This is a genomic window from Pseudomonas sp. Pseusp11, from assembly GCF_047304405.1.
Classification (GTDB): Bacteria; Pseudomonadota; Gammaproteobacteria; order Pseudomonadales; family Pseudomonadaceae; genus Aquipseudomonas.
In genome coordinates this window covers 114,362-170,619 of sequence record NZ_JBGLZF010000009.1, presented here as the reverse complement: position 1 = coordinate 170,619, position 56,258 = coordinate 114,362, and the positions used below count along the sequence as shown (strand labels likewise).

Here is a 56,258-nt window from a genome sequence, read left to right as displayed (position 1 = left end):
AAAGCTCCAGCTCTTTCTTGACCCGCAAAATCAGCTTCTTGCCCTCGACCGGGAAGCAAGTCTCGACGCGCTTGTCGAGGTTGCGCTCCATCCAGTCGGCACTGGACAGGAACATCTGCTCTTCACCGCCATTGAGGAAGTAGAAGACCCGGGTGTGCTCCAGGAAACGACCGATGATCGAACGTACGTGGATGTTGTGCGATACCCCGGCGATGCCCGGTCGCAGGCAGCACATGCCGCGCACCACCAGATCGATGCGTACCCCGGACTGGCTGGCCTTGTACAACGCGCGGATGACCTTTGGATCGGTCAGCGAGTTGAACTTGGCAATGATGTGCGCCGGTTTGCCGTCGAGGGCGAATTGCGTCTCCCGGGCAATCATGTCGAGCATGCCCTTCTTCAACGTGAACGGCGCGTGCAGCAGTTTTTTCATGCGCAGGGTTTTACCCATGCCGATCAACTGGCTGAACAGTTTGCCGACGTCTTCGCACAAGGCATCGTCGGAGGTCAGCAGGCTGTAGTCGGTGTACAGACGAGCGTTGGCCGCGTGGTAGTTGCCGGTACCCAAGTGAGCGTAGCGAACAATCTCACCGGCTTCGCGACGCAGAATCAGCATCATCTTGGCGTGGGTCTTGAAGCCGACCACGCCGTAAATCACCACGGCGCCGGCCGCCTGCAGACGGCTGGCCAGCTGCAGGTTGGATTCTTCATCGAACCGCGCGCGCAATTCGATCACCGCCGTCACTTCCTTGCCGTTCCGCGCCGCATCCACCAGCGCATCGACGATCTCCGAGTTGGCGCCGCTGCGATACAACGTCTGGCGAACCGCCAACACGTGTGGATCCTTGGCCGCCTGACGCAGCAAGTCGACCACCGGGGTGAAGGATTCGAACGGGTGCAGCAGCAGGATGTCCTGCTTGCTGATCACGCTGAAAATGTTCTCGCTGTTCTGCAGCAGTTTCGGGATCTGCGGGGTGAACGGCGTGTATTGCAACTCCGGATGACTGTCCAGGCCGGTGATGCTGAACAGCCGCGTCAGGTTGACCGGACCGTTGACCTGATACAGCTCGGTCTCCTGCAGGTTGAACTGCTTGAGCAGGTAATCGGACAGGTGTTTCGGGCAGGTGTCGGCCACTTCCAGCCGCACCGCATCACCGTAGCGACGGGAGAACAACTCGCCGCGCAGGGCGCGGGCCAGGTCTTCCACGTCTTCGGTATCGACCGCGAGGTCGGCATTTCGGGTCAGACGGAACTGGTAGCAACCCTTGACCTTCATGCCCTGGAACAGGTCATCGGCGTGCGCGTGGATCATCGATGACAAGAACACGTAGTTGTCGCCAGGGCCGCCGACTTCTTCCGGCACCTTGATAACCCGCGGCAGCAGACGCGGCGCCGGGATGATCGCCAGGCCGGAATCGCGACCGAAGGCGTCGATGCCTTCGAGCTCGACGATGAAGTTCAGGCTCTTGTTCACCAGCAACGGGAACGGGTGCGTCGGGTCGAGACCGATCGGGGTGATGATCGGCGCGATCTCGTCGCGGAAATAACGGCGGACCCAAGTCTTGAGCTTGGTAGTCCAGTAACGACGACGGATGAAGCGGACCTGATGTTTTTCCAGTTCCGGCAACAGAATGTCGTTGAGAATCGCGTATTGGCGGTCGACGTGACCGTGCACCAATTCGCTGATGCGGGCCAGGGCCTGATGCGGCTGCAGGCCATCGGCGCCGGCCTGTTCACGGGCGAAGGTGATCTGCTTCTTCAGGCCGGCCACACGAATCTCGAAGAACTCGTCCAGGTTGCTGGAGAAGATCAGCAGAAACTTCAGCCGCTCCAGCAATGGGTAGGACTCATCCAGCGCCTGTTCCAGCACGCGGATGTTGAACTGCAGTTGCGAGAGCTCGCGATGGATGTACAGGCTGCTGTCATCCAGACCGGGAATGGCAATCGCTGGCGCCGCCACAACGGGCTCGGCCACCACCGCGGGTGGAGCGGGCTCCAGCTCCGGCGGAGTTTCAGCGATTTGCTCCACCACAGGTTGAGCGTCTTTTACGGCAACTTCAGTGAGTCCTTCGGTATTCATCGAATGTTCCTGGGAGGGCTATTTTTGCTCTCGTAACAATTGAGCAGCACGGACGGCAAAGTAAGTCAGGATGCCATCTGCGCCTGCACGTTTAAAAGCGGTCAGGGATTCGAGGATAACCCCTTCGCTCAACCAGCCATTCTGGATCGCCGCCATGTGCATGGCGTATTCGCCGCTGACCTGATACACAAAGGTCGGCACTTTGAACGCTTCCTTGACCCGATAAAGAATATCCAGATACGGCATGCCTGGCTTGACCATGACCATGTCTGCGCCTTCTGACAAGTCGGCCGCCACTTCGTGCAGGGCTTCGTTGCTGTTGGCCGGGTCCATCTGATAGGAGGCCTTGTTGGCCTTGCCCAGGTTCAACGCCGAACCCACCGCATCGCGGAACGGGCCGTAGTAGGCACTGGCGTACTTGGCCGAGTAGGCCATGATCCGCACATTGACGTGCCCAGCCAGCTCCAGCGCTTCGCGGATCGCCTGAATGCGCCCGTCCATCATGTCTGACGGGGCCACCACTTGAGCACCGGCTTCGGCGTGGGACAAAGCCTGTTTAACCAGTGCGTCGACGGTAATGTCGTTCTGCACGTAGCCTTCTTCGTCGAGGATGCCGTCCTGACCGTGGGTGGTGAACGGGTCCAGGGCAACGTCGGTGATCACACCCAGCTCCGGGAACTGCGCACGCAGAGCGCGGGTAGCGCGCTGGGCGATGCCGTTGGGGTTCCAGGCTTCGGCGGCATCCAGTGACTTGAGTTCCGGTGGCGTCACCGGGAACAGTGCCAGCGCAGGAATTCCCAGCTCGACCCATTTGGCAGCCTCTTCCAGCAACAGATCGATGGTCAGGCGTTCGACGCCCGGCATCGACGCCACTGCTTCGCGACGGTTTTCACCGTCCAGCACGAACACCGGCAGGATCAGGTCATCGACGGTCAGTACGTTTTCACGGACCAGACGACGCGAAAAATCATCACGACGGTTGCGACGCAGGCGGGTTGCAGGAAACAAACGGTTGGCGGGGGTAAAGCTCACGGCAGACTCCTGAGCCCGCGCTGGCGGGCGAGCGTGACAGTTATAAGCGGCCATTATGACCAACGTATGACAGTTGTGTGCACCCCTGTGACAGGTAGCCGCATTCCATTGTCCTTGTAGGAAATGTTCACGTCGAGACACATTTGGACACTTTCATGAATGTGCACGAAGGGTTAGGCTGCGCGTTCATTTCGCCAGCACCCAGACAATGCTCCAACAATTCCTACATGACTTCGGCTACTTTGCCCTGTTCCTCGGCACGTTTTTCGAAGGCGAAACCATTCTGGTACTCGCAGGCTTCCTCGCGTTCCGCGGATACATGGACATCAACCTGGTGGTGGTCGTGGCGTTCTTCGGCAGTTATGCCGGCGATCAGCTGTGGTACTTCCTGGGGCGCAAGCACGGGCGCAAATTGCTGGCACGTAAACCGCGCTGGCAACTGATGGGCGATCGGGCGCTGGAACATATCCGCAAGCATCCGGACATCTGGGTGCTGAGCTTCCGCTTTGTCTATGGCTTGCGCACTGTGATGCCGGTGGCAATCGGTCTGTCGGGCTATCCGCCGGGACGCTATCTGCTGCTCAACGGGATTGGCGCGGCCATCTGGGCTGCGGCGCTGGCAGCGGCTGCGTATCACTTCGGCGCGGTGCTCGAAGGTATGCTGGGCAGCGTCAAGAAATACGAGCTGTGGGTGCTGGGCGCCCTGCTGGTCCTGGGCTTCGTCCTGTGGCTGCGGCGGCGCTTCAAGAATGCCCGCTTGGCGAAAAAGATCTACGCCGATGAACAGGCATTGAAAGCCGAACAGGCCAAGTCCAGCGAACCTACGACGCCCATCGAGTGACGCGGTTTCTACAGCAGTAGAGGCCGATGCCGCTGAGCAGGCTGTAACTGAGCAGCACCACCCAGCCCACCGCGCTGGCTGGCCATAGCCCGACCATCGGTGCCAGCCACACCAGCGGCAGGTTTGACGCCAGCCGCAACAGCTCCAGCTTCAACGCCTGCGGGCGATTCTCCAGGGCTGCACCCAACACGAACAACCCCAACGCCACGGCGCCCCAACCCAACACCAGGGCTGCGGTCGGCAGGCTCTGCTCCAAATTCATCAAGTAACTGCCCAAGGCGATGTAGACGCAGAACTGCAGCGCCACATACCACTGCTGACGTCCGTCCAGCGGCACCTCGAATTTGCGGAACTGAGCCAGGTCCGGCTTGTTCATCGGGTATTTGGCCGCCACGTCCGCCGGCCGCCAACCGGTGCGCATGAACCAGATCCGCAGCTTGTCCCACCAGCGCTCGGCGCGTCGGGCGTCATCCCACAACTGCGCGTAAAACTGCACGTTTGCCCACAGCGGATTCCAGCTCGCCAGCGGCGTGGTCACGCCGAAAATCACCGGTTCGTTGTCGTCCTCTTCCTGGAACGAGCCGAACAGACGGTCCCAAATAATGAACACCCCGCCGTAGTTGCGATCCATGTAAAGAGCGTTCTGTGCATGGTGAGCCCGATGATTGGACGGCGTGACGAAGAACCACTCGAACCAGCCAAGCTTGGGAATATGCCGGGTATGCACCCAGAACTGGTACAGCAGGTTCAACGCCGCAACGCTGACGAACACCAGCAGCGGCACGCCGAGCACGGCCAGGGGCAGGTAGAAAATCCAGCTCAACAGAAACCCGGTGCTGGTCTGGCGCAGGGCCGTGGAGAGGTTGTAGTCCTCGCTCTGGTGATGCACCGAATGCGCGGCCCAGAGGATGTTGCGCTCATGGCCCATCCGGTGCAGCCAGTAGTAGCAGAAGTCGTAGAAGACGAATGCAAATACCCAGACCCAGACACTGTCGGCCGACAGCTCGATCAAGGCCAGATGTCCCAGGGCGAAGGCATAAGTGACCAGGCCGACACCTTTGGTCAACAGGCCCGTGGTAGTCGACAATACGCCGGTGCTGAGGCTGTTGATCGCGTCTGCCACGCGGTAATTGCTCACCCCGCGCCAACGGTCGGCCAACAACTCGACCGCAATCAGCACAAAGAAAAACGGCACCGCATACAGAATGAAGTTCATGACGCGACCTGATCGGAATCGTTCAGCAGAGATTAGGTGTAGCCGCGAATTAACCCTATGGCAACGAGTGACAAATTAGTGGACATTTAACGCCATGAATCTGGAGAAAAGCCCATGAGCAAAAAAATTGCAGTGATCCTTTCCGGCTGTGGCGTGTACGACGGCGCCGAGATCCACGAAAGCGTGATCACCCTGCTGCGGCTGGACCAGCGCGGTGCCCAGGTGCAGTGCTTCGCACCCAACATCGCGCAGTTGCATGTGATCAACCACCTGACTGGCGAAGAAATGCCCGAATCGCGCAACGTGCTGGTGGAATCGGCGCGTATCGCCCGGGGCAACATCAAGGATATCCGTGAAGCGGACGTCGAAGATTTCGATGCGCTGATCGTTCCCGGTGGTTTCGGGGCGGCCAAGAACCTGTCGAACTTTGCCGTCGAAGGCGCCGGCTGCAGCGTTCAACCTGACGTCCTGGCGTTGACCGAAGCGTTCGCCGAGGCTGGCAAACCGGTGGGGCTGATCTGCATCTCGCCGGCCCTGGCGGCAAAAATCTACGGCCCGGGCGTGACCTGCACCATCGGCAACGATGCCGATACCGCCGCCGCGATGAACAAGATGGGCGCCACCCACGCCGAGTGCGCAGTGACCGACATCGTCGAAGACAAGGCGCGCAAGCTGGTGAGCACGCCGGCGTACATGCTCGCGCAATCGATCAGCGAAGCCGCTTCCGGCATCAACAAATTGGTCGACCGCGTACTGGAACTGACCCACGAAAACGACGCGTAAAAGAGAGGCAAGATCAAAAGATCGCAGGCTTCGCCAACACCTACAGGGACCGGGACCGACGCAGTTTTCGGGTCAATGCAAAACGCTGTAGGAGCTGCCGCAGGCTGCGATCTTTTCAGGCTTTACGCGACAACCGGGTCAGTATCCGATCCAGCGCATTGGCGAACGCCTGTTTCTCGCGATCGCCGAACGGCGCCGGTCCGCCGCTCATCTGCCCCTGCTCGCGCAAGTCGGTGAACAGGTTACGCACCGCCAGTCGATCGCCCATGTTCTGCGCATCGAACTCCTTGCCTCGCGGATCCAGCGCAGCAACACCGTTCTTCACCAGCCGATCCGCCAGCGGCACATCGCTGCAAATCACCAACTCCCCTGGCACCGCGTGTTCCACCAGGTAATCGTCGGCGGCATCCGGGCCGCTGGGCACCACGATCAGTTTCACCAGCGCAAGGCCCGGCTTGATCTGCGGCTGACCGGCCACCAGTACCACTTCGAACTGGCGCTTGAGGGCGAACTTCACCACTAAATCCTTGGCTGCCCGAGGGCAGGCGTCAGCATCGATCCATACGCGCATTGGATTTCCTCTATTGAAAAGCATCGCGGGCAAGCCCGCTCCCACAAGGTTAGCGCTGAACCTGTGGGAGCGGGCTTGCCCGCGAATATGAGCGCAGCGAATGCTTTTAAGAAGCCGGCAACTGCCGCTTCTCGGCCATCCGGCTGCGACTGTACAGCACGATGATCGCAATGATCGCCACAGCCTGGGCACTCAGCGAATACGCATCAGCGTGGATCCCCAACCAGTCGAAGTCAAAGAACGGTACCGGACGCGTGCCGAAGACCCCGGCTTCCTGCAACGCCTTCACGCCATGGCCGGCAAACACCACCGACAACGCGCACAGCAATCCGGCATTGATGCCGAAGAACAGTGCCAGCGGCAGCTTTGCCGAGCCGCGCAGAATCACCCAGGCCAGACCGACCAGCATAACCAGCGCCGTCGCGCCGCCAGCCATTACGGCGTTATGCCCTGCAGGCCCCGCCTGCAACCACAAGGTTTCGTAAAACAGGATCACTTCGAACAGTTCGCGGTACACCGAGAAGAACGCCAGGATCGCAAACCCGAAGCGCCCACCGCCGCTCACCAGGCTGCTCTTGATGTAATCCTGCCAGGCCGCTGCGTGGCGACGGTCGTGCATCCATACACCGAGCCAGAGCACCATGACACTGGCAAACAGCGCAGTGGCCCCTTCCAGCAGCTCACGCTGGGCCCCGCTGACGTCAATCACATACGCCGCCACCGCCCAGGTCGCCAGCCCGGCCAACAGCGCCAGGCCCCAACCGATGTTGACGCTGCGCACCGCCGATTGCTGGCCGGTATTGCGCAGGAACGCGAGGACCGCCGCAAGCACCAGAATGGCTTCCAGACCTTCTCGCAACAGAATCAACAGACCGGAGATGTAGCTCAGCGACCAGCTCAAGCCATCGCTACCGAGCAGGCCAGCGGATTCTTTCAGCTTGGCCTTGGCCACTTCCAGACGTTGCTCCACCTGGGCCACCGGCAAGCCGTCCTGCAACGACTGACGGTAAGCCATCAGAGACTTTTCAGTGTCTTTGCGCACGTTGGCGTCGACGTTGTCGAGGGAGCTTTCGACCAGTTCGAAGCCTTCCAGGTACGCCGCAACCGACAGGTCGTAGGCCTGATCGTGCTGCCCGGCGCGATAGGCGGCAATACTCTTGTCCAGCGTGGCCGCCGTGTATTCAAGCAATTGCCCCGGGCCACGCTTGACCTGCGGCGGTTGCGCTCGTTGCGCGCGGAAGGTCGCGGCCGCTTGCGGACCTTCGACGGCCTGCACTTCGGCTGGCGTCTGACGCGCCAGGTCGGCGATGTTGTAGGTTTTTTCGGATTTTGCCGCGGCCGGATCGGCGCTGAAGCCGGCGATGTAGGTCGCCAGGTCCCAACGCTGACGATCATCCAGCTGATCGGCGAAGGCCGGCATGTCAGTACCTTCGACGCCCATACCCAGCGTGTTGTAAAGCGCGTAGAGGCTCAGGCGGTCCAGACGCGCGGCATCGCGCAGATTGGTCGGCGGTGGCGTCATGCCGACACCTGCCGGGCCGTCACCGATGCCCGTATCGCCATGGCACACCGAGCATTGCTGGGCATACAGCGGCGCGCCGCGGGTCGGGTCCGGGGTAATGACCGGAGCCTGGCTGACTTCATAGGTCACCGCCAGTTTTGCCCCCAGTTGCCGCGCCTGACGGGTGACGTCCGCGCCGTCCTTGCGAGCGGCGATCGCGGTGCGCAGACCGTTGACGCCCTGCTCCAGTTCGGAACGTTCGGGTTTGGCCGGCAAATCGGCGATCAACCCTTGCAGCTCCCCCAGGAACGTCTGCTGTTCGAGATACTCAGCCTCATCAATAACCTTGCCTCCCTCGACCGCCGTCGGGTAATCGGCGGCAATGTAATCGAGCAAATGCAAGGCCTTGGGCGCACCCTCCGCGGTTTCGGCCAGCGCATTGAAGCTGCAGAACGCGATCATCGGCAGCACGAGCCACGCCAGAAAACGAGAGGAGCCAGTCATGAATAAATCTCAAATGGAAATACGAAGTAACACATTGTTCACTTCCAATGAGTTTCGCTCAAGCTTTGTTGGTATTTCCTGCCTAGCTGCGTATAAATTCAGCGGCCAATTGCCACCCTCCGTCGGTTTCGTTCAGGGAAGAATCAACGTCCATGCATTCACGCCTGTTTTTCTCGTTGCTGTTAAGCCTTGCCCTGCAACTGACTGGTTGCGCCGCTTACCGCAACTACGACCTGGAACTGGAGCAAACGACCGCCCAGTTGAAAGCGGGAAATCCGCAGGGCGCTCTCCAACTGCTGGAGCTGCACAATCCATCAGAAGAACGGGACCTGCTCTACTACTTCGAAAAAGGTGCAGTCCTGAGTGCCGGTGGGGCGCTGCAGCAAAGCCAGGTTACCTGGCGCAGTGCAGAGCAAATGGTGATCCAGCGCCAGGACACCGTCGAGTCTGCCGGCACACAGCTCTTGTCCGCGATGGGCGATCATTGGGGCAGCATCATCAACGACAAACTGCGTCGCTACGATGGCTACGACTACGAAAAAGTCATGCTGACCACGCAAATGGCCCTGAACCAGTTGGCCGTGAATGACTTCGACGGTGCGCGCGCCGACATCAAGAAAACCCACGAACGTGAAGCTCTGATTGCCCGTCAGCGGGAAAAGGAATACGAGCGACTTGAAGAAGAAGCCAAGGCCCAGGGCGTTCGCGTGCACTACAAGGATCTCCAGGGCTACCCCGTGATGACCCTCGATGCGCCCGCCGTGATCGCGCTGAAAAACGGCTATCAGAGTGCATTCAGTCACTACCTGGCCGGGTTTACGTATGAAGCGCTGGGTGAGCGTGATCTTGCCGCCCCGGGTTATCGCCAGGCCATCGAGTTGCGACCCGACCTGCCCTTCTTCGAGCAGGCATTGCGCGAACTCGACAAACCGGCCACCAAGGCCAATGAAAGTGATGTGCTGATCATCGTGCAAAGTGGCCTGGCGCCAGCGCGCAGTTCGGTTCGTGTCCCCTACCCGGTGCGGCTGGAAGACAATCAGGTGATCGTCGCCAACGTGTCGTTTCCGGTGATGGTTCCCGACACGTCGACCCCGGCGTTCACGCAGATGACGATCGACGGTCGCAAACAGCAACTGATCCTTGTAAACAGCATCACCGACATGTCTTTACGCACGTTGCGCGACGATATGCCGGGCATCATTCAGCGCACCGCATATCGCGCCTACCTGGCCGCTTCTGTTCAGGCTACGGACAACCGACGCGACCCGAGCAAAGCCTCGTACGTGACGCAGCACGATGGCTTTGAGCACGCGGACACCCGAACCTGGCGTACCTTGCCCAACATCACCCTGGTGGCGCGCCTACGCCTGAAAAAAGGCGAGCACCTGATCAGCCTGCCCAACGCGCCGGGCGCCGCGCCCCTGAAAGTCCGCATCGAGCAAAACCATCAGGTCATAACCCTGCGAGCGCTGGGAGAGCGGATTTACAGCAACGGAGTGGCTTTCGAACCTGCCGTTGCGCCTGAAAGCAGTGTGGTATCAGGCCAGAAATAAGTAATGGCACGTTGTGAAAACATACAATTAAAAAGCCATTACATAGCCAGCATCCCTGTTTATAATGCCGCGCCGTCGTTATCACGATACGGCATTTAAGCTCCTCTTTTTATGAGGAATTGGCAGGACGCCAGTCTCCCTGCCGATAGGTCCCAACAGCCCGACCAGCACGCGCGGCTGCTTATACTCAGGGAAGAAGTACCCCCTATGGCCTCTCGCGCCCTTACCTCGATCGCGCTCAGCGCTGTCACCTTGCTCTCCGGCTGTTCGGCTTTTCGCAACTACGATTCCGAACTGGCACAAACCAACCAGCAACTGGCTGCCGGCAACGTCGACGCCGCCTTGACCTTGTTGGAAAAGAACAACACCGGCGCCGACAAAGACCTGCTCTATTACTTCGAGAAGGGTGAACTGCTGCGCGCCAAGGGCGATTTGTCCGGCAGCCAGAACGCCTGGAGCAGCGCCGATCAGGTGGTGGGCAAGTGGGAAGACTCAGTCAAGCTCGACACCGAAAAGTACCTGGCTCAGTTCGGCAGCTTCCTGGTCAATGACAAAGTCCGTCGCTACGAAGGCTACGACTACGAAAAAGTCATGCTGACCACGCAGATGGCCCTCAACCTGCTGGCGGTGAATGACTTCGACGGCGCGCGCACCGCGATCAAGAAAACTCACGAACGTGAAGCGGTGATCGCCGACCTGCGCGACAAGGAATACCTCAAGAGCGAAGAGCAGGCCGAGAAAGAAGGCGTCAAAACCCAATACAAGGATCTTCAGGGGTATCCGGTGGCCAGCCTCGACGCGCCGGAAGTGGTCAGCCTGAAAAACAGCTACCAGAGTGCGTTCAGCCATTACCTGGCCGGTTTCGTCTATGAAGCCCTGGGCGAGAAAGACCTGGCTGCGCCGGGTTATCGCAAGGCCGCCGAGCTGCGCCCGAACACGCCGTTGCTGGAACAGGCGCTGGTGAATCTGGACAAGCCCGCCAAGGACGAGGACAGTGACATCCTGATCGTCGTGCAAAGCGGCCTGGCGCCGTCCCGCGACTCGATTCGTATTCCGTTGCCATTGCCGATCAGCAACCAGTTGGTGATCACACCGCTGTCGTTCCCGATCATCAAACCGGACACCTCGACTGCTCCCTTCGCCCAGATTGGCGTAGACGGTCAGCAACTGAACCTGACGCAACTCAACAGCACCACCGCCATGTCCCGCCGCGCGCTGCGTGATGACATGCCGGGCATCATCCTGCGCACCACCGTCCGTGCCGTGACCAAAGGCGTGGCGCAGAAGAAGATCAACGAAACCAACCCATTGGCGGGTCTGGCGGTCGGTATCTCTTCAGCTGTGCTCGAAGGTGCCGATACCCGTACATGGCGCACCCTGCCGGACACCACTCAGGTGGTGCGTCTGCGCTTGAAGAAAGGCGAGCATCACGTCTCGCTGCCGAGTGCCGCAGGTGGTTCGGTGGTCAAGATCACCGTCGATCAGCGCTATCAGGTCATCAGCCTGCGCGCCGTGGGCAATCAGGTATTCGCCAGCGGCCAGGCCGCCCATGTGATCCCGAGCGCCAACCCGACCACCGTGGCCAGCCTCAAACAACCTTAAGAACGGAGTCTTTGCATGCGCTTCAAACTCATCACTGTTGTCGCCCTGGCCTTGCTGGCCGGCTGCGCCACCCCGCCACCACCAGAGCCAGGCAGCGCTGCCAGCAAGGTCGTGGCCATGGGCAAGCTCAAGAACATCGTGGTCGGCGCCATGCGCGTGGCGCGGGAAAACGGCTTCATGACGGTCAACGCACAGCTGAGCAACACCAGCTACAACAACAAGACCTTCTACTACCGCTTTGCCTGGCTCGGCCCTGAAGGCTTCCCGGTTGCCGAAGAGGAAACCTGGAAAAGCCAGATGATGTACGGCGAGCAGACCAGTTTCATCCAGGCCATTGCGCCAACCGCCAAAGCCGTGGATTTCCGTCTCGAAATCAAAACGCCTTAAGCCCGACACCCTATTCGTTCAGTTCTAGAGAGCATTCCCATGTTTGCACGCTTTTCGTTCATCGCCGTCATCGCCCTCCTGGCCAGCGGTTGCGCCAACACTTCACCGACGCTGGGCAGCAAAAACATCAGCTACGGCGACACCAAAGCGGTTGAAACCGTGACCAACGAGTTCGGCTCCACCGACCTGCAGATGATCGCCGAATCCATGACCCGCTCCCTGGCACAGTCCGGAATCCTGCAAGGCCGTCCGGTGGTTCAGGTCTACGACGTGAAGAACAAGACCAGCGAGTACATCGATACCCGCGAAATCACCACCAGCATCAAGACCCAGCTGATGAAGTCCGGCGTCGCCCGTTTCGCCAGCGACAACACCGCAATGCAGAGCCAGGTCGACCAGCTCAAGCTGCAAAACCAGAGCGGCCTGTACAAGAAGAGCACCGTGGCCAAGACCGGCAACATGATTGCCGCCCAATACCGTCTTGAAGGTTCGATCAGCTCGATCGTCAAGCGCAGCAGCGACTACAAGGACGTCTTCTACAAATTCAGCCTGCAATTGATCGACGTTGAAAGCGGTCTGGCCGAGTGGATGGACGAAAAAGAGATCCGCAAAACCACGGAGCGTTAATCGATGCGCACATGGATTGGCATGATGGCCCTGGCTTGCGCGTTCAGCGTGCAAGCGGCCCCGAAAGTTGCAGTAGCGGATCTGGCGTATCAGGAGCGTGTGGAGCAATACGTCCACACTGTTTCGGCACAGAGTAACCATAGCCAGAGCTATTACGGCGCCAGTGGTTCATCCAGTTACGAAGAGTACGAAGCCACCAGCAGCTACATCGAGCAAGGCGAGTTGCGCAAATTCACCGGCGACATCAAGGGCGAGATCCTGCGCACCGGGATGTTCCAGCTGGTGCAGGGCACGCCTTACACGGCATCTTCCAAAGGCGACGTGTATGACGTGATCAAGCGCATCAAGGCCGGTAGCTTCAAGGGTGCCGACTATGTGCTGTTCGGCACCGTGTCAGACATCGACTTCACCCGCGACATGAACGAGCTGGCCAATACCGACAGCTATTCGGCGGTGCTGGGGCTGACGCTGGTGGCGGACTTCAGCCTGATCAACACCAAGACCTTCGAGATCACCTCGGCCTTCACGGCGATGGGCGAAGGTCAGGACACCAAGCTGGTGAATGGCCGGGACATCCGGGTTTCCCTGAACCGCCCACGGGTGGTGCGTGACGTGTCCAAGGCGTTGGGTGAAGACGTGGCTTCGCAACTGAGCCAACAGCTCGGTGGTGGCGGTTACGAGCAGCCGGGTCAGGCACCGTTGCGTAATAACCTGCCGCGGGATACGGCGCCGGTGATTCTGCACTGATATCTGGCTGGCCACCCTGCGATGAGGGGGCTTGCCTGTGGCGAGGGAGCTTGCTCCCGTTGGGCCGCGCAGCGGCCCCAAAACCATTCCTCCAGTCATATCGGCAAACCGCATCAGCCGGTTTTACGACTGCTGCGCAGCCGAGCGGGAGCAAGCTCCCTCGCCACAAAAGCTCCCTCGCCACAAATGAAAAAGGCGACCTCGATAGGTCGCCTTTTTTTGTGCCTGAAGCTTTATGTCGCTGCTTTGCGCAAAGTCGCCATGAATGCCGCCGCGCCGATGAACAGACCGGCAAAAGTGCGGTTCATGCGCTTCTGCTGCTTGGGCGTGCGCAACAAACGCAGGACCTTGGCCGCCAGCCCGGTGTAGCCGGCCATGACGATCAGGTCGACACAGATCATGGTCACGCCGAGGATCAGGTACTGGGCCACCAGCGGCGCGTGGGGATCGATGAATTGCGGCAGCACCGCGAGCATGAACACCAAGGCCTTGGGGTTGCTGACGTTCACCAGAAAACCGCGGAACATCAGCGCCATCGGCTTGCCGATCTGCCGAATGGCAGCGTCATCGTTCATCTCATTGGGCAGCGCGCGCCATTGCTTGACCGCGAGGTAGACCAGGTAGGCTACGCCGAACCATTTGATCACATAAAAGGCAGTGGCAGAGGCCGCGAGGATCGCACCGACACCGGCAGCGACAATCGCAATCTGCAACGCCAGGCCCAGTTGCAGGCCCAGGGCGTTCCAGTAACCGCGCCAGAAACCGTAGCGCAGACCGCTGGACATCGACGCAATGGCGCCGGCACCGGGGGAAAGACTGATCACCCAGCAGGCGGCAAAAAATGCCAGCCATGTTTGAAGCAGCATCGCACACCTCGACTCAGACTCGTGACAAACGTCTACGCTAATGCGCCTTACGGCCAATGACTATCGATTTTTTGCAGGACAGAGTGACTGCCGACCAGCGTTGATGGCGGTAGCGTCCTATCGAGCCTGTTTTTCGGACCCGTTTGAAGGGAATACATCAGTACCGCGCCAGCGTCGAACCGAGCGCTGGAAGAACAAGCTGTTGGGCACTTGCACCATGGCACTTCCGGTACCGAGTTCTTCGGCTTCGATCAGCGTTGTGTAGAGCAGATTGATCGCCACCACCCGGCCCTTGACGCCAGGCTTGTCGGTGGTGTCCACCAGCTCGACCACATCGCCGATTCGGAATGGGCCGACGGTGAAGATCAGGATCGCGCACAACAGGTTGGACAGCACGCTCCACATGGCGAAAAACGCCACGGCGGCCACCGCCACGAAACCGGACAACGCGGTCCAGAGCACCGTGGCCGACACCCCAAGGCGTTCCAACACGAAAATCAGCGCGCTGCCCATGATCAGCCAACGCAAACCACCGCGCAGCGGCATCAAGAACTGCGGCGGGAACGGGTAGCGCTCGCCCAGGCGAGTCAGGCATTTGGCGACGACGCGCTGAGCGACATAGCCGGCCAGCAGGATCAGCAGGATTTGCACGACCAGCCAGAGCGGCTCGACCCACATCGCCGGCAACGGCAGCTTGAAGGCCTCCATCAAGACAGCGCCTCCAGCTCCGCCTGCATGCTTTCGAGCAATTCGAGCGCTTCCATCCAGGCTTCTTCCAGCTCGGCTTCACGCACCTTCAGCCGGGCCTGCTCGGCCAGCAGATCACGCAATTCGTTCTTGCGTGCCGGCTCGTAAATATCGCTGTCGCCGAGGCTGGCGTCGATCTTCGCCAGTTTCTCGTGCAGCTTGCCCAACTCGGCTTCGAGCTTGTCGGCCTCGCGCTTGTGCGGTGCCAGTTGCTGGCGCAACGCGGCGGCGGCCTGGCGCTGGGCTTTCTTGTCGGTCTTGTCCGGGTTGACCGGGGTGTTGCTGACCGGCGCGTTGCGCTGACGGTACTCCACCAGCCAGCGGGTGTAGTCTTCCAGATCGCCGTCGAACTCCTCGACCTTGCCGTCTGCCACCAGATAGAAATTGTCGGTGGTGCTTTTGAGCAAATGACGATCGTGGGAGACCACCAGAACCGCGCCACTGAATTCCTGCAAGGCCATGGTCAGCGCCAGGCGCATTTCCAGGTCCAGGTGGTTGGTCGGTTCGTCGAGCAACAACAGGTTCGGCCGGCCCCAGGCGATCAGTGCCAGAGCCAGTCGCGCTTTTTCGCCACCGGAGAAATTCAACACCGGTTCATCGATGCGCGCACCCCGGAAGTCGAAACCACCGAGGAAGTCACGCAGGGTCTGCTCACGTTCGGTTGGCGCCAGGCGCTGCAAGTGCAGCAACGGGCTGGCCTTGGAATCGAGGGAATCCAGTTGATGCTGGGCGAAGTAGCCGACCACGGTGTTCTCGCCCCGGGTCAGTCGGCCCGCCAACGGCTCAAGCTCACCGGAGAGGTTCTTGATCAGGGTCGATTTACCGGCACCGTTGGGGCCGAGCAAACCGATCCGCGCGCCAGGGGTCAGTTGCAGCTTGACCTTCTCCAGCACGGTTTTTTCGCCGTAACCCAGGCGAGCATCCGATAGATCGATCAGCGGGCTGGAGATTTTCTGCGATTCGCGAAAGACGAAATCGAACGGCGAATCGACGTGCGCGGCGGACAGCTCTTCCATCCGCTCCAGCGCCTTGATCCGGCTCTGGGCCTGACGGGCCTTGGTGGCCTGGGCCTTGAAGCGGGCGATGTAGCTTTCCATGTGCGCACGTTGCGCCTGCTGCTTCTCGTACGCCTGCTGTTGCTGAGCCAGACGCTCCGCGCGGGCGCGTTCAAACGCGGTGTAACCACCGCGATACAGCGTGATCTTGCGTTGATCGACGTGAGCTACGTGATCGACCACGGCATCGAGGAAGTCCCGGTCGTGGGAAATCAGCAATAAAGTGCCGGGATAGCTCTTGAGCCACTCTTCGAGCCAGATGATGGCGTCGAGGTCCAAGTGGTTGGTCGGCTCGTCGAGCAGCAACAGGTCCGAGGGGCACATCAAAGCCTGCGCCAGATTCAGACGCATCCGCCAGCCACCGGAGAAATCTCCTACTTGCCGGTCCATTTGCTCGTTGGTGAACCCAAGGCCCGCCAATAGCTTGCGAGCCCTGGCATCGGCGGTGTACCCATCGGCGCTGTCGAGTTCCGAGTGCAGGCGGGCCTGAGCGGCGCCGTCATGGGCTGCTTCGGCTGCCGCCAGGTCGCGTTGCACCTGGCGCAGGCGCAGGTCGCCATCGAGCACGTAGTCGACCGCCAGGCGTTCGAGGGTGTCGACCTCCTGGCGCATGTGGGCGATGCGCCAGTCAGCCGGCAGGAAGCAGTCACCCGAGTCCGGGTGCAGCTCGCCCCGAAGCAAGGCGAACAGGCTCGATTTGCCGGCGCCGTTGGCACCGATGAGGCCGGCTTTGTGGCCGGCGTGCAGGGTCAGCTCGGCGTCTTCTAGCAGACGTTGCGGGCCACGCTGTAAAGTCAGGTTCTGAAGTCGAATCATAATGGCGGCGGAGTCTACCAGCTTCGCTCGCAACTGGCGCGAGTAGCACTATGTCCTCTGACCTGTGGAGCTTTTCCCTCGACACTTACGCCCGTCCCGGCGTTGAACACGCCTGCCTGCAATTGCAGGCAGCGGGGGTGAACGTGTGCCTGCTGCTCTGTGGGTTGTGGCTGGGACAGCGTGGCGTTACCTGCAACGAACAACGCTTGCAGCTGCTACGCGATGTAGCCGGGCCTTGGGGCGCGGATGTCGTGCAACCGTTGCGCGCCTTGCGCCAGCAATGGAAAGCCGCCGCCAGCGAGGATGCCGGTCTGGATGAATTACGCGAACAAGTGAAGACACTGGAGATGGAAGCCGAAAGGCATTTATTGCTGCGACTGGAGCGTTTGGCGCAGAGTTGGCCGCAGTGTGAGGCGACCGATCTAACGGCCTGGCTGGAAGGTGTGGCGGCAGGCGCCGCCACCCTGGACCGCGACGCGCTGCATCAGCTGCGCGTCGCGGTAACCGGCACTTAGGAAGCGCTGGTTGGGGTAGTGCTGGTGCTCGACGATGCGGCTGGCGTTGGCGCAGGCGAAGCTGTCGAGGTGGTGGCTGCCGGAGCCGGCGAAGCCGATGCTGCCGAGGCCGGAGCCGGGGTTGCTGGCTTGGCAACAGGCGCGGCAGTCGGCTTCGCAGCGACGACTGGCTTTTTCACGGCCGGTTTGGCTGCTGGCTTGGCGGCAGGTTTTACAGCCGGTTTGGCAGCGGCAGGTTTGGCTGCTGGTTTCGCTACAGCTGGTTTGGCGGCAGTGGCTGGCTTGGCAGCGACGGCAGGTTTCGCAGCAGCAGCTTTGGCAGCCGGTTTAGCAGCGGGTTTGGCTGCAGCTTTTACAGCAGGTTTCGCCGCCGGTTTTGCAGCAGGCTTGGCCGCAGCGGTTTTAGCCGCGACAGGTTTGGCGGCTGGCTTGGCAGCTGGTTTTGCGGCGGCAGTTTTGGCTGCTGGTTTTGCAGCAGGTTTAGCGGCCGGTTTTGCAGCTGCAGTTTTCGCCACGGCGGGTTTGGCAGCCGTGGTTTTTGCAGCAGGTTTAGCGGCAGCTGTTTTGGCAGCGGCTGGCTTGGTGGCAGGTTTGGCAGCTGCCGTTTTAGCTGCTGGTTTCGCAGCGCTGGCAGCGACTGGTTTTTTCGCCGCAGGTTTTGCGGCTGGTTTCGCTGCAGCTTTTACCGGTGCTTTGGCGGCGGTTTTTTTAACAGGAGCCACAGCAGGCTTGGCCGGTGCTTTTGCAGCAACCGGTTTGGCAGCGGCTTTCTTCGCAGGTGCCGCGGCTGGCTTGGCCGAACGCAGGGACAACGCCTTGCCGACAGCCTCTTGGACACGACCGACACCCTGGGCCAGTTTCAGGCTTTCTTGAGCGTCGCGTTTGAGTTGCAGGATGTAGCTGCGAGTTTCGGACTGACGATCCTTGAGGGCGTCGAGCAGGTCCTCAAGTTCTTTCACCGCATCTTTAGCCTTGGCTTGCGCCTTGGCTTTGCCGGCCGCCGCAGCGTCCTGCAATTTGGTGCGGGATTTGTGCAGTTTTTCCTGCGCTTTTCCGCGCTGCTTTTCCAGTTTGGCGAGCAGTTTTTCAGCATCAGCCAAGGCTTGGGAACAAGCGTTTTCCAAATGCTCGAGCAGGCTGCCCGAGAGTTGTTGGAGTAAGTGCAACGGAGTATTTACTGGCTTCTTGGTGGCCGACATGGTTTACCTCCTGGCTGACGTGAATGCGGCTCATACTAGACCTCTGCTGCAACCGCCGCTAGGGCATGTTGACAGTATCGAAAGCGCTGCGTTGCAACGAAGTAAAAATGTTCTGCGCTTACGCAAAACCAGTTCACCTTCGAGTGCATTCACACTGGCATAATCCTGCGCATCTCAGGTCGGAGAGTGCCCATGTCGCGCTACCTTTTTTTATCGCTGTGCATGTTTTTTTCCGTGGTCCAGGCCGCCGAAAAAACCACCACAAATGACGCTCACGATCTCGCTTACAGCCTGGGTGCAAGCCTTGGCGAACGCTTGCGCCAGGAGGTTCCGGATCTGCAACTTCAGGCACTGCTCGAAGGTTTGCAGCAAGCCTATCAAGGTAAGCCGCTGGCGCTGAAAGACGAGCGGATCGAACAGATTCTTGCCGAGCACGAAGCCCAGGTCGCCGAGCAACCCGCCGTCGCGCAAAGCGAAGTCGCCCTCGAAAAGGAGCGGCGTTTTCTCGATGAGGAAAAAACCAAACCCGGCGTCCGTCAATTGGCAGATGGAGTATTGCTGACCGAGCTGGCTCCCGGAACCGGCGCGAAGGCAGGACCGAACGGCAAAGTCCAGGTGCTGTATATCGGTCGTCTACCTGACGGCACCGTGTTCGATCAGAACAGTCAGCCGCAGTGGTTCAGTCTTGATAGTGTGATCAGCGGCTGGCGTAGCGCGCTGCAAAATATGCCGGTCGGCGCGAAATGGCGCCTGGTGATTCCATCAGCGCAAGCCTATGGCGCCGACGGTGCCGGCGACTTGATCGCGCCGTTCACGCCGCTGGTATTCGAAGTCGAATTGCGTGGCGCTACAAGCTGAATGCCGGAAACGAAAAACGGTGCGCATTGCGCACCGTTTTCAGTGTCCAGCCGGGAAGGGTTCAGGCCTGAACCGAACTCTCTTCCTTGTGGGCGGTGTGCAGCACTTCGATCAGGCAATCTTCCAGTTCGAAGCGTTCACGCAGTTGGCTGCCCAGCTTTTCCAGCGCTTCGGCGAAACGCTCGGTGTCGTTGCAGTCACCCTTGTGACAATGATCATTGAACGACAGCGCCATCTCGGTGCTCACGTCGATACGCGGGTTAATCTGCTTCACCAGTTCAAGGCCGCCATCGTCGCCAAAGGCCTTGGCCTCATTGACCAGATGCTCACTTACTTCGAAGTGCCAGGCAGAAACGTAATCGACAAGAATCTCGCAGAACCGACCGTTCAAGGACTTGTCGGCGAAAGCCGGTTTGGCATCTCGTAGATCGCGGAACGCCGTTACCAACTCTTCACGCTCTTGTAGCCAGCGGTCAATGAGCTTATGAACCCCACCCCAGCGTTCCTGAGCATTCTGACAACTATCTAACATGGCGATCTCTCTTCCCTATTGGGTGATGCCGTCCCATGCCTGCCGCTAGACTCGGCACATCCGGTCTGGGTCAGGCAGAACAGCAACGAGCAACATAATTCCAATGATACGTGCGGGCCAGATTATGCCCGCGCGCCTATGGCTTCAAGGTACGCAGGAGATAAAGTTCATACAAGTGTTTAATCGCCCGCCAATACCCGGTGCGACGACTCGTCGCTGAGCGGTCGCTGACACGCGATCCAGACAAGGCGCAGCAATTGATACCCGCCCAGAATCATCATCGCAACGAAGAACAACAGGCTCCATTCCGGGATACTCAGGTCGAACAGCGTCCAGGAAATTTCCGCGCAGTCGGCGGTTCCCTTGAACAACCGTTGCACGGCACACAACCAGGGTGTACTGGCAAACAGATCAGTCAGGTTGGGCGAGCATGCCGAAAGCTGATGCACCGGATCGCTCTGCAATACAACCTGCCGCCACGCCGTGACGGTACCCGCCACACTGCATAGCAGACCCAGTAGCCAATACAGGAATGACCCCAAGCGACCAGGCCCCTGCACCGAAGCCGTCAGGCAGACACCCGTGAGCAGCGCCAGGCAAACCCGCTGCAACAGGCACAACCCGCAAGGCTTGAGGCCGACCGCATATTCCAGGTAATAGGAAACGCCCAAGGCCAGGGCACCTGCAATGAAAACCATGAAAAACAAGGAGCGTGAGCAGGCCAAAGACATGGCTTTTCCGTAACTGTAGAGACAAGCGGTTACGGTAGAGGAAAGCGCAACAGCCTTTCAAGGCAGGCCAGCACGGACACTTCACCAGAAGTGTAGGGAATTCCCGACAGAGTCGAGAGGATAAGATGTAGTCCGCTGTAGGACTTTGCCAGACAAGGACTACAACGCAAAAACAGTGGCAGACTCGGAGCGGTTGGATTGCCCTGACGAACGACTTCCCCTATAGCAGCTGGCGCAGCCGGCGTTCGGCTGCGCAGCAGTCGTAATCGGTTTAACACGACTCACCTGTTCCGACTGCGGCGCCTGATTTTACGACTGCGGCGCAGCCGAACGCAGCCTCCGGCAGCGGCTATAGGCCGGCATCAAGCATGAGCCGGCACCGGCAGCGGAGCCGACAGCAAGCGCTCGTCCAGCAGGCCCAAGCCCTCCTGGAACAACTGATTACTGCGTTCGGTGTCACCCAATTGCGCCAGCAACCGCGCCAGTTCGGCGCAGGCTTCAGGATTACGCTGTACACGCAGACTGTTTTCCAGATAGTCCCGGGCCTTGCCCCACAGACTGCTTTGCAGACACAAACGGCCCAACGTCAGCAACAGGCTCGGGTCGGCCGGATGATCCTTGAGCCAACCTTCAGCGGTGTGCAGCTGTCTGGCCGGATCGCTACCGCGAACCAGACCGTACAGGCGTGCCAGATGACTGTCGTATTTGCGCTTGAGAGCCGTACGCAGAACCTCTTCGGCTTCGACCTGCGCGCCCAGTTGCCGCAGTTGCTCGGCATAGGCCAGCACCAGCTGCGGTTCCTGCCGCTGAGCCGCGGTGAGCTGCTGCCAGGCACGAGCGAGCGATTGCAAACCGACCGTTCCGTCCTCTTCCCGGTGCGCCGCCAACGAAAGATTCTCACCCCAGGCGCGTTGCTCCAGTTCAGTCAGCTCGGCTGGCGGCAGCACCTTGTCCTTGCGCAACTCCGGCAGCAAGCGAATCACTGCCGACCAGTCTCCCCGCTGCTGATGCAGGCGTTGCAACTGGCGCAGGGTCTGGACGTTATGAGGATGACGCTCGTGCATGGTTTGCAGGGTGACCAGAGCGCCGTCGGTGTCGCCGCGGTCGGTCTGCAATTGGGCATGACTCAAGGCAATCGCCAGCTCGGCCTGGGGCTGTCGCTCCAAAGCGCGCTCCAGCAAGTTATCGCTTTCCTGGTAGAGACCTTGTTCGTTCGCGGCGCGGGCAGCCCCCAGGTAGTAGAGCAGTGGCTGACGCTCGGCTTCCGCCGCGCGATACAGGTGACGCTGCGCACTGGCCCAGCGGCCCTCGGCCAAATCCAGCTGACCGTGCTCGATCGCCACTTGCACCCGTCGACTGCGATTGCGCCGCGACCATGGGTTGACCACCCCACCGGAAGTCGTCACCAGTTCGACCAGCGCCTTGATGCCCCAGAACACCAGCCACAGCACGGCCACCAAGGCCAGGGTTGCCCACAGGCTCGATTCGTAACGGAAGCTCTTGTAGGCGATCAGCACGTAGCCCGAATGCTCGGCAATCGCCAGCCCCAACGCGGCGGCGGCAGCGATGACCACGAACACGATCACATAGAGACGCTTCATGGCGTGGCCTCCTGTGCAGTGTTCGCGGCAGGTTTGGCCAGAGGTTTCACTGAGTCCTCGGCGTTGACGTTGCGTCGCTCAAGGTAAGCCTGGACGGCGCTCAACGTGCCTGTCAGATCCGGCGTGACCACCGTGACTGGCTGCTTGCTCAACTCGGCCACCTGCTCCAGCATGATCTTGCTCTGAGGGTTGTCCGGGTTGAAGTTACCCTTGAGCACGTCCCGCGCTTCGGTCAGCGCCTGAGTGTAAACCGCAGCCTGTCCGTTGAGCGCGGCCCACTGCGCCTGTTCCAGCGCCAGGCTCAGGGCCAGACGCACCTGACTCAGGCTCTGCCCTGCCAGCAATGGACGGACATTCTTGTCGGCGTTGAAATCGATACGGATGTAACGCGAGATCTGATCCCACCATTGCGCCCAGCGACTGGCGCCGTCGCCATCGGCCGTCAGGCCCAGCAGGGATTCGCCACGGTCCTTGTACTCGGGCGCCAGTTCGGTGAGGCTGATCACTTGATCGCGCAAGGCACCCAGTCGCAGGAACAGCCCGGTGCGATCCGGCTGTTCAGTACTGCGCAGGGCCACCAGGGTTTTGGCCACTTGCTCGCGAGCGGCAAAAGCCCCCGGGTCATTCTGTTCACGGAGTATCTCATCGGCACCCTGCACCAGGGCCTGGGCACTGCTGATGTCCTGCAACGCCGACAGACGCAGGCTGGCCAGTCGCAGCAAATGCTCAGCTTCGGCCAGACGCCAATCCTTGCGGCTGGCACCGAGGACGGTTTCCAGGCGTTGATTCAAACGCTGTTGATCGCCCTGAAGTTGAGTGACCAGGCGACTGCGCGCATCGAGCTCTTCGGCGGCAGGCATCTGTTCGAGGCGAGCGGTCAGACGCTGATCGTTGAGCTTCAGGCTCTGCGCCTGATCGTTCAACGCCTGTACCTGACTCAACTGTTGCAGGTTATTGGCTTGCAGGTGACGCACCTGCCAGACTCCCCAACCGCCTACGGCAACACCGGCAGCGCCCAACAGCAGCGCGACGATTGCCAGCCCATTGCCTCGGCGCGGCTCAGTAGCAGGTGGCCCGGTTACAACCGGTGCTTCTACCGGCGCATCGAGCACCGGCTGGACGTCATCTTTAGGCAAGGCTGTTTTGCTCACGTATCCATCCTTTGCATTAGAAAACGGGTACGGGGTGCTCCCGTAACGCCGTCAGCAAGGCCGCGGCACTGGCGCCACGACAATCCACAACTGTTTGGGCCCCGGCGGCGCGTGCCAGCTCGGCGACCCTGGGGCTTGGAACAAACAACGGCAACCGCGCCATGATCGGCCAGGCATCGCCAGCCAATCGGTGCAGGTGCTCAAAACCCTGTCCACTGCTGACCACCAGCCCGTTCAAGCGTTCCGCCTCGATCCGCTCAGGCAACGCTGCCGGTGGGTACTGCGGCAAGCCGCGTCGGTACAACTCCAGATACTCGACACTAGCACCAAGCTCGCGCAAACGCTCAGCCAGCAACTCGCGCCCACCCTCCCCACGCACGATCAACACCCGCGGATCGGGACGGGCGATAGCCTCGCGCAACCGTGGAAGTTCAAGCAAAGCTTCGCTGTCATCACCGTCGGCCGGGAAGCTCACATCCAGCCCGTTAGCCTCGAGGATCTGCGCTGTTGCCGCGCCGACGCTGAACCACGTCAGAACCGGTGGTTGCGGCCAATACTGGTGGAGCAGTTCGACAGCGATTCTGGCGGCCGGCTTGCTGACCACGATCACCGCGCAATAGTGATCCAGGTCCTGAATCACTGCGCGCATTGTGGCAGAGGCCGGCATCGGCTCGATGTCCAAAAGCGGCAAGCTGCTACTGAAAACCCCCGCGTCAGCCAACACACGGGCAAGCACCGCTGACTCATCCGCAGGGCGCGTCAGCAGCAGGCGCCAGCCAGTCACTCGTGCCCAGCCTCGCCATAGACTGCTTTGAGAATGGCATCGGCGCCCTGACTCAGCAGGTCTTCGGCCACTTGCACGCCCAGGGCCTCGGCCTCGCTGCGCGGCGCTCGGGCCTCGGCGCAGAGCAGCAGGCCGCCGTTCGGATCGCCCACCAAGCCACGCAACCAGATCTGCTCGCCTTCAAGCACGGCGTAGCAGGCGATCGGCACCTGGCAGCCGCCATTCAGATGTTTGTTGAGGGCACGTTCAGCGGTCACGCGGATCGCCGTATCCTGGTGATGCAACGGCGCGAGCAGTGCATGAATCTCAGCGTCTGCGCTACGGCACTCGATACCGACCGCGCCCTGGCCTCCGGCCGGCAGGCTGTCATCGACACTGATGGCCGAGGTGATGCGGTGTTCGAAGCCCAGACGAATCAAACCCGCCGCGGCGAGGATGATGGCGTCGTATTCGCCGGCATCGAGCTTGGCCAGGCGCGTGTTGACGTTGCCACGCAGGAAGCGGATTTCCAGATCCGGGCGACGGGTCAGCAACTGAGCCTGGCGGCGCAGGCTGGAGGTGCCGACGATGCTGCCTGGTGGCAACTCATCCAGGCTGGCGAAGGTATTGGAGACAAATGCATCGCGCGGGTCTTCGCGCTCGCAGATGCAGAACAGACCGAGGCCTTCGGGGAAGTCCATCGGCACGTCTTTCATGGAGTGCACGGCGATGTCGGCTTCGTTTTCCAGCAGCGCGGTTTCCAGCTCCTTGACGAACAGGCCCTTGCCGCCGATTTTCGACAGGGGCGAATCGAGCAGCTTGTCGCCGCGACTGACCATGGGCACCAGTGTCACGAGCAGGCCCGGATGGGCCTGTTCCAGACGAGCCTTGACGTATTCGGCCTGCCACAGGGCGAGAGCACTTTTGCGGGTGGCGATGCGGATTTCGCGAGAGGACATGGATCAATCCGTACTGAATAGATACGGCAGATAATAACAGCTCAGCCAAATCCACTTTGACTTGTATCAGAAACTGCATGGCCTCCCTGGCCCTCAAGGTCCGAAAACAGGGTAGAAATCCGCCCTGAATGGCGGATTAAAGCTGCTGCATCATTTTGCGCACGCCGGCCACATGGCGTCGGCTGACGATCAGGGCGTCGCCGTTCAGGCCTTTGAGAAACAGCTGGAAATGCCCCAGGGGGGTGCGTTGCAGCCGTTCAATGCGTTCGCGGGCGACCAGTGCGTTGCGGTGGATCCGCACGAAACGGTCGCCGAATTCGTCTTCGAGGGCCTTGAGTGGCTCATCCAGCAGCACTTCGCCACCTTCATGGCGCAAGGTCACGTACTTGTGGTCGGCAATAAAGTAGACCACCTGGCCCAACGGGATCAGTTCAATACCTTTACGGGTGCGGGCGCTGATATGGCTGCGTGGGCCGCTGCCGGTTTCGGCGGCGGGACGAGTCAAGGCGGCGAGCTGGATGCGATTGGGGCGTTCGGCTTTTTTCAATGCTTCATGTAACTGTTCTGTGCGCACTGGCTTCACCAGATAGCCCACGGCGCTAGCCTGTAGGGCTTCCACGGCAAATTCATCGGGCCCTGTGCAAAACACCACGGCGGGCGGGGTTTCGCGTTCGCACAATCGTGCCGCCACTTGCAGGCCATCGAGGCCCGGCATGCGAATATCGAGCAGTACGATATCCGGCTTGTGGCTGTCGATCAGTGCCAACGCCTCTTCGCCATTCGTGGCGCTGGGCTCCAGGACGTTGTATCCCTCGAGTTCGCCGACCATTCGGCTCAGGCGCTCGCGGGCCAGGGGTTCGTCATCAACGATCAGGACATTCATATTGCGCTGGATTCCTGCGTGAGTCTCGCACAAAGATAGCGTAGACAGGTGAAGTGACGTCCGTCACCGCGATCCACGCTAAGACTAGCGCGAGGGCCAAAAAGTGCCGCAAGACCGGCGGCTAAATTTTCATCTGCCGGGTGACTGACGGCCCAGGCCCGCGTTGGCGAGGCATCGCCATAGGGTTTGCTGATACACAATATGAACACCCCTCTTCTCTCTATAGTCAGCTGCAGCATCGAGAAGTGCGCTGATCCTACTGTCCAACTGTAGACGGTTGCCGCGACGATATTGCTCAAATGAGAAATATCGTTGCGCAATTTGCGCATCGCTGGCTTCGAGTATGGATCGCCCCATGAGAAAAAAACGTATCGACCAGTGTCAGCGACAGGATTGGCAACCCTGTTATTATCCGCGTCAGCGTTCCACGCCATCTTTCTTCAAGCCGATACGAGCGAATTCATGAGCACTGACAAGACCAATCAGTCCTGGGGCGGCCGCTTCAGTGAACCCGTCGACTCCTTCGTTGCCCGCTTCACCGCCTCCGTCACCTTCGACCAGCGCCTGTATCGCCACGACATCATGGGCTCGATCGCCCACGCCACGATGCTGGCCAAGGTCGGCGTGCTGACCGATGCCGAGCGCGACAGCATCATCGATGGCCTGAAGACCATCCAGGGTGAAATCGAGGCCGGCCAGTTCGACTGGCGCATCGACCTCGAAGACGTGCATATGAACATCGAGGCGCGCCTGACCGACCGCATCGGCGTGACCGGTAAAAAGCTGCACACCGGCCGTAGCCGCAACGACCAGGTCGCCACCGACATTCGTCTGTGGCTGCGTGACGAGATCGACCTGATCCTGGCCGAGATCACCCGCCTGCAAAAAGGCTTGCTGGAGCAGGCCGAGCGCGAAGCCGGCAGCATCATGCCAGGCTTCACCCACCTGCAAACCGCGCAGCCGGTGACTTTCGGGCACCACATGCTGGCCTGGTTCGAAATGCTCAGCCGCGACTACGAGCGCCTGGTGGACTGCCGCAAGCGTACCAACCGCATGCCGCTGGGCAGCGCTGCACTGGCTGGCACCACCTACCCGATCGACCGCGAGTACACCGCACAGTTGCTGGGCTTCGACGCTGTTGGCGGCAACTCCCTGGACAACGTGTCCGATCGCGACTTCGCCATCGAGTTCTGCTCGGCCGCGAGCATCGCGATGATGCACTTGTCGCGGTTCTCCGAAGAGCTCGTGCTATGGACCAGCGCGCAGTTCCAGTTCATCGATCTGCCGGACCGTTTCTGCACCGGTAGCTCGATCATGCCGCAAAAGAAAAACCCGGACGTGCCGGAGCTGGTTCGCGGCAAGACTGGCCGGGTATTTGGCGCGCTGATGGGCCTGCTGACCCTGATGAAAGGCCAGCCCCTGGCCTACAACAAGGACAACCAGGAAGACAAGGAACCGCTGTTCGACGCCGCCGACACCCTGCGCGACTCGCTGCGGGCCTTTGCCGACATGATCCCGGCGATCAAGCCCAAGCACGCGATGATGCGCGAAGCGGCCCTGCGCGGCTTCTCGACCGCCACCGACCTGGCCGACTACCTGGTACGCCGCGGCTTGCCGTTCCGTGATTGCCACGAGATCGTTGGCCACGCGGTGAAGTACGGCGTAGACAGCGGCAAGGACCTGGCGGAAATGAGCCTGGAAGAACTGCGCAAGTTCAGCGACCAGATCGAGCAGGACGTGTTTGCCGTGCTGACCCTGGAAGGTTCGGTGAATGCCCGTGACCATATCGGCGGAACCGCGCCGGCACAGGTCAAGGCTGCCGTGGCTCGCGGTCAGGCATTGCTCGCCAGCCGTTAAAAGCTTCGCGGGCAAGTCGGATCGCCGCACAGCTCGCGCCTAAAGGGGACCGTGCTCCCTCAGGCGCGAGACTTGCCCGCGAAGGCATTCTCAAGATCGTTACACAATCTATTTCTTCGACGCGATCATCGCCAGAAACGCGGGCATTGATGCGTCCTTGTCTGCCGCAATTCGCTGCACGTTCGGATTCTGCCCCAGACGCTCCAGCAGCGCCTTGGCCGCCGGCATCTCAGCCAACGGATCGATATCGAACAGCTTCTGCGCCACGGCACAAGCCATCGGCACGCTGTACAGGAAATACAAATCCGCAATGCTGAGACGGTCGCCCGCCACGTAAGGGGCGAACTTGCCGTGCCTGCCCAGTGAGGCGAACCCCAGCAGCAACTCGGCCTTGGTCTTGTCCTTGATCGCCTCCGGCACTGACATGCCGAAAAACGCTTCGGGGTAGCAGGCGCGCGCAGGCAGTTCGATGTACAACTCGATTTCCTTGGCCAAAGCCAGCGCCTGCGCTCGCTCGAAGGGTTCGCTCGGCAGCAGCGGTGTGCCTTTCTGGCTCTGCTCGAGGTACTCGAGAATCACGCTGGTTTCGTTGACGAAACCTTGCTCGACGCCCAGTACCGGAACCTTGCCGCGCGGGCTGATGGCCAGCGCCTCGGGGCTGGTGCCTGGGTAAAACGGCACTTCTTCAAACGACAGTCCCTTCTCCAGCAACGCCAGCTTGACCATGTTGTAATAGTTGCTGACGCAAAATCCATAAAGCTTGAGCATTACATAGCCTCCAGGCCGTGCAGGGGGTTGGCAGCGCCAGTTATAGAACGCCCAGGCACTTCTTGCCAGCAGCATCACAATGCTGAATGCAGGTAAACTGGCCGCCTTTCCTTGAGGAGCCTGCCATGAGCGAGCCAAACGACATCGACAACGACGAAGAAGAATTCGCCGAAACGACGCTGATCGAAGCAATCGAAAACCAGATCGAAAGCGACAACCCGCCAGCGGCCAAGGCAACCTTCAACAAGCTGACCCTGGTGGGTTACGAACGTGAAGAAATCCTCAACCTGATGGCCCATGTGCTGGCCTACGAGATCGACGCCATGCTCGATGAGGACCGTGCATTCGACACCGAATGGTATGAAACGGCGCTGCGCGCACTGCCAGAGTTGCCGCCGGAAAAGCAATAACCCCGCCCCCCCCTGTAGGAGCGCGCTCGCTCCTACAGAAACCACCCCCGCTGTCCGTACCACCCTCCGGGGAATGCCTCTCGGGGAGAAAAACCCTGTTGCCAGCACTGGACATGCCTCACCGACGGGTTCACCTTAGGGGCGCTATCGTCTAATTCCTAGAAAGTCTGGAGTCCTTATGTCGCTTACCCCTGAGTTGGTTGCCGAACTGGAAATCCTCGCACTCTTCAACCTGGACAGTTCCCAGGAAGGTTTGAAAATTCATCAGACCGCTGCCCCGAAAGCCATTGCCGCCGCACAAAGACTGTTCGACAAAGAATTGATCACCCAGCCCGATGGCGGTTACCTGACCAGCCTGGGGCGTGACGCCGCACAAAATGTGCAGACCGTTCTCACCATTCTGTCCGTGCGGGAAACAGCCTGAGCATCACTGCATAGCCCACGGAAAGCTCTGTCACGGGATTTCCGCGGGCACACTTGATGACTGGCCCTGTTACCTGCCGTCGCCAAACGATAGAAATCTGACGCCAGGAAAACAAAATCAGCTTAAAAGTCCCGGGGCCGAGGCGCTAAACTGCCCCTCACCCTGAGCCCTCCTACGTCCGAGCCCCGCGAGCCGGATTGAGCTGACATGACCCGCACCCATGAAATCCGCCCCGATCTGGACGAGGGAATCGATCGCAAGGTTCTCAGCCAGCTGCGCGCCCGTTTCCTGAAGCTCAACGAGGGTCGCATGGCCCGTGCCATGGAAGGGTTGTCGACCCGCCAGCAAACGGTGCTGACCCTGCTGCCGCTGTTTTTCCACGTCAATCATCCGCTGTTGCCGGGTTACGTTTCAGGTAGCACCCCGGCCGGGTTGTCGAATTACGAACCCGACACCAACACCCTCGCCGAAGCCCAACGCCTGACCCGCTCGTTTTCCTACAAACCGCGCCACGGCAGCAATCCGCCGCGCCCCATTCACGGCCTGTTCCTGATGGGCAGCCTCGGCACCCTGGCCCAGGCCGATCAGAGCGACATGGACGTGTGGGTCTGTCATGGGCCGGACCTGAGCGAAAGCGAGCTCGCTGAACTGCGCAAGAAATGCCAGTTGCTGGAAGTCTGGGCTGCCAGCCAGGGCGCCGAGGCGCATTTTTTCCTGATCGACCCGGCCCGCTTCGTGCTCGGCGAGCGCGATACGCAGTTGAGCTCGGAAGACTGTGGCACCACCCAGCACTATCTGCTGCTGGACGAGTTCTATCGAACCGCGATCTGGCTGGCCGGACGCACCCCCATCTGGTGGCTGGTGCCGGTCTACGAAGAGGCTGCGTACGACCGTTACACCCACACGTTGCTTTCCAAACGCTTCATCCGTGCCGACGAAACACTGGACCTGGGGCATCTGGCGCACATCCCGCCCGGGGAATTCATCGGTGCCGGGCTCTGGCAGTTGTTCAAAGGCATCGAATCGCCCTACAAATCAGTGCTAAAACTGCTGCTGACCGAGGTCTACGCCAGTGAACACCCGAAAGTCCACTGCCTGAGCCTGCGTTTCAAACAGGCGGTGTTTGCCAATCGACTGGACCTCGATGAACTGGACCCGTACATGGTGGTTTACCGGCGCATCGAGGAATACCTCACGGCTCGGGGCGAACCGGAGCGGCTCGAACTGGTACGCCGTGCGCTGTACCTGAAGGTCAATCGCAAGCTCACCGGCAGCAGCGGTCGAACCCAGAGCTGGCAGCGTTCGCTGCTCGAACGTCTGGCCCACGAATGGCATTGGGATCAGCGTCAGTTGGCGTTGCTCGACAGCCGCAGCCAGTGGAAAGTCCGCCAGGTCAGCGCCGAGCGCCGTGCCTTGGTCGGCGAACTGAATTACAGCTACCGCTTCCTGACACAGTTTGCCCGTAACGAGCAGACCGTCAGCCTGATCAACAAGCGCGACCTCAATGTGCTGGGCCGGCGGTTGTACGCGGCCTTCGAGCGCAAGGCCGACAAGGTCGAATGCATCAACCCGGGCATCGCCCCCGATCTGGCCGAAGACACCCTGACGCTGGTGCAGGCCCCGAACAAGAGAGAGCCGGGGCAAACCCAATGGGGTTTGTACAACGGCAGCCTGACCGCTCATGAGTGGGAGCATTTCGCGCCGATCAAGCGCAGCCGCCAGTTACTCGAACTGCTCACCTGGTGTCACCGTAACGGCGTGATCGACAGCAGCACCCGCCTGGCCCTGCACCCCGGCACCAGCGACTTGAGCGAGTTCGAACTGTTCAACCTGCTCGGCAGCCTGCAGCAAAGCATTGCCCTGCCCCTGACCACCGTCGCCGAAGAGCCTTTGCTGCGCGCCAGCGTGCCGAGCGAAATACTGATTCTGGTGAACGTCGGCGTCGATCCGCTCAAGCACCATCGCGACATGAACATCCTGATGACCACCGAGCGCACCGATTCCCTGAGCTACGCCGGCGTGCGGGAAAATCTGGTGCTGACCCTGGATCAGGTCACGCTAAACAGCTGGAACGAGGTGCTGGTCAGCCGCTTTGACGGCCCCCATGCCCTGCTCGACTGCCTGCGCGATTACCTCAACAACCTGCCGGACGGGCCACAGCAGCCCAAGCTGCGGGTACGTTGCTTCTGCCACAACCGCGCGCAATTCATAGCCCGACGAGTCGAAGAAGTTCTCGATACCGCGCAAAACCTGCTGCTGAGCAAACTCAATCATCGCTACCTGATTCAGGTCCAGCAGCATTACCACGTGCTGGAGCTGGTGCCCGGCCAGGTCAATCACGTTGCCCTCGCCACGCTGCCGGCGCTGTTTGACTACCTTGGCGAAGAGCTGGCGAGCTACAGCCCGCTGCATCTGGACCCGATGGCACTGGAAGACCACGATCTGGCGCTGATCCTGCCCATGGGGCAACCCGACTGCGTTCAGGTGTTCTACCGGATCAACGAACACCAGGCCGATCTGTACGTACTGGATGAATTCAATGCCTTGTGGCAACAACGCTTGCCCTATCACGACGAACAAAGCCTGCTGGTGCCGCTGCAACGTTTCCTGCAATCGATCCAGTACCGGCGCGACGCCTTGCTACCGATGGACGCCGCCCAGCCGCTGAGCCTGGAGACTTTGTATTACCAGTTATTGCCTTCAGGCACCGCGCGGGCGCGTCGGGTCGAAGCCCGACCGGCGCCGAAAACCCCAGTCAACAAACCGTTCTATGACGTGCAGGCGATCGTCGGCAAAGCCGCACCGGGACAGGTGCAAGTCACGTTGTATTGCAATCAGCGGGAATTTTCAGAGCTGGAACACGGCGACCAGCTGTTCAGCGTGGTCGCCCGGGAAATCGTCGAACAGCGCCGCGAGACCGAACGCTATCGCTGCTACATCACCGACCTGGACCTGTCGAGCCTGCTTGGTGATGGTCAGAGCTCAAGCAATTTGTATTTGCGCTACAAGGCCGACCTGGAGCGCGCATTGAACGAGGCGCTCGAGCAGGTCTGAGGGGTTCATTCCGGGAAAGCGCCGCCGTTTGCAGGCTGCGATTCAACTTCCAGCAGGGTCAGTTTGAGGGTCTTGCCACCCGGTGCCGGCCAGTCGATGTGCTGGCCAACCTTCAGGCCGAGCAACGCACTGCCCACCGGCGCCAGAATGGAAATTTTGCCTTCGTCGGCGTTGGCATCCTTGGGATAGACCAGGGTCAAGTGATAGTCCTTGCCACTGCTTTCTTCGCGGCAATGCACTTTAGAATTCATGGTCACGACATCGGCCGGCACCTCTTCGTGACCGACCAGGGTATCGGCGCGATCCAGTTCGGTTTGCAGCGCGATAACGCCCGGCAGCGAGTCATCCAGGCTGTCGATCAGGCGCTCCAGACGTTGCACGTCCAGACGGGTAAGGGTGATGGAAGGTGCGGTCATGATCAGGGCAGACTCCTTTCTTCTGCACGAAAAAAGCAAAACCCCGCCAGAAAAAGGCGGGGTTTTCACGAGCCTCGATGGGTTGAGGCGTATCTGGACACTATCACAGCTCAATAAATAAACAAGCCGGGGGCGACCACGGCCCAGCGCTGACCATTGTGGCGAGGGAGCGATGTGGCGAGGGGGCTTGCCCCCGTTGGGTCGCGAAGCGGCCCCAAAAAGCTTACGACTGCTGCGCAGCCGAGCGGGAGCAAGCTCCCTCGCCACAAAAGCCCTTAAGCCAAGATTTTGCGTTGTACAGCCTGCGCACAAATTACCCGCCGCCGCTCATCATCGGCCGAGCGCCATTCGCGGATATCTTCGACATGCCGAAAACACCCCAGGCAAACCTTCTGCTCATCCAGCCGGCACACACCGCTGCACGGCGAAGGCACTGCCGGGCTGACGTTGCTATAGAGCGGTTTGGGCGGGCGAACGGGCGCAGGCTGGGTCACGACCTCACAGACCTTCGAAATCGAGTTCGACGTCGGCTTGCTGCTTAACGATGCGCTCGAGCATCTCACCCAGTTGCTCGTCGCTCTTGTCACACATCCAGCGCTTGCTCTCTTCGTCGTAGTCGAAGTGGAAGCCACCTGACACCGCCGCCAACCACAATTGCCGCAACGGCTCCTGGCGACTGAAGATCAACTGGCTGCCGTTTTCAAACTTGACGGTGAGCACACCGGCCGAGCTCTCTAGATCGATATCCAGGTCACTCTCATCGAAAATATCCTCCAGCGTCTGCTGGGTGGCATCGACCAGGTCGTGAAAACGGGCTTCAGTCAAACTCATTACGGGAACCTCAAAAAGTGTCTACTCACGCTCAAGCGCCGCAAGATACGGGCGAGCCCCGATGATTGCAAAGAATAACCACCAAGGACGAGGTGCGGTACGAAATATCCCTGCGCAACGCAGGACTAGTTACTACGCCACAGTCAAAGGCCCGCCGGACGGGAGCCGCGTCACATAGGCAAGCTGCCGGGTGGCCGGTATACTCCGGCGCAATTAACGCATTTTCAAGGATTTCGCCATGAAGCGCCTGATCTCTTCCCTTGCTGCGCTCGTCGCGGTTGCCTGCCTGGTATCGGCCTGTGGTCAAAAAGGCCCGCTGTACCTGCCCGATGACAGCCAGGATCCTGCAGAGCAGGCCAAGTCGTCGCAACAGTCTCCGTCGAAAGCACACAAACACGACGTCTACCAATAAGGGAACGCCATGGACGCTTTTAACTACCGTGACGGTGAGCTGTTCGCGGAAGGTGTTGCCCTGTCCGCCATCGCCGAACGCTTTGGTACACCGACCTACGTCTACTCCCGTGCCCACATCGAAGCCCAGTACCTGGCTTACGCCGATGCGCTGGCCGGCACGTCGCACCTGGTCTGCTTTGCGGTCAAGGCCAACTCCAACCTGGGTGTACTGAATGTCCTGGCCCGTTTGGGTGCCGGGTTCGACATCGTTTCCCGTGGCGAGCTGGAGCGTGTACTGGCCGCTGGCGGCAGCCCCGAAAAGATCGTGTTCTCCGGTGTCGGCAAGACCCGTGACGACATGCGTCGCGCCCTGGAAGTCGGCGTGCACTGCTTCAACGTCGAATCCACCGACGAGCTCGAGCGTCTGCAAGTAGTCGCCGCCGAGCTGGGCGTTCGCGCGCCGATCTCGCTGCGCGTCAACCCGGACGTCGATGCCGGCACGCACCCGTACATTTCCACCGGTCTCAAAGAAAACAAGTTCGGCATCGCCATCGCCGACGCCGAAGACGTGTACGTCCGCGCCGCGCAACTGCCTAACCTGGAAGTGGTTGGCGTCGATTGCCACATCGGCTCGCAACTGACCACCCTGCCACCCTTCATCGATGCCCTCGACCGCCTGCTGGGCCTGGTCGACCGCCTCGGCGATTGCGGCATCTACCTGCGCCACATCGATCTGGGTGGCGGTCTCGGCGTGCGTTATCGCGATGAAGAGCCGCCATTGGCCGCCGACTACATCAAGGCCGTGCGCGAACGTCTCGACGGTCGTGACCTGGCGCTGGTGTTCGAGCCGGGCCGCTTCATCGTCGCCAACGCTGGCGTGCTGCTGACTCAGGTCGAGTACCTCAAGCACACCGAACACAAAGACTTCGCCATCGTCGATGCGGCCATGAACGACCTGATCCGCCCGGCGCTGTACCAGGCCTGGATGGACGTTACCGCCGTGCGCCCTCGCGATACCGCGGCGCGTGCCTACGACATCGTCGGCCCGATCTGCGAAACCGGCGACTTCCTGGCCAAGGATCGTCAACTGGCGCTGGAAGAAGGCGACCTGCTGGCCGTGCATTCGGCCGGTGCCTACGGGTTTGTCATGAGTTCCAACTACAACACTCGCGGCCGCGCCGCTGAAGTGTTGGTGGACGGTGATCAGGCAATCGAAGTGCGTCGCCGCGAGACGGTAGCCGAGTTGTTTGCTGGCGAAAGCCTGCTGCCGGAGTAACCCCATGCTGCTGCGTTTTACCAAGATGCACGGCCTGGGCAATGACTTCATGGTTCTCGACCTGGTCAGCCAGCACGCGCACATTCTGCCCAAGCATGCCAAGCAATGGGGCGACCGGCACACCGGCATCGGGTTCGACCAGTTGCTGATCGTCGAGGCGCCCAGCAACCCGGACGTGGATTTCCGCTATCGGATCTTCAACGCCGACGGCTCCGAAGTGGAACAGTGCGGTAACGGTGCACGCTGCTTCGCCCGCTTCGTGCTCGACAAGCGCCTGACCGCCAAGCGGCAGATTCGCGTCGAGACCAAAAGCGGCATCATCGAACTGGACATCCGCAACGATGGCCAGATCAGCGTCAACATGGGCGCCCCGCGCCTGGTGCCGGCCGAGATTCCGTTCGAAGCCCCGAGCCAGGCCGTGAGCTATCAGGTCGACGTCGATGGCGCCCCGGTTGAACTGGCCGCAGTGTCCATGGGCAACCCCCATGCCGTATTGCGGGTCAGCGATATCAACAATGCACCGGTGCATGAACTGGGGCCGAAAATCGAACATCACCCGCGCTTCCCGGCGCGGGTCAATGTCGGTTTTCTCCAGGTCATCGACCGGAACCGCGCGCAGTTGCGCGTCTGGGAACGCGGGACCGGGGAAACCCAGGCCTGCGGAACCGGCGCCTGTGCCGCCGCAGTGGCCGCGATCAGCCAGGGGTGGATGGATTCGCCACTATTGATCGACCTGCCCGGCGGGCGTCTGTCCATTGAATGGGCAGGCCCTGGCCAACCGGTCATGATGACCGGCCCGGCAGTACGCGTATACGAAGGACAAGTGCGTCTTTGAGTGAGCGAAATCCATGACCGACAAGCCCCAGGTTCCCGCCCTACAGCCCGACGAATCCCCTTCCGAAAGCCTTGAGGCGGCGGCGATTGCCGCGTACCTGGAGGCTCATCCGGATTTCTTCATCGAGCATGAAGAACTGCTCCCGGCCCTGCGCATTCCGCACCAGCGCGGCGACACCATTTCGCTGGTCGAACGCCAGATGACAATTCTGCGCGATCGCAACATCGAGTTGCGTCATCGTCTCTCGCACTTGATGGACGTGGCCCGCGACAACGATCGCCTGTTCGACAAGACCCGCCGTCTGATTCTCACGCTGATGGACGCGACCAGCCTGGAAGACGTGGTGATCGGCGTCGAAGACAGCCTGCGCCAGGATTTCCAGGTGCCCTTCGTCAGCCTGATCCTGCTGGGCGACAACCCGATGCCGGTAGGCCGCTGGGTCACCCACGCCGACGCACAAACGGCCATCGGCGGCCTGCTCTCGGAAGACAAGAGCGTCTGCGGCAGCCTGCGCGAGCATGAACTGGACTTCCTGTTCGGCGAAGAACAGCGCAAGCAGATCGGCTCCACCGCCGTTGTCGCCATCAGCCACCAAGGCATCCACGGTGTTCTGGCCATCGCCAGCCGCGATCCGCAGCACTACAAGAGTTCGGTGGGCACGTTGTTCCTCAGCTACATCGCCGAAGTCATGGGCCGCGTGCTGCCACGGGTCAACAATTCCCTGCGCTCGGTACGCTGATCGTGGAACGGCAACTGGACGCTTACTGCGAACACCTGCGCAGTGAGCGGCAAGTGTCGCCGCATACGCTGTACGCCTACCGCCGCGACCTCGACAAAGTGCTTGGCTGGTGCGTCAAACAGAACATCGGCAGTTGGGCCGCGCTGGACATCCAGCGGCTGCGCAGCCTGATCGCTCGCTTGCATGCACAAGGCCAATCGTCCCGCAGCCTGGCGCGGCTACTGTCGGCGGTGCGCGGGCTCTATCATTATCTGAACCGCGAAGGCCTGTGCGACCACGACCCGGCCAATGGCCTGGCACCGCCCAAAGGCGAGCGTCGTCTGCCGAAAACCCTCGACACCGACCGTGCGTTGCAACTGCTGGAAGGCGCGGTAGAGGATGATTTTCTGGCGCGTCGGGATCAGGCGATTCTGGAACTGTTCTATTCCTCCGGCTTGCGCCTTTCCGAACTGACCGGGCTCAACCTCGATCAGCTGGACCTGGCTGACGGCATGGTTCAGGTCCTCGGTAAAGGCAGCAAGACCCGACTGTTGCCGGTCGGCAAAAAGGCTCGCGAAGCATTGGAACTATGGTTGCCGTTACGAGCCATGACCAACCCGGCGGATGACGCGGTGTTTGTCAGTCAGCAAGGCCGGCGCCTTGGCCCCCGGGCGATTCAGGTGCGGGTCAAGGCCGCCGGCGAGCGCGAACTGGGGCAGAACCTGCACCCGCACATGTTGCGACACTCTTTCGCCAGCCATTTGCTGGAGTCCTCTCAGGACTTGCGCGCCGTGCAGGAACTGCTCGGCCACTCGGATATCAAGACCACCCAGATCTACACCCATCTGGACTTCCAGCACCTGGCGACGGTCTACGACAGCGCCCATCCACGGGCCAAACGCATTAAAGGCGATGATTCATGACCATCCAACTGATCACCTTCGACCTCGACGACACCCTGTGGGACACCGCCCCGGTAATCGCCACCGCCGAAGCCATATTGCGTGAATGGCTGACCGAGCATGCGCCGAACCTGGGCGCGGTGCCGGTGGAGCATTTGTGGTCGATTCGCGAGCGGGTGTTGAGCAACGAGCCGAACCTCAAGCACCGAATCAGTGCGCTGCGTCGGCGAGTGCTTTTTCATGCTCTGGAAGAGGCTGGTTACGACCATGGTCAAGCCTCAGACCTGGCTGATCAAAGTTTTGAAGTGTTTCTGCATGCCCGGCATCAATTGGAAGTTTTCCCCGAAGTCGAGCCGACGCTGGAGACACTCGCCAAGCACTACGCCCTCGGTGTAGTGACCAACGGCAACGCCGATGTGCACCGACTGGGCCTGGCGGATTACTTCAGGTTTGCCCTGTGCGCCGAAGACATCGGCATCGCCAAACCGGATGCGCGACTGTTTCATGAAGCGTTGCAACGGGGCGGCGCGACCGCCGAAACCGCGGTGCATATCGGCGATCATCCTGGTGATGACATTGCCGGAGCACAGCAGGCGGGGTTGCGAGCGATCTGGTTTAACCCGGCGGGCAAAGTGTGGGAAGCCGAGAGGGCACCGGATGCCGAGATTCGCAGTTTGACCGAGTTGCCGGGGTTGTTGGCGCGCTGGAACTCAGCCGATATTTGAGGTGCTGCGATCTTTTGATTTTCACCCATGAAAAAGCCCGCAGCGACGGCGGGCTTTTTCAGCAAGCAGGAAGCAGGCGCTTAGATAGGCCGGCTGCCGTACTTGTTATCAGGCTTCTTGGGAGGATCGGCGACCACATTGGCCTCCACTTCCTGCACCTTGCCGCCCCGTGCCAGAAACTCTTCCATGGCCTTGGCCAGGGCATCGCGTTCCTTGTTCTTGGCTTCAACGCTCGGCAGCTCATCGACCGATACCGCTGCCTTGGCTTTGCCTTTGGCAGTCGGAACGGGCACATCACCGCCGTCGTCTTCAGCGACGTCTTCAGCCGCCGCTTCCAGGCCTTCTTCGGTTTCGTCGTCGCCTACTTCGAGGTCGTCGTTTTCCAGATCATCGTCGCTCATGTTCTACCTCATGACTTGCGAAAAGCAGATTAGTTATAGCCCAGCTTTGCCTCCTGTCGAAGGCTGCCGGAAAAAATTCAACCACCGCTGGTGACCAGCGGTTTATGCCCCGTCACCGTGCACGGTGGCGAGGACTTTACGAGCACCGCCATGATCACGGTGCTCGCCCAGATAAACGCCTTGCCAGGTTCCCAACGCCAGTCGGCCTGCCGAGATTGGCAAACTGAGCTGACAGCCAAGTACGCTGGCCTTGAAGTGCGCCGGGAGGTCGTCCTGGCCTTCGTCGTTATGCTCATAGTCGTCCGTTCCTTGTGGGATCAGACGATTGAAAAATCGTTCGAAGTCGCGACGTACCGCCGGATCGGCGTTCTCGTTGATGGTCAACGACGCCGAGGTATGCTGTAGCCACAAATGCAACAGACCGACCCGACACGCCTTGAGTTCAGGCAAGCCGGCGAGTAACTCGTCCGTTACCAGATGAAAGCCCCGGGGCCGTGCCCGCAGGGTAATCAGAGTCTGTTGCCACATACAGTTCTCCGCACGTTCGGGGCGCATTCTAGCGCGCTCTGGGAAAAAACAAAGGCCCTAATATTCCTTCAATCGTGTAAGCCATTGGCCGCAGAAAAACACCCGTTGTAAACGCCCCTGAACGTGTATGAAAAAACCTTTCAGCCTTTCCTTCACTGACAAACTCAAGACAAAAAAATACCCGGCAAGCCGGGCATTTTTTTATAGGCGTGCTTACAAGTTGTAGCCGCGTTCGTTGTGCAGCGCCAGATCGATGCCGACTGCCTCTTCTTCCTCGGTGATACGCAGACCCATGACAGCGTCCAGCACCTTGAGGATGATGAAGGTGACGATCGCGGTGTAGATCACCGTGAAGCCCACGCCTTTGCACTGAATCCAGACTTGAGCCGCAATGTCGGTGACGGTGCCGAAGCCACCCAGGGACGGTGCCGCGAACACACCCGTCAGGATGGCGCCGAGGATACCGCCGATACCGTGCACGCCAAAAGCGTCGAGGGAGTCGTCGTAACCCATTTTGCGTTTCAGAGTCGTGGCGCAGAAGAAGCACACCACGCCTGCTGCCAGACCGATGATCATCGAGCCCATCGGGCCAACGGTACCCGCCGCCGGAGTGATCGCAACCAGACCGGCAACCACGCCCGAAGCGATACCCAATGCGCTAGGTTTGCCGTGGGTCAGCCACTCGGCAAACATCCAGCCCAAGGCTGCGGCGGCGGTAGCGATCTGAGTCACCAGCATGGCCATACCGGCAGTGCCGTTGGCTGCGGCAGCGGAACCGGCGTTGAAACCGAACCAGCCGACCCACAACATCGCTGCACCCATCAAGGTGTAACCGAGGTTGTGTGGCGCCATTGGAGTGGTTGGGAAGCCTTTACGCTTGCCCAGTACCAGGCAGGCAATCAGCCCGGCCACACCGGCGTTGATGTGCACCACGGTGCCGCCCGCGAAGTCGAGCACGCCCCAGTCGCCCAACAGCGAACCCGGACCGCTCCAGACCATGTGCGCAATCGGCGCGTAAACCAGGGTGAACCAGATCCCCATGAACACCAGCATTGCGGAAAATTTCATCCGCTCGGCGAAAGCACCAACGATCAGCGCCGGGGTGATGATGGCGAAAGTCATCTGATAGGTGACAAACACCGACTCGGGAAACAGCGCCGCAGGGCCGGTAATACTGGCAGGCGTGATGCCGGCGAGGAACGCCTTGGCGAAGCTGCCGACAAACGAATTGAGGTTGACGACGTTGGCTTCCATACCAGTTGTGTCAAACGCCATGCTGTAGCCGTAAAGGAACCACAGGATGGTGACCAGGCCGGTAATGGCGAAGCATTGCATCATCAACGAAAGAACGTTTTTGGAACGAACCATACCGCCGTAGAACAGCGCGAGACCTGGAATGGTCATGAACAACACGAGGGCAGTAGAGGTCAACATCCAGGCGGTATCACCGGAGTTGAGGACTGGAGGAGCCACCGGATCTGCCGCCATGGCCAGGCCAGGCATTACGATGGACAACAGGGCTCCTAGCCCTGCGAATTTACGCAGAGTCATATTGTTTTCTCCTGGGGCGTTGGGTTTGTGGCGGCTTAGATTGCGTCGGTATCGGTTTCGCCGGTACGGATGCGAATCGCCTGTTCCAGATTGACCACGAAGATCTTGCCGTCACCGATCTTGCCGGTGTTGGCGGCCTTGGTTATCGCCTCGATAACCCGGTCCAGATCCTTGTCGTCAATGGCGACATCGATCTTCACCTTAGGCAGAAAATCGACCACGTATTCCGCGCCGCGATACAGCTCGGTGTGACCCTTCTGCCGACCGAAGCCTTTGACCTCAGTAACGGTAATGCCCTGCACGCCGATCTCGGACAGCGACTCGCGCACGTCGTCCAGTTTGAACGGCTTGATGATGGCAGTGACTAGCTTCATGAAAACTCTCTCCCGAATTGGTGGACTTGCCCCAGGAAAACAAACCCGACTCAAGTCTAAGCGCAGTGCCTGGCTTTGTAACGCATCGTCGGCCTTACCTGCCCATCCGACGCCAGCTAACCACTCCGCACGAAACTTCCCCCGTTCCGCTTGGCGCACTGCATTCGTCACAGCGACTGCATCAGTGCATGGGTCACCAGCGACTAAGCAGAAAGCTTGCCATCTATCCAAAACCCATTGATTTCAAGCCCTTGGCCGCTGCCACAGGCCCGTCCAGTCGATTGACGCAACGGTTACGCACAACAACAGTGCGCGACCGCCCACTCGTATGCGCGAAAAGCGTGCATCCCAGCCGCCGAGATTGACTATAGACACTGCGTGATACACTGCCCGCCATTGTTGACAGGACATTTCCCATGCTCGCGCCAAAAGACTTCCTCGACGCCCTGAGCGGCACCGCCTCCCGCCTCTTCAGCGGCGACACCCCACTGCCGAAAAGCGAAATCGAAAGCCAGTTCAAGGCCCTGCTGCAAAGCGGCTTCAGCAAACTGGATCTGGTAAGCCGTGAAGAATTCGACAGCCAGATGGTCGTGCTCGCACGGACCCGGGCACGGTTGGAGAGCCTTGAGGCGAAAGTGGCGGAGCTGGAAGCGAAGCTCAATCCACCCACCGAATAACCCCGCCGGTTCCCTTGGCAATGGGATCTACTGTGGGGGCGAGCCTGCTCGCGATTAGAGTCACCACGGCGTTCCAGCCGCCCCGCGCTGGAACAACCACCCCGTAGGAGCTGCCGAAGGCTGCGATCTTTTGATCTTAAGCCCCGCAAACATCCCGGCAACTTCCTCCGCCGCCGTCCGCTCAATGCCTCTTGGTGGAAGCGTGCTTCGCGGGTGATGCAAGCACCCGAAGCTCAACCACGCTCGATTTCGGCCCTGCGCTGATCGTAGGTCGATTGCAGGTTTAGCCAGAGTTCGGGCGTGGTGTTCAGGTAAATGGAAAGCCTCTCGGCAAGATCAGGGCCTACATCGCTCTCCTGCATCACAAGGGCACTCACCTCATCTCCAACCTCATTCAACGAGCTAGCCAAACCAGCCGCCGTAATGCCCATTGGCTCAAGAAACTCCTTTTCAAGGATTTCGCCAGGATGAATCGGCCGCATTCCAGAATTGCTCATCTCCCCTCCTGAGGGCTTGATCAACTGTGATCATAAGCAGCTATCTCGACCCGACAAGGGAGTCCGTGCGTTTTCACCGAAGTCCTTCATTTATCCAAGACCGGTCCTACAAAAACTAGTTGCAGCGGCTGATTACGCCTAAATACCAGCCGCGACAGAACCTTTGTAGCAGCTGCCGAACGCAGGCTCCGCCAGTTGCTACAGATTGCGTTACGACTTAACTGACTGGAATCAGCTCGCCCAGCAACATCCTGCGAAAGTTTGGTTACTCCGCCACAACGCTAAATCATCTGCCCACGACTACCCTTCAAAAACCCGCAGGAAGCGGTTCCCCGTCAGCTCAAGGAACGACCATGTCCCTATCCATCGTCCACAGCCGCGCCCAAGTCGGCGTGGATGCGCCCGCCGTCACCGTCGAAGTGCATCTGGCCAACGGCTTGCCGTCGCTGACCATGGTCGGGCTGCCCGAGGCGGCGGTGAAGGAAAGCAAGGATCGGGTGCGCAGCGCAATCATCAATTCGGGTCTGCAATTTCCAGCACGGCGGATCACCTTGAATCTCGCCCCTGCCGATTTGCCGAAGGATGGCGGGCGGTTCGATCTGGCGATTGCCTTGGGGATTCTGTCGGCCAGTGTGCAGGTGCCGACGTTGACGCTGGATGACGTGGAGTGCCTGGGAGAGCTGGCGCTGTCGGGCGCGGTGCGGGCGGTTCGTGGGGTGTTGCCGGCGGCGCTGGCGGCACGCAAGGCCGGGCGCACGCTGGTGGTGCCGCGAGCGAATGCCGAGGAGGCATGCCTGGCGTCGGGGTTAAAGGTGATTGCGGTGGATCATCTGCTTCAAGCGGTCGCGCATTTCAATGGTCACACGCCCATCGAACCCTACGCTTCCAACGGTTTGCTCTACGCCAGCAAACCCTACCCCGACTTGAATGAAGTTCAGGGACAACTGGCGGCCAAGCGAGCCTTGCTGATTGCAGCGGCGGGGGCTCATAACCTGCTGTTCAGCGGTCCGCCGGGGACGGGAAAAACGTTGTTGGCGAGTCGTCTGCCGGGGCTGTTACCGCCATTGGCCGAGAACGAAGCACTGGAAGTCGCGGCGATTCAATCGGTCGCCAGTTGTGTGCCGCTGAGTCATTGGCCACAGCGCCCCTTCCGACAGCCACACCACTCCGCTTCTGGCCCCGCACTGGTCGGCGGCGGCTCGAAACCGCAACCCGGCGAAATCACTCTCGCCCACCATGGCGTGCTGTTCCTCGATGAGCTTCCAGAGTTTGATCGCAAGGTATTGGAGGTATTGAGAGAGCCATTGGAGTCCGGCCACATCGTAATTTCCCGCGCCAAGGACCGCGTACGCTTCCCGGCGCGCTTTCAATTGGTGGCTGCGATGAATCCTTGCCCCTGTGGATATCTTGGCGAGCCAAGCGGCCGTTGCTCCTGTACGCCGGACATGGTGCAGCGCTATCGCAACAAGCTGTCGGGGCCACTGCTGGACCGCATCGATCTGCACCTGACGGTTGCTCGGGAGGCTACGGCGCTGAACCCAGCGTCGAAGCCCGGCGACGACACCGCGACCTCGGCCGCGCTGGTCGCCGATGCACGGGAGCGGCAACAAAAACGCCAGGGCTGCGCCAATGCTTTTCTCGATTTACCGGGCCTGCGCAAGCACTGCAAGTTATCCACAGTTGACGAAACCTGGCTGGAAACGGCGTGTGAGCGACTGACTTTGTCCCTTCGTGCGGCCCATCGACTGCTCAAGGTCTCTCGCACTCTGGCAGACCTTGAACAAGTCGATGGCATCACCCGTGAACACCTGGCCGAAGCGCTGCAATATCGGCCAACAACGCTCTAGTCCGTATCACCCCTTGGTCAGATCAACCAACGGCGTCTGCCGCACCTCAGTCTCCCGACCACCCTGAATCTCGCTCACCCGCTTCAACGACTTATCCACAGCCGCCTTATCCGCCAACAAGCTGTAGCTGATGCGGAACTGCTTCTGCTCCTTCGGCCCAATCGTCGGCACCAGGTTCAGTGGCCGCTGATACCGGCGGTTGTAGGAAAAGCTCGTTCCCGGCTCCAGCCCCGTAACATAGCCCTGGCCTTGGGTATCGGTGTTTTTCCACAGGGAGAACACCGGCAGTGTTTGAGTATTGAAGCCGACCGAGACACCCAGGCTGCCGGCCTTGTTATGCAGCACGGTCAACGTATCGCCCTTGGCATCGGCGTACGGCACCACGTTGTAAACCGTTTCGTCGTAGTCCTTGGTCGGCGCGCGGTAGGTTTGCCAGTCCGGCAGATCGCCTTTGGCTTTGTCGTTGAACGGCGACACCTGCTTCACCGGAGCGGCGAAACGGGCGCCCTGTTCCAGGAACGGGGTGCTGAAGTTGCTGTGATACAGCGCCTGATATTCCTTCGGGTAGTCGCCGTTGTTGGTCAGGGTGTCGTTGAGGGCGAACACGACGCTGCCGGGTTCGGTGACCAGTTCGGTCGCGACGGAGAAGTCGACTTTCTTGAATGCCTGCTCTTTCAGCTCGCCGCGCAGGCTGATGGCGTATGGCGGCTTTTCATCGATGTGCAGGGTGACTTTGTTGGCCGGGATGTTGGCGGCGCGACCGTGCAGGGTCAGCAGTTCGCCATTGTCCATGCCGGGATGGCCGACCCATTCGTAGCCGCAGCGGGTGACCAGCTCATTGAAACCTTCCAGCCAGCCCAGGCCACCGCGACCGTTGAGTTCGATAAAGGACGGGTTGACCACTTCCTTGACCGGCGAATCCCAGCCCATGCGCACATTGCCGACCGAAGCTTGCAGCACGTTCATACCGCGAGTCGGCACCACCGAGAGTTTCATCGTGCCGTTATCGATGTCGACGATGCTGACACCCTCCTGCCGACCGCCGTGCAAGGTGCGCAGGGTCACGGAGAAGGGTTTGGCGGTTTTTACGCCGAGTTGCTGGCTGGTGATTTGCCAGTTCTGGGCGGCCTTGTCGGTATCGAGCAGGACGTAATCCCAGGCCATGGCGTGGGAAGCAGCGGAGAGTGCGCTGAGGGCAACGAACAGTTTGAGCGGGGTCATGGCAGCAGCCTTTATTGGAGTTGTGCCATTTTTATAAACTTGAAGAAACGTTTCAGCAAGCATAAAAATCGAGATCACGACGGCAAATGCCAAATGATCGTCGATAAGGGGTTTGTGGATAACGCGGAGAATCGAGTTGATGCCATCGCGAGCCTACTCGCGATGGCGATTTGGGCAGCGCCTCAACGAAACCGGTCAACCTCATGCCGCAAGTCCGCCGCGAGCTTCTCCAGCTCTTTGGCAGTCACCGCCAGGTTCGACACCACTTCCCGCTGCTCACTGTTCGCCAGGGCGATGCTTTGCAGGTTGCTGCTGAGCAAGGTCGCGGTGCTGCTTTGTTCCTGGGTCGCGGTGGTGATGGCGGCGAACTGCTGACCGGCCGAGCGGCTTTGCTCATCGATCCGCGCCAGGGCTGAGGCGACGTTGGCGTTGCGCGACAGGCCTTCCTGCATCAGCACGTTACCCTGCTCCATGGTGCTGATCGCGTTGCCGGTTTCCTGCTGGATACTCTGGATCATCCCGGAAATTTCGTCAGTGGCCTGGCGAGTACGTGAGGCCAGGTTGCGCACCTCATCGGCCACCACCGCAAACCCACGACCTTGTTCACCGGCACGGGCGGCTTCGATGGCAGCGTTGAGCGCCAACAAATTGGTTTGCTCGGCGATCGCGGTGATCACCCCGACGATGCCGCCGATTTCCTGGGAGCGCTGACCCAAGGTGTTGATTACCGTCGCGGTGCTGTTCAGCGCACCGGCGATTTGCTCCAGGGATGAGGACGCTTCGTCCATCGACGTACGACCGATCTGGGTTTGCTGTGCATTTTCCTGCGCCAGGCGCTGGGTGTTGCCCATGTTGTCGGCAATGTTCAACGAGGTGGCGCTGAACTCTTCCACGGCGCCGGCCATGCTGGTGATCTCGCCGGACTGCTGCTCCATCCCTTCATAGGCACCACCGGACAAGCCAGACAACGCTTGGGCGCGGCTGTTGACCTCTTCCGAGGCTCTACGAATGTGCTCGACCATGGTCGACAAAGCCTGGCTCATCTGGTTGAAAGCGCGGGCCAACTGACCGATTTCGTCGTTGCTCGACACATTCAGGCGCACGCTCAAATCACCGGCGCCCAAGGCTTCGGCCTGACGCACCAGATCCCCCAGCGGCGCCAGTTTACTGCGCAACAACCAGACCGCCGAACCCACCGCCAGCAACATCGCCAACAGGCTGCCGATGGCCAGGCGAATGCCGACGCTCCAGGTCACCGCGCGGATTTCCGCTTTCGGCATGCTCGCCACCACCGACCACGGCCCGCCTTCGAACGGCACGGCAATGCTGTAGAAGTCTTGCGACTTGTCGCTCCAGAAATCGCCCTTGCCCGGCGTCTTGGCCAGACCGACGATGGCCGGGACTGCCACATCCAATGCTTGCACACCAGCGATCGGCACCAGCCATTTGTTCTGCTCATCGAGCAGCGCCAGGGAGCCAGTCTGGCCGATGCGGAAGCGCTTGAGGTTTTCGAACTGGGCGTTCTGGGCGTCGGTGTAATCGAATCCCACGAACAGCACGGCAATCACCTTACCGCCGCTGTCGCGTACGGGGGTGTACTGAGTCATGTAGGACCGTTCGAAGAGCAAGGCGCGGCCGACGTAGCTCTGCCCGGCCATCAAGCGCGCATAAGCCGGGTGAGCGTGATCCAGCAATGTGCCGATGGCCCGGGTGCCGTCCTGTTTGCTCAGGGACGTGCTGACCCGAATGAAATCTTCGCCACTGCGCACGAACAGTGTCGCGACGCCGGCGGTCATTTGCTTGAACTCATCCACTTCCTTGAAGTTGTTGTTCAACACTTCGCCACCCAGGTGCAGGCCCGGGGTCTGCACACCCGCCACGGTCACCGGCTCATCCGGGTGCACGCTCAAACCGGCGCTGAAGCGCTTCTCGAACAGGCCGCTGAGGCGCTGGGTACTTTCACGCAACGTGCCGTGGAACGTGCTCAGCTGATCGGCCAGTAGCCGTGCCTCGCTGGCCAGGTGCTCTTCGCGGGTGGCGAGGTTGGCGGCGTCCAGCGAGCGCAGGGCAAACACGGTGCTGCCGCTGATGACAATCGCCAGTATCACGGCAAGCGCAAGACCCAGCTGTGAGGCAATCCGAGCACGAGGTTGAGACATGACAGCTCCTGACCCAGTGGGCCGGATCATCCTGATCCCGTCGCACTCGGCAAAATTTCTGATAATGGGGAAAACGTGGAGCCTGGTACGAAGGTTCCATCAGCAGATTTTCGGCGGCAAAGCCGAATACTTGAGTGATTAACGGGGATATGGCTCAAGGCCGCCATTGCAGCGGCTCCATCGATTCAGCCCAGGCGCTCGACATCCGGTAATTCCATGGCCCGGACTTCGCCTTGCAGGAAATCGCTGAGCCTACGCAAACGTTCACCTCCCGGGCGGGTTTTCGGCCAGACCAGGTAATAATTCTCACCACTGGCGACGGCTGTTGGCCACGGCAAACTCAGACGTCCCTGCGCGACATCCTCCGCGACCATCAGCAAATCGCCCATGGACACGCCGTAGCCGCGGGCGGCAGCGATCATGCCCAGCTCCAGGGTATCGAACACCTGCCCGCCCTTGAGCGAGACCTGATCGCTCAGGCCCATACGCTCCAACCAGTTACGCCAGTCCCGGCGGTCCGGCGTCGGGTGCAGCAGTTCGGTGCTGGCCAGGCGCGCAACGTCCCACGGTTGATCCTGCAGAAGATTCGGCGCGCCCACCGGAATCAACTCTTCGGGGAACAGCAACGTCGTCTCCCAGTCCGGTGGAAAATGCCCGTTGCTGAGGATGACGGCGCAGTCAAAGGGTTCGTGGTTGAAGTCCACCGTATCGACGTCCATCCAGGCACTGGTCAATTGCACCTCGTTCCCCGGTCGCAGGTGGCGAAAACGGCTGAGCCGCGCCAACAGCCAGCGCATGGTCAGGGTCGACGGGGCTTTCATGCGCAGGATGTCGTCTTCGGCGCGCAAGGTGTTGCAGGCCCGTTCAAGGGCGGTGAAGCCTTCGCGAATGCCCGGCAGGATCAGCCGCGCCGACTCGGTCAGTTGCAGGTTGCGCCCGCTGCGATGAAACAGCCGACAGGCGAAATGCTCTTCGAGCGTACGAATGTGCCGACTGACCGCACTTTGTGTGATCGACAACTCTTCGGCGGCGCGGGTAAACGAGCTATGCCGCGCCGCCGCTTCGAATGCTCGAAGGGCATACAAGGGAGGAAGACGACGAGACATTGGGAAAGCTCCTATAGCGCGGTTGCCTCAACTTATCAGAAAGTCCTGAGCATGAGTTTTAATCATGCCACCCATCCTTTTTATCCCTTTGTGGAAACCCCGCAGAGCGCCGAGAATCGACGCTTCCTGTTCTCTCTGACAATCGAGCGTGATGATCATGCAGCATCCAGCGCGTATTGAACTCTGGGCCATCCTGCGGCTGGCGGGGCCGTTGATTGCCTCGCAGTTGGCGCACATGTTGATGGTCCTCACCGACACCTTGATGATGGCGCGCCTGAGTCCCGAGGCGCTGGCCGGCGGCGGTCTGGGCGCGGCGACGTATTCGTTCGTGTCGATCTTCTGCATCGGCGTGATCGCGGCAGTCGGCACCCTGGTGGCGATCCGTCACGGCGCGGGCGACATCATCGGCGCAGCGCGGCTGACCCAGGCCGGTTTGTGGCTGGCCTGGTTGATGGCGCTGGTGGCGGGTCTTCTGCTGTGGAACCTCAAACCGGTGTTGCTGCTGTTCGGCCAGACCGCAACCAACGTCCAGGCCGCCGGCCAGTTTCTGTTGATCCTGCCGTTCGCCCTGCCCGGCTACCTGAGTTTCATGGCACTGCGCGGCTTCACCAGCGCCATCGGCCGGGCGACGCCGGTGATGGTCATCAGCCTCGGCGGCACCGTGGCCAACTTCCTGCTCAACTACGCGTTGATCACCGGCATGTTCGGCCTGCCGAAAATGGGCCTGATGGGCATCGGTCTGGTCACAGCGATCGTGGCCAACCTCATGGCGCTGGCGCTCGCGCTGCACATTCGTCGGCACCCGGCCTATGACGCTTATCCGTTGCGCCAGGGCCTGTCGCGGCCCAATCGTCAGTACTTGAAGGAGTTGTGGCGCCTGGGCCTGCCGATTGGCGGCACCTATGCGGTGGAAGTCGGCCTGTTTGCCTTCGCCGCGCTGTGCATGGGCACCATGGGCAGTACGCAACTGGCGGCGCACCAGATCGCCCTGCAAATAGTCTCGGTGGCGTTCATGGTGCCGGCGGGGCTTTCCTACGCGATCACCATGCGCATCGGCCAGCATTACGGCGCCGGGCAATTGCTGGATGCGCGGCTAGCCGGACGGGTCGGCATCGCCTTCGGGGCGGTGTCGATGCTGGGGTTTGCGATGGTCTTCTGGCTACTGCCGAATCAGTTGATCGGCTTGTTCCTCGACCACAACGACCCGGCCTTTCGCCCGGTCATCGAACTGGCCGTGAGCCTGCTGGCGGTGGCGGCGTGGTTCGAGCTGTTCGACGGCACGCAAACCATTGCCATGGGCTGCATTCGCGGACTCAAGGATGCCAAGACCACGTTCCTGGTGGGTTTGGGCTGTTATTGGCTGATAGGTGCGCCGGCCGCCTGGTGGATGGCCTTCCATCTGAACTGGGGGCCGACGGGCGTCTGGTGGGGGTTGGCGCTGGGGCTGGCGTGTTCGGCGGTGAGCCTGACGCTGGCGTTTGAGTGGAAGATGACGCGGATGATTCGGCGCGAGCCGGCGCCGCAGAATAGTTTCACGGCCGCCCAGCCAGACTGAGATCCCCTATAGGAGCGAGCCTGTGTGGCGAGGGAGCTTGCTCCCGCTGGGTCGCGAAGCGGACCAAAAAGCTTTGCGACTGCTTCGCAGCCGAGCGGGAGCAAGCTCCCTCGCCACAAAAGCACCCCACAGTTGTTTGTGGTCAGCTCACGACTTCCAGCGCTGGCTGCTGGCTGGAACCGAAGGTCAAATACTCAACCAATTCCGCCAACGGCAACGGCTTGCTGATCAGATACCCCTGCACCTGATCGCAACCAAACCCGCGCAACAAATCCAGCTGCTCGGGTGTTTCCACACCTTCGGCAACCACTTCGAGGTTGAGGTTGTGCGCCAGGTTGATCATGGCGTGCACCAGTTTGCGATTCTCTTCCCGCTCTTCCATGCCGCCGACAAAGCTCTTGTCGACCTTCAACAAGGCGATCGGCAGGCTGTTCAGGTGCACGAATGATGAGAACCCGGTGCCGAAATCGTCCAGCGAGAAGCGCACACCGAGTCGCCCGAGGGCGTCCATGGTCTGCTTGACCAGGTCACTGCGACGCATCACCGCGGTTTCGGTCAGTTCGAATTCCAGCCATTGCGCCTCGACGCCACGCTCGGCAATCAGCCGGCTCAGGGTCGACAGTAACTGGCTGTCCTGAAACTGCCGGAACGACAGGTTGATCGCCATGTGCAGCGCCGGCAGACCCCGCTCACGCAACGCCTGCATGTCCCGCAGGGCTCGGGAAATCACCCAGTAACCCAGCGGCACGATCAAGCCGCTTTGCTCGGCCAGTGGCACGAATTCGCTGGGGGGCAGCAAGCCGCGTTCGCCATGACGCCAGCGCACCAAGGCTTCGAGGCCGACGATCTGGCCGTCCGCAAGGTTCAGGCGTGGCTGGTAATGCAACTCCAGCTCATCGCGACGTAAGGCCCGACGCAGCTCGCTTTCAAGGTCGGCGATGCTGCGGGCATTGCGATTGATCCGCTCGTTGAAGATGTGGAAGGTGCAGCCTTGAGTACTCTTGGCCTGCTGCATGGCGATGTGCGCATGCCACATCAGCGGGTCGGCGCCGGCCTGCGCCCGGGCGTGAGCAATGCCGAGACTGGAGCCGATCAACAGGCTTTCGCCGTCGATCCAGTAGGGCTCGGACAGGGCTTCGGTAATCCGTTCGGCCATCCATTCAGCGCGCTGAGGCGCGCGGCGGGTGTCGATCAGCAGGGCGAACTCATCGCTACCCAGCCGCGCCAGTTGATCGCCGGCCTCCAGCTGGCTTTTCAGCCGCGAGACCACTTGCAGAATCAACCGGTCGCCGGCCTGATGGCCGAGGGCGTCGTTGGCGTGTCGAAAGTTGTCGAGGTCAAGGTGACCGAGGGCCAGGCCGCGGCCGTCGTTGTCCGCCAGACGCGCCGCCAGCAAGGTCTGGAAACCCTGACGGTTGGCGATGCCAGTCAGCGGATCCTGCTCGGCCAGGCGCTGCAAGGTGTTTTCCAGCACCCCGCGCTCACGCACATGACGCAGACAGCGGCGCAACATGCCGGAATCCAGCAGATTGCGCACCAGCCAGTCGCTCACACCGTCGGGCGGCGCCAGCGGCTCGTGTTCGAGCAGCAACACCGTCGGCAGGCTGCAACGGCCGGGTGCCGGCTGCAGAGCAGGAATCGTCAACAACACCGCGCTGCGGTTGTCATCGAACAGGTTGCTGACCGACTCCCAGCTCGGCGCGCTGAGCAGCACTGCCGAACTCCCCATTGGAGCCAGACACTCGCGCAACAACGCTGCCCACGCCGGCTCTTGGGCCAGTAGCAGCAAACGCAAGGGTTCGACAGGCGTAGACAAGCTAGCTCCCTAGACTCTGCAAAGATGTAGGCGGCGCGCATTATGCCGCTCGGGTAACCAATGACCCAATATCATCGGTTATCAAACACGACTTCGAGTCTTGAATACGTACATTAGACGCGAATTCATTGCGCATCCTGCGTGAAAGTATCAAAACCGGCAAATAGAGATCGCGTGTTGCGTCACAAGTCGGAGAGAGCAGCACAATTCTCTGAGCCTGTTAAAATGCCGGCCCATTTCGCTAACGACTCCCTGATTTCGTATGTCCCGACTCAATCCCCGGCAGCAAGAAGCCGTGAGCTACGTCGGCGGCCCTCTTTTGGTGCTCGCCGGCGCAGGCTCCGGCAAGACCAGCGTGATCACCCGCAAAATTGCGCATCTGATCCAGAGCTGCGGCATCCGTGCCCAGTACATCGTCGCCATGACCTTTACCAACAAGGCCGCGCGGGAGATGAAGGAACGGGTCGGCACGCTGCTCAAGGGCGGTGAAGGCCGCGGCCTGACGGTGTGCACCTTTCACAACCTGGGCCTGAACATCATCCGCAAGGAACATGTGCGGCTGGGCTATAAACCGGGCTTCTCGATCTTCGACGAGACCGACGTCAAAGCCCTGATGACCGACATCATGCAGAAGGAATACTCGGGCGACGACGGCGTCGACGAGATCAAGAACATGATCGGCGCCTGGAAAAACGACCTGATCCTGCCGCCCGAAGCCCTGGAAAACGCACGCAACCCCAAGGAACAGACCGCCGCCATCGTCTACACCCACTACCAGCGCACGCTCAAGGCGTTCAACGCGGTGGACTTCGACGACCTGATCCTGCTGCCGGTAAAACTGTTCCAGGAACACGACGACATCCTGGAAAAATGGCAGAACAAGGTCCGCTACCTGCTGGTGGACGAATACCAGGACACCAACGCCAGCCAGTATTTGCTGGTGAAACTGCTGATCGGCAAACGCAACCAGTTCACCGTGGTAGGCGACGACGACCAGTCGATCTACGCCTGGCGCGGCGCCCGCCCGGAAAACCTGATGCTGCTCAAGGACGATTACCCGTCCCTGAAAGTGGTGATGCTGGAGCAGAACTACCGCTCCACCAGCCGCATCCTGCGCTGCGCCAACGTGCTGATTTCGAACAACCCGCACGAATTCGAAAAGCAGCTGTGGAGTGAAATGGGTCACGGCGACGAGATCCGCGTGATCCGCTGCCGCAACGAAGACGCCGAAGCCGAGCGCGTGGCCGTGGAAATCCTCAGCCTGCACTTGCGCACCGACCGGCCCTACAGCGATTTCGCGATTCTGTATCGCGGCAACTACCAGGCCAAGCTGATCGAGCTGAAGCTGCAACATCACCAAGTGCCTTACCGACTGTCCGGGGGCAACAGCTTTTTCGGACGCCAGGAAGTGAAGGACCTGATGGCCTACTTCCGCCTGATCGTGAACCCGGACGACGACAACGCCTTCCTGCGGGTGATCAACGTCCCACGCCGGGAGATCGGTTCGACCACCCTGGAGAAGCTGGGCAACTACGCCACCGAGCGAAAAATCTCGATGTACGCCGCCACCGACGAAATCGGCCTGGGCGAACACCTGGACAGCCGCTTCACCGATCGCCTGTCGCGCTTCAAGCGTTTCATGGACAAGGTCCGCGAGCAGTGCGCCGGCGAAGACCCGATCTCTGCCCTGCGCAGCATGGTCATGGACATCGACTACGAGAACTGGCTGCGCACCAACAGCTCCAGTGACAAGGCCGCCGATTACCGCATGGGTAACGTCTGGTTCCTGATCGAGGCGCTGAAGAACACGCTGGAAAAAGACGAAGACGGCGAGATGACCGTCGAAGACGCCATCGGCAAACTCGTGCTGCGCGACATGCTGGAGCGTCAGCAGGAAGAGGAAGACGGCGCCGAAGGTGTGCAGATGATGACCTTGCACGCCTCCAAGGGCCTGGAATTCCCTTACGTGTTCATCATGGGCATGGAAGAGGAAATCCTCCCGCATCGCTCCAGCATCGAAGCCGACACCATCGAAGAGGAACGCCGCCTGGCCTACGTCGGGATTACCCGAGCGCGTCAGACACTGGCTTTCACCTTCGCCGCCAAGCGTAAGCAATATGGCGAGATCATCGACTGCGCGCCCAGCCGCTTCCTCGATGAACTGCCGCCGGACGACCTGGCCTGGGAAGGCAACGACGACACCCCGACCGAAGTCAAAGCCGTTCGTGGCAACAGCGCATTGGCAGATATACGCGCAATGCTAAAGCGCTAGAATTGACCACATTTATTTAGACCTTCGGCGCAACAGACGCCAACAGAGGACAGCTTCATGGAAGCACTGCACAAGAAAATTCGCGAAGAAGGCATCGTGCTTTCCGACCAGGTCCTGAAAGTCGACGCCTTTCTGAACCACCAGATCGACCCGGCCCTGATGAAGCTGATCGGCGACGAATTCGCCTCGCTGTTCAAGGATTCGGGCATCACCAAGATCGTCACCATCGAAGCCTCGGGTATCGCCCCGGCGATCATGACCGGCCTGAACCTCGGCGTACCGGTGATTTTCGCGCGCAAGCATCAGTCCCTGACCCTGACTGAAAACCTGCTGTCGGCGACTGTTTACTCGTTCACCAAGCAAACCGAAAGCACCGTGGCGATCTCCCCTCGCCACCTGACCAGCAGCGACCGCGTGCTGATCATCGACGACTTCCTGGCCAACGGTAAGGCTTCGCAAGCGCTGATCTCGATCATCAAACAGGCCGGCGCGACCGTGGCCGGTCTGGGCATCGTGATCGAGAAATCGTTCCAGGGTGGCCGGGCGGAGCTGGATGCCCAGGGTTATCGCGTGGAATCGTTGGCTCGGGTGCAATCGCTGAAGGATGGCGTTGTAACCTTCATCGAATAAAGCCACTACACCGAAAAACCAATGTGGGAGCGAGCAGGCTCGCCCCACTTCGGTTTCAAGCCTTTGACAGGTCCATTCTGTAACCCGCCCCAGGCGTTCCTTCATGCATCGCCGCCTGAATGTCCGCATACAAAGCGTTCGCCTCAGCGGTAGTGATTGATCGCGAACAATCACGCAGCACCACGCGTAAAAGCACATTCTCCTGACCCGGCAGCAGCCCGAGCCTTTCAATTGCCTGCGCGGGTAAATCCGAGAACTCCCACCTTCCCTTGACTTGCATCTCCTCGATCCAGTCAGAGCAGTCGCCGGCCGCCTGCAACATTCTTTCGGTCAACACTTCTTCGCTCAGCCCCGGCGTTACCGCCAACGAAATATCACGAGCAATCGACGGCAAACGAGATACCGCCGTCCATGGATTCAGATCATGCATCTGCGCCTGCACTCGCACGTTCTGATCACGCAGCAAGCGAATATCCGGAATGCCTTTTCGCAACATCGTCAGGCGATCCAGACCCATCCCGAGTGCCAGCCCTCCATGATGCAGCGGGTCAATGTTCAAACGCTCCAACAAAGACCTCGCAATACGACCGCACTCCAGCACCTCAACCGGAGCCCCATCATTCAACACATTCACTTCGATTCCTCCCTCCGTGTAGTGATGCGGACTATCGCTGTAGACCCAAGACTTATCAGGAACGGCGGACGTAAGGATATCGCCGACCAAACGCAACAGATGTTCGTGCGTTGCCAGTTCCGGATCACCCAGCACCCAAATATCCATTTGATGCGGTTCCGCGCAATGCCAACGATCCCGACTATCACGACGGAAAGTTATACCTGGAGCTGCCAGCAATATCGTCTGTCCCGACTGCCGCACCTGAGCCGCTCGCTGAAG

54 protein-coding genes (2 of these 54 running past the window's edge) are annotated in these 56,258 nt (G+C 60.4%); 24 read left to right on the top strand and 30 right to left on the bottom strand.

From position 1 onward, the window contains the following. Positions 1 to 2,080, bottom strand: the 5' portion of a protein-coding gene (gene ppk1, locus ACCC96_RS10235) for a polyphosphate kinase 1 (RefSeq protein ID WP_007940338.1). It extends 143 nt beyond the left edge of the window; the window shows 2,080 of its 2,223 coding nt (coding positions 1-2,080); its start codon is at positions 2,078 to 2,080; its stop codon lies off the left edge, out of view. Between the two features lie 18 nt (positions 2,081 to 2,098). Next, positions 2,099 to 3,112 carry a porphobilinogen synthase gene (gene hemB / locus ACCC96_RS10230; protein WP_019580521.1) on the bottom strand — a complete coding sequence of 338 codons (1,014 nt, stop codon included), beginning with the start codon at positions 3,110 to 3,112 and terminating at the stop codon, positions 2,099 to 2,101. Positions 3,113 to 3,320: 208 nt separating this feature from the next. Between hemB and ACCC96_RS10225 the strand changes: the two genes are divergently transcribed. Continuing rightward, positions 3,321 to 3,953 carry a DedA family protein gene (locus ACCC96_RS10225; RefSeq protein WP_018927562.1) on the top strand — a complete coding sequence of 211 codons (633 nt, stop codon included), beginning with the start codon at positions 3,321 to 3,323 and terminating at the stop codon, positions 3,951 to 3,953. Here the strand turns inward: ACCC96_RS10225 and ACCC96_RS10220 are convergent. Beyond that, entirely contained in the window at positions 3,934 to 5,169 is a 1,236-nt protein-coding gene (locus ACCC96_RS10220; protein WP_413695729.1) for a sterol desaturase family protein, read from the bottom strand. The two genes, ACCC96_RS10225 and ACCC96_RS10220, sit on opposite strands and share 20 nt — an antisense overlap. Positions 5,170 to 5,283: 114 nt before the next feature. Between ACCC96_RS10220 and elbB the strand changes: the two genes are divergently transcribed. Next, a complete protein-coding gene (elbB, locus tag ACCC96_RS10215) occupies positions 5,284 to 5,952 on the top strand; it encodes an isoprenoid biosynthesis glyoxalase ElbB (protein ID WP_413695728.1) in 669 nt (222 codons plus the stop codon). A 115-nt stretch (positions 5,953 to 6,067) separates the two neighbouring features. Here the strand turns inward: elbB and ACCC96_RS10210 are convergent, their stop codons facing one another. Continuing rightward, entirely contained in the window at positions 6,068 to 6,523 is a 456-nt protein-coding gene (locus tag ACCC96_RS10210; protein ID WP_019580518.1) for a YaiI/YqxD family protein, read from the bottom strand. 106 nt (positions 6,524 to 6,629) lie between these two features. After that, positions 6,630 to 8,528, bottom strand: a complete 1,899-nt coding sequence (locus tag ACCC96_RS10205) for an FTR1 family protein (RefSeq protein WP_258671582.1) — start codon at positions 8,526 to 8,528, stop codon at positions 6,630 to 6,632. A 152-nt stretch (positions 8,529 to 8,680) separates the two neighbouring features. Between ACCC96_RS10205 and ACCC96_RS10200 the strand changes: the two genes are divergently transcribed. The 5 genes from ACCC96_RS10200 to ACCC96_RS10180 all read left to right on the top strand — a co-directional run bounded on the left by ACCC96_RS10200 (position 8,681) and on the right by ACCC96_RS10180 (position 13,444). Next, positions 8,681 to 10,081 carry a COG3014 family protein gene (locus ACCC96_RS10200; protein ID WP_018927557.1) on the top strand — a complete coding sequence of 467 codons (1,401 nt, stop codon included), beginning with the start codon at positions 8,681 to 8,683 and terminating at the stop codon, positions 10,079 to 10,081. A gap of 207 nt (positions 10,082 to 10,288) precedes the next feature. Next, the gene (locus ACCC96_RS10195; protein WP_413695727.1) at positions 10,289 to 11,683 is read left to right on the top strand and encodes a COG3014 family protein; all 1,395 of its coding nucleotides are present in this window, start codon (positions 10,289 to 10,291) and stop codon (positions 11,681 to 11,683) included. A gap of 15 nt (positions 11,684 to 11,698) precedes the next feature. After that, a complete protein-coding gene (locus tag ACCC96_RS10190) occupies positions 11,699 to 12,070 on the top strand; it encodes a YcfL family protein (protein WP_018927555.1) in 372 nt (123 codons plus the stop codon). A 39-nt stretch (positions 12,071 to 12,109) separates the two neighbouring features. Continuing rightward, on the top strand, positions 12,110 to 12,697 hold the full coding sequence (gene lpoB, locus ACCC96_RS10185) for a penicillin-binding protein activator LpoB (protein WP_007941608.1): 588 nt from the start codon (positions 12,110 to 12,112) through the stop codon (positions 12,695 to 12,697). Between the two features lie 3 nt (positions 12,698 to 12,700). Next, a complete protein-coding gene (locus ACCC96_RS10180) occupies positions 12,701 to 13,444 on the top strand; it encodes a hypothetical protein (protein ID WP_019650133.1) in 744 nt (247 codons plus the stop codon). A gap of 233 nt (positions 13,445 to 13,677) precedes the next feature. On the opposite strand, the gene ACCC96_RS10175 is transcribed toward ACCC96_RS10180, so the two are convergent. From ACCC96_RS10175 to ACCC96_RS10165, 3 genes are all read right to left on the bottom strand, one after another. Continuing rightward, on the bottom strand, positions 13,678 to 14,310 hold the full coding sequence (locus ACCC96_RS10175; protein ID WP_019580514.1) for a LysE family transporter: 633 nt from the start codon (positions 14,308 to 14,310) through the stop codon (positions 13,678 to 13,680). 117 nt (positions 14,311 to 14,427) lie between these two features. Further along, entirely contained in the window at positions 14,428 to 15,018 is a 591-nt protein-coding gene (locus ACCC96_RS10170) for a mechanosensitive ion channel family protein (RefSeq protein WP_018927552.1), read from the bottom strand. After that, positions 15,018 to 16,928, bottom strand: coding sequence for an ATP-binding cassette domain-containing protein (locus ACCC96_RS10165; RefSeq protein WP_413695726.1), 1,911 nt, complete (start codon positions 16,926 to 16,928; stop codon positions 15,018 to 15,020). Before ACCC96_RS10165 ends, ACCC96_RS10170 begins: the two co-directional genes overlap by 1 nt. Before the next feature lie 50 nt (positions 16,929 to 16,978). Between ACCC96_RS10165 and ACCC96_RS10160 the strand changes: the two genes are divergently transcribed. Then, positions 16,979 to 17,443, top strand: coding sequence for a TIGR02444 family protein (locus tag ACCC96_RS10160; RefSeq protein WP_413695725.1), 465 nt, complete (start codon positions 16,979 to 16,981; stop codon positions 17,441 to 17,443). On the opposite strand, the gene ACCC96_RS10155 is transcribed toward ACCC96_RS10160, so the two are convergent. Continuing rightward, the gene (locus ACCC96_RS10155; protein ID WP_413695724.1) at positions 17,440 to 18,642 is read right to left on the bottom strand and encodes an AlgP family protein; all 1,203 of its coding nucleotides are present in this window, start codon (positions 18,640 to 18,642) and stop codon (positions 17,440 to 17,442) included. The two genes, ACCC96_RS10160 and ACCC96_RS10155, sit on opposite strands and share 4 nt — an antisense overlap. 192 nt (positions 18,643 to 18,834) lie before the next feature. Between ACCC96_RS10155 and ACCC96_RS10150 the strand changes: the two genes are divergently transcribed. Further along, the gene (locus tag ACCC96_RS10150; protein ID WP_413695723.1) at positions 18,835 to 19,500 is read left to right on the top strand and encodes an FKBP-type peptidyl-prolyl cis-trans isomerase; all 666 of its coding nucleotides are present in this window, start codon (positions 18,835 to 18,837) and stop codon (positions 19,498 to 19,500) included. Between the two features lie 61 nt (positions 19,501 to 19,561). Here ACCC96_RS10150 and ACCC96_RS10145 read toward each other — a convergent pair whose 3' ends face one another. From ACCC96_RS10145 to ACCC96_RS10115, 7 genes are all read right to left on the bottom strand, one after another. Beyond that, positions 19,562 to 20,032: an Rsd/AlgQ family anti-sigma factor gene (locus tag ACCC96_RS10145; RefSeq protein WP_019650127.1), complete on the bottom strand. Its 471-nt coding sequence runs from the start codon at positions 20,030 to 20,032 to the stop codon at positions 19,562 to 19,564. A gap of 179 nt (positions 20,033 to 20,211) precedes the next feature. Next, positions 20,212 to 20,763 (bottom strand): disulfide bond formation protein B, encoded by a 552-nt coding sequence (locus ACCC96_RS10140; RefSeq protein ID WP_019580508.1) that lies wholly within the window; start codon positions 20,761 to 20,763, stop codon positions 20,212 to 20,214. Positions 20,764 to 21,125: 362 nt separating this feature from the next. Continuing rightward, positions 21,126 to 22,364, bottom strand: a complete 1,239-nt coding sequence (locus ACCC96_RS10135; RefSeq protein ID WP_413695722.1) for a heme biosynthesis protein HemY — start codon at positions 22,362 to 22,364, stop codon at positions 21,126 to 21,128. Next, positions 22,361 to 23,515, bottom strand: coding sequence for a uroporphyrinogen-III C-methyltransferase (locus tag ACCC96_RS10130; protein ID WP_413695721.1), 1,155 nt, complete (start codon positions 23,513 to 23,515; stop codon positions 22,361 to 22,363). Before ACCC96_RS10130 ends, ACCC96_RS10135 begins: the two co-directional genes overlap by 4 nt. Positions 23,516 to 23,531: 16 nt before the next feature. Further along, complete coding sequence (locus ACCC96_RS10125) at positions 23,532 to 24,299, bottom strand: uroporphyrinogen-III synthase (protein WP_413695720.1); 768 nt, start codon at positions 24,297 to 24,299, stop codon at positions 23,532 to 23,534. Continuing rightward, on the bottom strand, positions 24,296 to 25,237 hold the full coding sequence (gene hemC, locus ACCC96_RS10120; protein WP_413695719.1) for a hydroxymethylbilane synthase: 942 nt from the start codon (positions 25,235 to 25,237) through the stop codon (positions 24,296 to 24,298). The genes ACCC96_RS10125 and hemC overlap by 4 nt, the downstream gene beginning before the upstream one ends. Positions 25,238 to 25,373: 136 nt before the next feature. After that, on the bottom strand, positions 25,374 to 26,120 hold the full coding sequence (locus ACCC96_RS10115) for a LytR/AlgR family response regulator transcription factor (RefSeq protein WP_086944358.1): 747 nt from the start codon (positions 26,118 to 26,120) through the stop codon (positions 25,374 to 25,376). A gap of 462 nt (positions 26,121 to 26,582) precedes the next feature. Here ACCC96_RS10115 and argH point away from each other — a divergent pair, with 462 nt between their 5' ends. Then, on the top strand, positions 26,583 to 27,977 hold the full coding sequence (argH, locus tag ACCC96_RS10110) for an argininosuccinate lyase (protein ID WP_413695718.1): 1,395 nt from the start codon (positions 26,583 to 26,585) through the stop codon (positions 27,975 to 27,977). Between the two features lie 108 nt (positions 27,978 to 28,085). On the opposite strand, the gene ACCC96_RS10105 is transcribed toward argH, so the two are convergent. Beyond that, positions 28,086 to 28,745, bottom strand: a complete 660-nt coding sequence (locus tag ACCC96_RS10105; protein WP_019580503.1) for a glutathione S-transferase family protein — start codon at positions 28,743 to 28,745, stop codon at positions 28,086 to 28,088. 125 nt (positions 28,746 to 28,870) lie between these two features. On the opposite strand from ACCC96_RS10105, the gene ACCC96_RS10100 reads away from it, so the two are divergent. The 3 genes from ACCC96_RS10100 to ACCC96_RS10090 all read left to right on the top strand — a co-directional run bounded on the left by ACCC96_RS10100 (position 28,871) and on the right by ACCC96_RS10090 (position 32,633). Further along, positions 28,871 to 29,155: a hypothetical protein gene (locus ACCC96_RS10100; protein WP_018927538.1), complete on the top strand. Its 285-nt coding sequence runs from the start codon at positions 28,871 to 28,873 to the stop codon at positions 29,153 to 29,155. A 178-nt stretch (positions 29,156 to 29,333) separates the two neighbouring features. Then, positions 29,334 to 29,579, top strand: a complete 246-nt coding sequence (locus ACCC96_RS10095) for a TIGR02647 family protein (RefSeq protein WP_007894898.1) — start codon at positions 29,334 to 29,336, stop codon at positions 29,577 to 29,579. A 207-nt stretch (positions 29,580 to 29,786) separates the two neighbouring features. Beyond that, a complete protein-coding gene (locus ACCC96_RS10090) occupies positions 29,787 to 32,633 on the top strand; it encodes a class I adenylate cyclase (RefSeq protein ID WP_413695717.1) in 2,847 nt (948 codons plus the stop codon). Between the two features lie 5 nt (positions 32,634 to 32,638). Here ACCC96_RS10090 and rnk read toward each other — a convergent pair whose 3' ends face one another. From rnk to cyaY, 3 genes are all read right to left on the bottom strand, one after another. Further along, positions 32,639 to 33,049 carry a nucleoside diphosphate kinase regulator gene (gene rnk / locus ACCC96_RS10085; protein ID WP_413695716.1) on the bottom strand — a complete coding sequence of 137 codons (411 nt, stop codon included), beginning with the start codon at positions 33,047 to 33,049 and terminating at the stop codon, positions 32,639 to 32,641. A 275-nt stretch (positions 33,050 to 33,324) separates the two neighbouring features. Further along, complete coding sequence (locus tag ACCC96_RS10080) at positions 33,325 to 33,543, bottom strand: DUF1289 domain-containing protein (RefSeq protein WP_081625749.1); 219 nt, start codon at positions 33,541 to 33,543, stop codon at positions 33,325 to 33,327. 4 nt (positions 33,544 to 33,547) lie between these two features. Further along, positions 33,548 to 33,880 (bottom strand): iron donor protein CyaY, encoded by a 333-nt coding sequence (cyaY, locus tag ACCC96_RS10075; RefSeq protein ID WP_018927535.1) that lies wholly within the window; start codon positions 33,878 to 33,880, stop codon positions 33,548 to 33,550. Between the two features lie 238 nt (positions 33,881 to 34,118). Between cyaY and lptM the strand changes: the two genes are divergently transcribed. The 6 genes from lptM to ACCC96_RS10045 are packed head-to-tail and all read left to right on the top strand — an operon-like array spanning position 34,119 to position 38,729. Then, entirely contained in the window at positions 34,119 to 34,292 is a 174-nt protein-coding gene (lptM, locus tag ACCC96_RS10070; protein ID WP_007941283.1) for an LPS translocon maturation chaperone LptM, read from the top strand. Between the two features lie 9 nt (positions 34,293 to 34,301). Further along, entirely contained in the window at positions 34,302 to 35,549 is a 1,248-nt protein-coding gene (lysA, locus tag ACCC96_RS10065) for a diaminopimelate decarboxylase (RefSeq protein WP_018927534.1), read from the top strand. Positions 35,550 to 35,553: 4 nt separating this feature from the next. Next, a complete protein-coding gene (gene dapF, locus ACCC96_RS10060) occupies positions 35,554 to 36,384 on the top strand; it encodes a diaminopimelate epimerase (RefSeq protein ID WP_258671602.1) in 831 nt (276 codons plus the stop codon). Positions 36,385 to 36,397: 13 nt separating this feature from the next. Further along, the gene (locus tag ACCC96_RS10055) at positions 36,398 to 37,123 is read left to right on the top strand and encodes a DUF484 family protein (protein ID WP_007941280.1); all 726 of its coding nucleotides are present in this window, start codon (positions 36,398 to 36,400) and stop codon (positions 37,121 to 37,123) included. 2 nt (positions 37,124 to 37,125) lie between these two features. Then, positions 37,126 to 38,025, top strand: a complete 900-nt coding sequence (xerC, locus tag ACCC96_RS10050; protein ID WP_018927532.1) for a tyrosine recombinase XerC — start codon at positions 37,126 to 37,128, stop codon at positions 38,023 to 38,025. Then, complete coding sequence (locus ACCC96_RS10045) at positions 38,022 to 38,729, top strand: HAD family hydrolase (RefSeq protein WP_413695715.1); 708 nt, start codon at positions 38,022 to 38,024, stop codon at positions 38,727 to 38,729. The genes xerC and ACCC96_RS10045 overlap by 4 nt, the downstream gene beginning before the upstream one ends. An 80-nt stretch (positions 38,730 to 38,809) precedes the next feature. Here ACCC96_RS10045 and sutA read toward each other — a convergent pair whose 3' ends face one another. The 4 genes from sutA to glnK all read right to left on the bottom strand — a co-directional run bounded on the left by sutA (position 38,810) and on the right by glnK (position 41,583). Further along, positions 38,810 to 39,130 (bottom strand): transcriptional regulator SutA, encoded by a 321-nt coding sequence (gene sutA, locus ACCC96_RS10040; RefSeq protein WP_305447390.1) that lies wholly within the window; start codon positions 39,128 to 39,130, stop codon positions 38,810 to 38,812. Positions 39,131 to 39,232: 102 nt separating this feature from the next. Next, a complete protein-coding gene (locus tag ACCC96_RS10035; RefSeq protein ID WP_413695714.1) occupies positions 39,233 to 39,658 on the bottom strand; it encodes a secondary thiamine-phosphate synthase enzyme YjbQ in 426 nt (141 codons plus the stop codon). 213 nt (positions 39,659 to 39,871) lie between these two features. Next, positions 39,872 to 41,209 carry an ammonium transporter gene (locus tag ACCC96_RS10030; protein ID WP_413695713.1) on the bottom strand — a complete coding sequence of 446 codons (1,338 nt, stop codon included), beginning with the start codon at positions 41,207 to 41,209 and terminating at the stop codon, positions 39,872 to 39,874. 35 nt (positions 41,210 to 41,244) lie between these two features. Continuing rightward, on the bottom strand, positions 41,245 to 41,583 hold the full coding sequence (gene glnK, locus ACCC96_RS10025) for a P-II family nitrogen regulator (protein ID WP_002555808.1): 339 nt from the start codon (positions 41,581 to 41,583) through the stop codon (positions 41,245 to 41,247). Between the two features lie 416 nt (positions 41,584 to 41,999). Between glnK and ACCC96_RS10020 the strand changes: the two genes are divergently transcribed. Next, entirely contained in the window at positions 42,000 to 42,260 is a 261-nt protein-coding gene (locus ACCC96_RS10020; RefSeq protein ID WP_008007559.1) for an accessory factor UbiK family protein, read from the top strand. 233 nt (positions 42,261 to 42,493) lie between these two features. Here the strand turns inward: ACCC96_RS10020 and ACCC96_RS10015 are convergent, their stop codons facing one another. Continuing rightward, entirely contained in the window at positions 42,494 to 42,757 is a 264-nt protein-coding gene (locus ACCC96_RS10015) for a HigA family addiction module antitoxin (RefSeq protein ID WP_018927527.1), read from the bottom strand. 353 nt (positions 42,758 to 43,110) lie between these two features. Between ACCC96_RS10015 and ACCC96_RS10010 the strand changes: the two genes are divergently transcribed. After that, positions 43,111 to 44,604 (top strand): YifB family Mg chelatase-like AAA ATPase, encoded by a 1,494-nt coding sequence (locus tag ACCC96_RS10010; RefSeq protein WP_413695712.1) that lies wholly within the window; start codon positions 43,111 to 43,113, stop codon positions 44,602 to 44,604. 6 nt (positions 44,605 to 44,610) lie between these two features. On the opposite strand, the gene ACCC96_RS10005 is transcribed toward ACCC96_RS10010, so the two are convergent. From ACCC96_RS10005 to ACCC96_RS09995, 3 genes are all read right to left on the bottom strand, one after another. After that, positions 44,611 to 45,825 carry an aldose 1-epimerase family protein gene (locus ACCC96_RS10005; protein ID WP_413695711.1) on the bottom strand — a complete coding sequence of 405 codons (1,215 nt, stop codon included), beginning with the start codon at positions 45,823 to 45,825 and terminating at the stop codon, positions 44,611 to 44,613. Positions 45,826 to 46,007: 182 nt separating this feature from the next. Continuing rightward, complete coding sequence (locus ACCC96_RS10000; RefSeq protein ID WP_086944353.1) at positions 46,008 to 47,984, bottom strand: methyl-accepting chemotaxis protein; 1,977 nt, start codon at positions 47,982 to 47,984, stop codon at positions 46,008 to 46,010. A gap of 185 nt (positions 47,985 to 48,169) precedes the next feature. Next, complete coding sequence (locus ACCC96_RS09995) at positions 48,170 to 49,090, bottom strand: LysR substrate-binding domain-containing protein (RefSeq protein ID WP_413695710.1); 921 nt, start codon at positions 49,088 to 49,090, stop codon at positions 48,170 to 48,172. 157 nt (positions 49,091 to 49,247) lie between these two features. Between ACCC96_RS09995 and ACCC96_RS09990 the strand changes: the two genes are divergently transcribed. After that, on the top strand, positions 49,248 to 50,645 hold the full coding sequence (locus tag ACCC96_RS09990; protein WP_413695709.1) for a NorM family multidrug efflux MATE transporter: 1,398 nt from the start codon (positions 49,248 to 49,250) through the stop codon (positions 50,643 to 50,645). Between the two features lie 142 nt (positions 50,646 to 50,787). Here the strand turns inward: ACCC96_RS09990 and ACCC96_RS09985 are convergent, their stop codons facing one another. Then, a complete protein-coding gene (locus tag ACCC96_RS09985) occupies positions 50,788 to 52,461 on the bottom strand; it encodes a putative bifunctional diguanylate cyclase/phosphodiesterase (RefSeq protein WP_413695708.1) in 1,674 nt (557 codons plus the stop codon). 262 nt (positions 52,462 to 52,723) lie between these two features. Here ACCC96_RS09985 and rep point away from each other — a divergent pair, with 262 nt between their 5' ends. Beyond that, on the top strand, positions 52,724 to 54,733 hold the full coding sequence (gene rep, locus ACCC96_RS09980; protein ID WP_018927510.1) for a DNA helicase Rep: 2,010 nt from the start codon (positions 52,724 to 52,726) through the stop codon (positions 54,731 to 54,733). A 57-nt stretch (positions 54,734 to 54,790) separates the two neighbouring features. After that, positions 54,791 to 55,363 (top strand): xanthine phosphoribosyltransferase, encoded by a 573-nt coding sequence (locus ACCC96_RS09975; protein WP_018927509.1) that lies wholly within the window; start codon positions 54,791 to 54,793, stop codon positions 55,361 to 55,363. A gap of 55 nt (positions 55,364 to 55,418) precedes the next feature. Here the strand turns inward: ACCC96_RS09975 and ACCC96_RS09970 are convergent, their stop codons facing one another. Next, positions 55,419 to 56,258 carry the 3' portion of a hypothetical protein gene (locus tag ACCC96_RS09970; RefSeq protein WP_413695707.1) on the bottom strand. Its footprint extends 312 nt past the window's final position, so 840 of the gene's 1,152 nt are visible here — the last part of the coding sequence; the start codon falls outside the window, past its right edge — the gene reads right to left on this strand; the stop codon is at positions 55,419 to 55,421.

Excerpts from the sequence above, each read along its gene's own strand:
- lptM (WP_007941283.1), top strand. The coding sequence starts at position 34,119 with ATGAAGCGCCTGATCTCTTCCCTTGCTGCGCTCGTCGCGGTTGCCTGC.
- lpoB (WP_007941608.1), top strand. The coding sequence starts at position 12,110 with ATGTTTGCACGCTTTTCGTTCATCGCCGTCATCGCCCTCCTGGCCAGC.
- ACCC96_RS10105 (WP_019580503.1), bottom strand. The coding sequence starts at position 28,745 with ATGCTCAAGCTTTATGGATTTTGCGTCAGCAACTATTACAACATGGTC.
- ACCC96_RS10165 (WP_413695726.1), bottom strand. The coding sequence starts at position 16,928 with ATGATTCGACTTCAGAACCTGACTTTACAGCGTGGCCCGCAACGTCTG.
- hemC (WP_413695719.1), bottom strand. The coding sequence starts at position 25,237 with ATGTCCTCTCGCGAAATCCGCATCGCCACCCGCAAAAGTGCTCTCGCC.
- ACCC96_RS10150 (WP_413695723.1), top strand. The coding sequence starts at position 18,835 with ATGTCGCGCTACCTTTTTTTATCGCTGTGCATGTTTTTTTCCGTGGTC.
- ACCC96_RS09975 (WP_018927509.1), top strand. The coding sequence starts at position 54,791 with ATGGAAGCACTGCACAAGAAAATTCGCGAAGAAGGCATCGTGCTTTCC.
- elbB (WP_413695728.1), top strand. The coding sequence starts at position 5,284 with ATGAGCAAAAAAATTGCAGTGATCCTTTCCGGCTGTGGCGTGTACGAC.
- ACCC96_RS10055 (WP_007941280.1), top strand. The coding sequence starts at position 36,398 with ATGACCGACAAGCCCCAGGTTCCCGCCCTACAGCCCGACGAATCCCCT.
- ACCC96_RS10220 (WP_413695729.1), bottom strand. The coding sequence starts at position 5,169 with ATGAACTTCATTCTGTATGCGGTGCCGTTTTTCTTTGTGCTGATTGCG.
- ACCC96_RS10160 (WP_413695725.1), top strand. The coding sequence starts at position 16,979 with ATGTCCTCTGACCTGTGGAGCTTTTCCCTCGACACTTACGCCCGTCCC.
- ACCC96_RS10100 (WP_018927538.1), top strand. The coding sequence starts at position 28,871 with ATGAGCGAGCCAAACGACATCGACAACGACGAAGAAGAATTCGCCGAA.
- ACCC96_RS10115 (WP_086944358.1), bottom strand. The coding sequence starts at position 26,120 with ATGAATGTCCTGATCGTTGATGACGAACCCCTGGCCCGCGAGCGCCTG.
- ACCC96_RS10090 (WP_413695717.1), top strand. The coding sequence starts at position 29,787 with ATGACCCGCACCCATGAAATCCGCCCCGATCTGGACGAGGGAATCGAT.
- ACCC96_RS10135 (WP_413695722.1), bottom strand. The coding sequence starts at position 22,364 with ATGAAGCGTCTCTATGTGATCGTGTTCGTGGTCATCGCTGCCGCCGCC.
- dapF (WP_258671602.1), top strand. The coding sequence starts at position 35,554 with ATGCTGCTGCGTTTTACCAAGATGCACGGCCTGGGCAATGACTTCATG.
- rep (WP_018927510.1), top strand. The coding sequence starts at position 52,724 with ATGTCCCGACTCAATCCCCGGCAGCAAGAAGCCGTGAGCTACGTCGGC.
- ACCC96_RS10145 (WP_019650127.1), bottom strand. The coding sequence starts at position 20,032 with ATGTTAGATAGTTGTCAGAATGCTCAGGAACGCTGGGGTGGGGTTCAT.
- ACCC96_RS09990 (WP_413695709.1), top strand. The coding sequence starts at position 49,248 with ATGCAGCATCCAGCGCGTATTGAACTCTGGGCCATCCTGCGGCTGGCG.
- argH (WP_413695718.1), top strand. The coding sequence starts at position 26,583 with ATGAGCACTGACAAGACCAATCAGTCCTGGGGCGGCCGCTTCAGTGAA.
- ACCC96_RS10030 (WP_413695713.1), bottom strand. The coding sequence starts at position 41,209 with ATGACTCTGCGTAAATTCGCAGGGCTAGGAGCCCTGTTGTCCATCGTA.
- ACCC96_RS10010 (WP_413695712.1), top strand. The coding sequence starts at position 43,111 with ATGTCCCTATCCATCGTCCACAGCCGCGCCCAAGTCGGCGTGGATGCG.
- ACCC96_RS10140 (WP_019580508.1), bottom strand. The coding sequence starts at position 20,763 with ATGTCTTTGGCCTGCTCACGCTCCTTGTTTTTCATGGTTTTCATTGCA.
- ACCC96_RS10155 (WP_413695724.1), bottom strand. The coding sequence starts at position 18,642 with ATGTCGGCCACCAAGAAGCCAGTAAATACTCCGTTGCACTTACTCCAA.
- ACCC96_RS09995 (WP_413695710.1), bottom strand. The coding sequence starts at position 49,090 with ATGTCTCGTCGTCTTCCTCCCTTGTATGCCCTTCGAGCATTCGAAGCG.
- ACCC96_RS10020 (WP_008007559.1), top strand. The coding sequence starts at position 42,000 with ATGCTCGCGCCAAAAGACTTCCTCGACGCCCTGAGCGGCACCGCCTCC.
- cyaY (WP_018927535.1), bottom strand. The coding sequence starts at position 33,880 with ATGAGTTTGACTGAAGCCCGTTTTCACGACCTGGTCGATGCCACCCAG.
- ACCC96_RS10005 (WP_413695711.1), bottom strand. The coding sequence starts at position 45,825 with ATGACCCCGCTCAAACTGTTCGTTGCCCTCAGCGCACTCTCCGCTGCT.
- ACCC96_RS10225 (WP_018927562.1), top strand. The coding sequence starts at position 3,321 with ATGCTCCAACAATTCCTACATGACTTCGGCTACTTTGCCCTGTTCCTC.
- ACCC96_RS10180 (WP_019650133.1), top strand. The coding sequence starts at position 12,701 with ATGCGCACATGGATTGGCATGATGGCCCTGGCTTGCGCGTTCAGCGTG.
- lysA (WP_018927534.1), top strand. The coding sequence starts at position 34,302 with ATGGACGCTTTTAACTACCGTGACGGTGAGCTGTTCGCGGAAGGTGTT.
- ACCC96_RS10035 (WP_413695714.1), bottom strand. The coding sequence starts at position 39,658 with ATGTGGCAACAGACTCTGATTACCCTGCGGGCACGGCCCCGGGGCTTT.
- ACCC96_RS10195 (WP_413695727.1), top strand. The coding sequence starts at position 10,289 with ATGGCCTCTCGCGCCCTTACCTCGATCGCGCTCAGCGCTGTCACCTTG.
- ACCC96_RS10000 (WP_086944353.1), bottom strand. The coding sequence starts at position 47,984 with ATGTCTCAACCTCGTGCTCGGATTGCCTCACAGCTGGGTCTTGCGCTT.
- ACCC96_RS10170 (WP_018927552.1), bottom strand. The coding sequence starts at position 15,018 with ATGGAGGCCTTCAAGCTGCCGTTGCCGGCGATGTGGGTCGAGCCGCTC.
- ACCC96_RS10015 (WP_018927527.1), bottom strand. The coding sequence starts at position 42,757 with ATGAGCAATTCTGGAATGCGGCCGATTCATCCTGGCGAAATCCTTGAA.
- ACCC96_RS10095 (WP_007894898.1), top strand. The coding sequence starts at position 29,334 with ATGTCGCTTACCCCTGAGTTGGTTGCCGAACTGGAAATCCTCGCACTC.
- sutA (WP_305447390.1), bottom strand. The coding sequence starts at position 39,130 with ATGAGCGACGATGATCTGGAAAACGACGACCTCGAAGTAGGCGACGAC.
- ACCC96_RS10045 (WP_413695715.1), top strand. The coding sequence starts at position 38,022 with ATGACCATCCAACTGATCACCTTCGACCTCGACGACACCCTGTGGGAC.
- ACCC96_RS10205 (WP_258671582.1), bottom strand. The coding sequence starts at position 8,528 with ATGACTGGCTCCTCTCGTTTTCTGGCGTGGCTCGTGCTGCCGATGATC.
- ACCC96_RS10210 (WP_019580518.1), bottom strand. The coding sequence starts at position 6,523 with ATGCGCGTATGGATCGATGCTGACGCCTGCCCTCGGGCAGCCAAGGAT.
- rnk (WP_413695716.1), bottom strand. The coding sequence starts at position 33,049 with ATGACCGCACCTTCCATCACCCTTACCCGTCTGGACGTGCAACGTCTG.
- ACCC96_RS10190 (WP_018927555.1), top strand. The coding sequence starts at position 11,699 with ATGCGCTTCAAACTCATCACTGTTGTCGCCCTGGCCTTGCTGGCCGGC.
- glnK (WP_002555808.1), bottom strand. The coding sequence starts at position 41,583 with ATGAAGCTAGTCACTGCCATCATCAAGCCGTTCAAACTGGACGACGTG.
- ACCC96_RS10200 (WP_018927557.1), top strand. The coding sequence starts at position 8,681 with ATGCATTCACGCCTGTTTTTCTCGTTGCTGTTAAGCCTTGCCCTGCAA.
- ACCC96_RS10175 (WP_019580514.1), bottom strand. The coding sequence starts at position 14,310 with ATGCTGCTTCAAACATGGCTGGCATTTTTTGCCGCCTGCTGGGTGATC.